Raw genomic sequence first — 44,108 nt, forward strand, 5'->3', positions numbered from 1 at the left:
CGGGAATGGTCTGCAGCATCGGCGTCTCGACTTCGAGGAAGTCGCGCTCGATGAGGAACTTGCGGATGTGCGAGATCACCTGCGAACGCACACGGAAGGTGTGGCGGGTTTCCTCGTTGACCATCAGGTCGACGTAACGCTGGCGGTAGCGCTGCTCGGTGTCGGTCAGGCCGTGGTGCTTGTCCGGCAGCGGGCGCAGCGACTTGGTCAGCAGGCGCACGTTGGTCATTTCGACGTACAGGTCACCCTTGCCGGAACGGGCCAGGGTGCCTTCGGCACTGATGATGTCGCCCAGGTCCCAGGTCTTGACCGCGGCCAGGGTTTCTTCCGGCAGGGTCTTGCGGTTGACGTAGACCTGGATGCGCCCGGTCATGTCCTGGATGACCATGAACGAACCACGGTTGAGCATGATGCGGCCGGCAACCTTGACCGGAATCGCGGCTGCTTCCAGCTCTTCCTTGGTCTTGTCCGCGTACTGTTTCTGCAGGTCGTTGCAGTAGCTGTCGCGACGGAAGTCGTTGGGGAAGGCGTTGCCCTTGGCACGCTCGGCGGCAAGTTTTTCCTTGCGCAGGGCGATCAGGGCATTTTCTTCCTGTTGCAGGTCTTGCGATTCGGTCTTGAGGTCGCTCATGTCGTCATTGTTTCCATCAGGTGTTCGTTGCCCCTGTCGGGCCGGGCTCGCGATACCGGCCCGGGGCCTGGTATCGCGGCGGTGGTGTGCGGTTTACAGCCCCTGCTTGAGGCTCGCTTCCAGGTACTGGTCGAGGTCGCCGTCCAGGACCTTCTGGCAGTCGCTGCGCTCGACGCCGGTACGCAGGTCCTTGATGCGCGAGTCATCGAGCACGTAGGAGCGGATCTGGTGGCCCCAGCCGATGTCCGACTTGCTGTCTTCCAGGGCTTGCGAGGCGGCATTGCGTTTCTGCATTTCCAGTTCGTACAACTTGGCCCGCAGCATCTTCATGGCGGTGTCCTTGTTGGCGTGCTGGGAACGTTCGTTCTGGCAGGCCACCACGGTGTTGGTCGGCACGTGGGTGATACGCACCGCCGAGTCGGTGGTGTTCACGTGCTGGCCACCGGCACCGGAGGAGCGGTAGGTGTCGATGCGAAGGTCGGCCGGGTTGATCTCGATCTCGACCTTGTCGTCGATCTCGGGCGAGACGAACACCGCCGAGAACGAGGTGTGGCGACGGGCGCCGGAGTCGAACGGGCTCTTGCGCACCAGGCGGTGCACACCGATCTCGGTGCGCAGCCAGCCGAAGGCGTACTCGCCCTTGATGTGCACGGTGGCGCCCTTGATGCCGGCGACCTCGCCTTCGGACAGCTCGATGATGGTGGCGTCGAAACCGCGCTTGTCGGCCCAACGCAGGTACATGCGCAGCAGGATGTTGGCCCAGTCCTGGGCCTCGGTGCCGCCGGAGCCGGCCTGGATGTCCAGGTAGGCGTTGTTCATGTCCATCTCGCCGCTGAACATGCGACGGAACTCGAGCTGGGCCAGGACTTCTTCCAGACCTTCCAGCTCGGTCACGACATCGCTGACGGCGGCTTCGTCATTCTCTTCGACGGCCATGTCGAGCAGGTCCTTGCAGTCGGACAGGCCGTTGGACATTTTGTCCAGGGTCTCGACGACCTGTGCCAGCATGGCACGCTCGCGCCCCAGCCCCTGGGCATACTCGGGCTTGTTCCAGACGGCAGGGTCTTCCAGCTCGCGGTTGACTTCGATCAGGCGATCAGCTTTTTGATCGTAGTCAAAGATACCCCCGAATGGACTGGGAACGTTCGGTGAGGTCCTTGATGGTGTTCAGGATTGGTTGGATTTCCATGGGCTGGCTACTCGCGCGAATTCGGTGAAAAGCCCGCGAGTATAACGCAGTCCGTGCCAGGGCGGCAGACCCGCCGGGCGGTATCGGCAGGAGGCCGTCGCGCGCCTGCGCGGCACAAGGTACGCGCCGCACTGGCGCGCTGTGTCCTGGTGCAAGCCACAAGGGAGTCAGGCCACACCCACCTGGTTACGCCCGTTGTTCTTGGCCAGGTACAGCCCCTTGTCGGCCGCCGAGATCAGTTGCCGGCTATGGCTGCCGATGCCAGGCGTGAGGGTCGCCAGGCCGATGCTCACGCTCAGGTGCGCATCGGCCTGGGGGGCGATGTGTGGAATGTTCAGCGCCAGCACCGTCTGGCGCAGCTTTTCGGCGATCAGCCGGGCCCCGCCGGGCGAGGTATTGGGCAGCACCAGGGCGAACTCCTCGCCGCCATAGCGTGCCGGCAGGTCGGTGGGCCGCGAGCAGGAACCACGGATGGCTTCGGCCACCTGACGCAGGGCCTCGTCGCCGGCCAAGTGGCCGAAGCTGTCGTTGTAGGCCTTGAAATAATCGACGTCGATCATCAACAGCGACAATTGCTGCTGTTCGCGCATGGCTCGCCGCCATTCGAGTTCCAGGTATTCGTCGAAGTGACGGCGGTTTGACAGCCCGGTCAAGCCATCGGAGTTCATCAGCCGCTGCAGCATCAGGTTGGTATCGAGCAGCTGCTGCTGGCTGACCCGCAGGGCGCGGTAGGCTTCGTCGCGCTGCAGCAGGGTCAGGTAGGAGCGCGAGTGATAGCGGATCCGCGCCACCAGCTCGATGTTGTCCGGCAGCTTGACCAGGTAGTCGTTGGCCCCGGCGGCGAAGGCTGCGCTCTTGACCAGTGGGTCTTCCTTGGTCGACAGGACGATGATCGGGATGTCCTGGGTGACCGGGTTGTTGCGGTATTCGCGCACCAGGGTCAGGCCATCGAGGCCTGGCATGATCAGGTCCTGGAGGATGACCGTGGGCTTGATGCGCATGGCCTGGGCCACCGCCTGGTGGGGGTCGGCGCAGAAATGGAAGTCGATGTTCTCCTCATGGGCCAGCCCACGGCGCACCGCTTCGCCGATCATCGCCTGGTCGTCGACCAGCAGGACCATCGCCGCGCTTTCGTTGATGGTCGTGAAACCTTCGATCGGTAGATCATTCATGCCTGTTCACCCGGTCACTGCCGGCCAGCCGGCGTGACTCAATACATAACTTCATTTTGGATAGATCTCCATCAGCCGCCCGGCGATACGCTCCAGCGGCCGGATCTCCACGGCGGCATCAATCGCCGCGGCGGCCTTTGGCATACCGTAGACGGCGGAGCTCTGCTGGTCCTGGGCGATGGTCAGGAACCCTCGCTGGCGCATCTGCTTGAGGCCCTGGGCGCCGTCGCGGCCCATGCCGGTGAGCAGCACGCCGACGGCATCGCCGGTCCAGTAGCGGGCCACGCTCTCGAAGAACACGTTGATCGAGGGGCGGTAGATCTCGTTGACCGGCTCGGCGGTATACGCCAGCTGGCCGCCTTGCATCAGGCGGATATGGTGGTTGGTGCCCGCCAGCAGGACTTGCCCCGGCTGTGGTGGCTCGCCTTCACAGGCCAGGCGTACCGGCAGGCCGGACACCCCGCTGAGCCATTCGGCCATGCCGGCGGCGAACACTTGGTCCACATGCTGGACCAGCACGATGGAGGCCGGGAACTCCCGCGGCAGCCCTTTGAGCAGCACTTCCAGTGCCGCCGGCCCACCCGCCGAGGAACCGATGGCTACCAGGCCACGACGTTGGGACGCTTCACGCAGCGGCGCCGACACAGTCCGGGTCGTGGCTGGCCGTTGCTGGCCGATCAACCAGCCGATATTGAGGATTTTGCGCAACAGTGGCGCGGCCGCTTCCCGGGCGTCGCCGGCCCCCAGCGAAGGCGTGTCGACCACGTCCAGGGCGCCATGGCCCATGGCCTCGAACACCCGGTGCACGTTCTGCTTGCGATCGACCGTGACGATAACGATGGCGCATGGGGTCTCGGCCATGATTCGGCGGGTGGCCTCGACGCCGTCCATCACCGGCATGATCAGGTCCATGAGAATCAGGTCCGGGGTTTGCTCGGCGCACAGCCTTACCGCCTCGGCGCCATTGGCCGCCACCCACAGCACCTGGTGCTCAGGCTCGAAGGCCAGCGCCCGGCGCAGGGCCTCCACGGCCATGGGCATGTCGTTGACGATGGCGATCTTCATCCCTGGGCCCCTCCGATCAGCTCCACCACGGCGTCCAGCAGCGCGTCGTCATGGAAGCTGGCCTTAGCCAAATAGTAGTCGGCGCCGGCGTCCAGTCCACGTCGCCGGTCTTCTTCACGATCCTTGTAGGACACCACCATCACCGGCAGCGATTGCAGGCGCTGGTCCCGGCGTACCAGGGTCACCAGTTCGATGCCGTCCATGCGCGGCATGTCGATATCGGTGATCAGCAGGTCGAAATCATCGCTGCGCAAGGCGTTCCAGCCGTCCATGCCGTCCACCGCCACGGCCACGTCGTAGCCGCGGTTGCCCAGTAGCTTGCGCTGCAGCTCACGTACGGTGAGCGAGTCGTCCACCACCAGGATGCGCTTGCGCACCAGGCCACGCCCACCCCGGGCACCACGTTCGATACGCTCCAGCCGCCCGGTGCTGAGCAGCTTCTCGACCGAGCGCAGCAGGTCTTCGACGTCGATGATCAGCACCACCGAGCCATCGTCGAGCAAGGCCCCGGCAGAAATGTCCTGGACCTTGCCCAGGCGCGTATCCAGCGGCATCACCACCAACACCCGCTCGCCGACCAGGCGCTCGACCGCCACACCGTAGAGCTGATCGCGCTCACGGATCACCACGACCCGCAGGCTGCGTTCGTCATCCTGCCCTGCCGGGCGGTTGAGCAACTGGCTCGCGGCCACCAGACCGATGTGCCGGCCCTCGTGCCAAAAGTGCTGGCGCCCTTCGATCTGCACGATCTGCTCGGCGGACACCTCCAGGGTGCGTTCGATGTGCGCCAATGGGAACGCATAGGCTTCACCGCCCACTTCCACCACCAGGCTGCGCACCACCGACAAGGTCAGCGGCACTTCCAGGTGGAAGGTGCACCCCTGGCCGGACACCTGGGTCAGCTCGATCGAGCCGCGCAGCTCGCGCACCATGTGCTGCACCGCATCCAGGCCAACGCCCCGCCCGGACACCTCGGTGACCTGGTCACGCAGGCTGAAGCCCGGCAGGAAGAGGAAGGTCAGCAGCTCCGCCTCGCTCATCTGCGCCACGGTCTCGGCAGGCGACAGCGCACGCTCGACGATGCTGCGACGCAGGCGCTCAAGGTCGATACCGGCGCCGTCATCGCTGAGTTCGAGAATCAGCAGCCCGGCCTGGTGGGACGCACGCAGGCGCAACGTGCCATCGACCGGCTTGCCCGCCAGCAGACGCCGCTCGGGCAGCTCGATGCCATGGTCGACGGCATTGCGCAGCAGATGGGTCAAGGGCGCTTCGAGCTTCTCCAGCACGTCGCGGTCGACCTGGGTCTTTTCGCCCTCGACCTGCAGTTGCACCTGCTTGCCCAGGGAGCGCCCCAGGTCGCGGACCATGCGGCTCTGCCCGGTCAGGACATCGGCGAAGGGGCGCATGCGGCAGGCCAGCGCCGTGTCGTAGAGGTGCTGCGCACGCTGGCTGGCCTGCCAGCCGAACTCGTCGATCTCTGCGGCCTGCTGCTGCAGGATCTGCTGGGTTTCGCCCAACAGACGTTGGGTCTGGGCCAGGGCTTCGAGCACCTCCTGGCTTTGGCCGCTGCCTTCGAGCTGCTGCTTGAGCCCATCGAGGGCGCGCATGCCCTGGCCATGCATGCGCTTGAGGCGCTGCAGGCTGGCCAGGTAGGGCTTCAGGCGCTGGGTTTCCACCAGCGACTTGCTCGACAGGTCCAGCAGGCTATTGAGGCGATCGGCCGTAACCCTGAGCACCCGCTCGGCCCCTTCACCGCCGCGCTTGGCCACCTTGGGCGGCGGAACGGGCTCGGCCGGCTCGCTCACAGCCTCTGGCACCTCTGCCTCTGCTGCAGGAGGCAAGGCCGCAGCGGCGGGAGCACTGGGTTGGGCTGCAGCGGACGCACTCGGGTCTAGCAGGCCGGCCAGCTGTGCCAGGAAGGCCGGCACCGCCGCCTCGCTGCCCTGGTCGCCCGGCGTGGCGATGCGCATCAGCAGGTCGGTGCCCTGCAGCAGGGCATCGATATGCTCGGCACGCAGCAGCAGACGCCCTTCCTGGGCGGCCACCAGGCAATCCTCCATGACATGGGCCACGTTGACCCCGGCATCGATGCCGACGATGCGGGCGGCGCCCTTGAGGGAGTGGGCCGCACGCATGCAGGCTTCCAGCTGGTCGGCCTGGGTCGGGTTGCGTTCCAGCGCCATCAGGCCAGCACTGAGCACCTGGGTCTGGGCCTCGGCCTCCAGGCTGAACAGCTCGAGCAGCGATGCGTCGCGCATTTGCTCAGGGGTCATGACAGGCTCCGCTTCACGGCAGACAGTACGTGTCGTTCATCCAGCACCCGCACGCTGCGGCCGCGCCATTGCAGCACCGCCGCAGTGAAATGCGCGGCGTCCTGGCCATCGACCAAACGCGCAGGGTCCAGGCGGTGGATACCATCGATTTCGTCCACCGCGATAACCACCGGGCCACCTTCGGCTGCAAGGATCAACATACGTGGCATCACTCGGCCGTTGCGTTCCTGGGCCGGCAGTATTTCCATGCCCAGCAGGTCGGCCAGCGACAGACAGGGCACCAGCGCGCCACGTACGTTGGCCACGCCCTGCAGTACCCGTGAACGCTGGTGCGGCAGTGAATGCACGGCCTGCAGCGGGGCGATTTCGGCAAGGCATGCGCAGGCCAGGGCCAACCACTCCTCGCCCAGGCGGAACAGCAGCATGGAGCGCCCAACGCTGTCTTCCTCCGGCGGCAACACCACGTCCTGCTCGTCCTGCAACAGGGCATAGCGGTCCAGCAGGCGGGTGGCCGCTGCGGCATAGACCTGGCAGTTGCGGCAGTGGACATGGCGTTCGAGCAACGGGCACTGCTTGTCGCCATGCACGCCGATGCGGTTCCAGCAGTCGTCGATGAGCTCATCGTCCCGTGCGATCAGGTGCACCCCCTGTACGTCACTCATCGTTCAGACTCCCGCCCCGCACGCGCAGCCCGCGCCTGCAGCCGACGGGCCCCGGCCTCATCGCCCTGGGAGGCGAGCAAGGCCGCCAGGTGCACCAACGCCTCTGGATGCTGGGGCTCCAGGTACAGTGCCTTGCGGTAATGGCTGAGTGCGGCTTGGATGTCGCCTTCGGTATCGCTGAGCAGGCCCAGCCAATAATAGACCTGCGCCTTGGGCGGGAACTGCTGCAGATACTGCTGGCAGCTGGCCCGCGCCTGTTCGCTGTCGCCGGCATTGGCCTGGCGAGCGATGCGCTCGAGCAACTGCCGCTCGCCTTCGCCATGGGACGGGGCATGGGAAACCGCCGGCACCGGGCGAGGCATCCGGGCGGGGCGAGTCACAGGCCGCGGCGACAAGGGCGGCATCGTCAGCGTGCGAACGGCCAGTACCGGGCGGGTGGCCGGGGGCGGTGGCTCTTCCTGGCGAACATAGGCGAACGACTGGGCGATGCCCAGCGGGCGCATGCCCAGGCGCGCCAGCAGGCTGCCCTCGGCCGGGCCGATGAACAGCACGCCCTGGGCATGGGTCAGGTGCTTGAGCACCTCGAAAACTCGCCGCTGGGTCGGCACGTCGAAATAGATCAACAGGTTGCGGCAGAACACGAAGTCGTAGAGCCCTTCGCGGCTCTTGAGCAGGGGGTCCAGCACATTGCCTACCTGCAGGTTGACCTGGTTGCGTACCCGCTCGGCCAGTTGGTGGCCTTCGTCGGTTTCACTGAAGTGCCGGTCACGGAAGGCCAGGTCGATACCACGGAAGGAGTTGCGCCCGTATACCGCCTGCTCGCCGCGGGCAATGGAACTGGGGCTGATGTCGATGCCATCGATCCGGAACGTCGCCGGGTCCATGCCCCCATCGAGCAATGCCATGGCGATCGAATAGGGTTCCTCGCCGGTCGAACAGGGCAGGCTGAGAATGCGCAGCGGGCGTGCGCCGGCCAGCTCGGCCAGGCGTTTATGGGCCAGCCCCACCAGGGCAGTGAACGACTCCGGGTAGCGGAAGAACCAGGTTTCCGGAACGATCACCGCCTCGATCAGCGCTTGTTGCTCGTCTACCGACTGCTGCAGGCGCAGCCAGTAGTCGTCCAGGTCGCTGGCCTGGCAAGCGGCGCAGCGCTGCTGCAAGGCCCGCTCGACCATGGGCGCGCCGACCGAGTCCACGTCCAGGCCGATACGCTCCTGCAGGAAGCGGAAGAAATGCTGCTGGTTCATGCCGTCACCTGCCCAGGCAGCTCGGGAAACAGCAACCGGCGCACATCGTCCGGCAGCAGGTCGTCCACCTCGATACGCTGCAACAACCCGCCTGCATCCTGGCGCACCGGCCCCAGGTACGGCGCATCGGTATTGTCCAGGCCATAGGGCTGGAACTCGTCGGGGCGGCAACGCAGGGTATCGGTGGCTTGCTCCAGGACCAGGCCCAGTTGCTGGTCGCCACGGTAATGCACCAGCACCAGTCGGGTACTGGTGCGCATGGGGGCCGGGCGACCGAAGCTCAGCGCCGAGAGGTCCACCACCGGCACCAGTGCGCCGCGGTGGGCCAGGATACCTGCCACCCACGCAGGGGCTTGAGCGATGGGCTTGAGCGTACGGCGCGGCAATACCTCGATCACCTCGTGCACATCCAGGGCAAAACGCTGGTCACCGATGCGAAACTGCAGGTACAGCGTGCCCTTGCCGTCGCCTGCCTGCTCCTGCTGGAGCTGCACGTCGTTCATCGCGATCAGACTTTGAAGCGCGACACGCCGCCGCGCAGTCCGGCAGCCACCTGGCTCAGTTCATCGATGGCGAAGCTGGCCTGGCGCAACGACTCCACAGTCTGGGTGCTGGCATCGCTGAGCTGGGCCAGGGCCTGGTTGATCTGTTCGGCACCGGTGGCCTGGGCCTGCATGCCTTCGTTGACCATCAGTACCCGCGGCGCCAGCGCCTGCACCTGGTGGATGATCTGGCTGAGCTGCTCGCCCACCTGCTGGACTTCGAACATGCCCCGGCGCACTTCCTCGGAGAACTTGTCCATGCCCATGACCCCGGCCGACACGGCGGACTGGATCTCGCGCACCATTTGCTCGATATCGTAGGTGGCCACGGCCGTCTGGTCGGCCAGGCGTCGCACCTCGGTGGCGACCACGGCGAAGCCACGCCCGTACTCGCCCGCCTTCTCCGCTTCGATGGCGGCATTGAGCGACAACAGGTTGGTCTGGTCAGCCACCTTGACGATGGTCACCACCATCTGGTTGATGTTGCTGGCCTTCTCGTTGAGGATCGCCAGCTTGGCGTTGACCAGGTCGGCTGCGCCCATCACCTGGTGCATGGTTTCCTCCATGCGCGCCAGGCCCTGCTGGCCGGAGCCGGCCAATACCGAGGCCTGGTCGGCGGCGGAGGTGACTTCGGTCATGGTCCGCACCAGGTCACGGGAGGTGGCGGCGATTTCCCGCGAGGTGGCACCGATTTCCGTGGTGGTGGCGGCGGTTTCGGTGGCGGTGGCCTGCTGCTGCTTGGACGTGGCGGCGATTTCGGTGACCGAGGTGGTCACCTGCACCGACGAGCGCTGGGCCTGGGCCACCAGGTTGGCCAAGGCCTCGGCCATTTCGTTGAAACCGGTCTCGATGCTGCCGAACTCGTCCTTGCGGTCCAGGCTCAGGCGCATGCTCAGGTCGCCGGAGCGCAGTTTGTCCAACGCATGCACGACGCGCTGCACGGGCGCGGTGATCGCGCGCAGCAGCAACAGGCCGCAGATGCCTGCGGCAACGATTGCCAGCAGCAACGAGACGACCATGCTGCCCTTGGCGGTGGCCACCGCACTGACGATATCGTTGGTCGCCGACTCGGCCGATTCCCGGTTGCGCTCGATGACACCATTGAGGTGTTGGCGGCCATTGACCCACGCCGGCGTCAGCACATCGTTCACCAACCGTTCGGCCTCAGCGTAGTCCTTTTGCCGGTAGGTAGCCAGCACTTGGTCGAGGATCTTGATGTATTCCGCTTCCAGGCGCCGGAAGGTATCGAGGGCGGCCTGGTCGTCCGACTCCTTGATCGTGCCCTGGTAGCTGGCCATGTATTGCTTGAGACGCTCGTCGAACGACTTGAAGTCGGCCAGGTCGGCCGCCGTCATCTCGCGGCGATTGGACAGGCCCACCAGCTGCTGGCTGGCCACGTAGCTGTCGACCCAGGCACTGCGCAGCATCGAGCTGTAGTAGAAGCCGGGAATGCTGTCGGACCCCACCGATTCTTCGCTGGCCTCGATCGCCACCAGCCGCGAGTAGGCGGCAACGATCATCAGCAGCATGATGGCGATGATCACGGCGAAACTTGCCAGGATCCGTTGGCGCAAGGTCCAGTTCTTCACATTCAGCCCTCAGGAATTCGATACGAGCGGGGAAAATCGCCAGAGTATAGCGTAGGCGCCCAGCGCAATCGCAGCTCAATCAAGGGGTGACGGGGCTTCCCTGCCCAGGTCGGGTCATTGCCCGGCGGCGAGCTTGACCTGTGCCTCCAATTCCTGGCGCAAGTTCGCGTCCAGACGCAGCTGGCGTGCCAGTTCATCCAGGTAGGCGCGCTCCATGAAGTTCTCCTGGTCGACCATCATCACGCTCGCCAGGTACATCTCGGCGGCCATTTCCGGTGTCTGCGCGGCGCTGGCAACTTCGGCGGGGTCCAGCGGCTTGTTCAGTTCGGCATGCAGCCAATGCTGCAGTTCGCGGTCGTTGTCGAGCCTGACGAACTCGCCTTCGATCAATGCCCGCTCACGCTCGTCGATATGGCCATCGGACTTCGCGGCCGCCACCAGGGCGCGCAGCACGGCCTGGCTGTGCTGCTCGGCCTGGGCAGCCGGCAGGCGGTCGAGGGTCTGCGGCTCCTGCGGCTGGGCCGTGCCCTGGCGCGCCTGCCAGTTGCCATAGGCTTTGTAGGCCAGCACGCCAAGAGCGGCCAGGCCACCATAGGTCAGCGCCTTGCCGCCATACTTGCGGGCCTTCTTGTTGCCCAGCAGCAGGCCCATGGCCCCTGCCGCCAACGCGCCGCCACCGGCACCGGAGAGCAGGCTGCCAAGGCCGCCCTTGCCCGCCTGGCCACCCAGCAGGTCGCCAAGGCCGGGGGCCTTGCCGGCCTCGCTCTTGCCTTGCGAGTTCTGCAGCAATTGCTGGCCGGACTTGAGCAATTGATCGAGCAAGCCACGGGTGTTCATCTGGCATTGCCTCTTCACTGGAAAGGAAAGCCCCAGATTAGGCCCGCACGCTGAACTCACGCTTAATGCATTTGCTTCCAGATGTTGCGCGGCCACCCGATAAAAACGGACTAGACTCGACTGCGGCCCATGCCAACCACAGATATCTTCTCGGCGCCTATTCCTTGCCCCGTGGCGGCGAAAGCGTTGCGGGCAGCGGCAAATGACCTAGGAGGACTCCCATGCACACCCGAATGCTGATCAATGGCCGCCTGGTGAACGGCGAAGGTCCGGCCTGGACCGTGCTGAACCCGGCCCTGGGCAGCGCCCTGGCGCAGATCAACGAGGCCAGCGAGGCCCAAGTGGACGCCGCGGTGCGCGCAGCCGACCAGGCCTTCGACACTTGGTCGCAGACCACCCCAAAGGACCGTGCACAGGCCTTGCTGGCGTTGGCCGACACGGTCGAACGCCACGGCGAGGAGCTGGCCCGGCTGGAATCGCAGAACTGCGGCAAGCCGTTCGCCGCCGCACTGGCTGACGAGATCCCGGCCATCGCCGACGTGTTCCGCTACTTCGCCGGTGCCGCCCGCTGCCTGGGCGGCTCGGCGGCCGGCGAATACCTGCCGGGCCATACCTCGATGATCCGTCGCGATCCATTGGGCGTAGTCGCCTCCATTGCCCCGTGGAACTACCCGTTGATGATGCTGGCGTGGAAGATCGCCCCAGCGCTGGCGGCAGGCAACACGGTGGTGCTCAAACCCTCGGAGATGACACCGCTGACCGCTCTGCGCCTGGCCGAGCTGGCCCAGGACCTGTTGCCCGCCGGGGTGCTGAACATCGTCTTCGGTCGTGGCCAGACGGTCGGCACGCCGCTGGTCACCCACCCCAAGGTGCGCATGGTCTCGCTGACCGGCTCCATCCCCACCGGTGCGCGCATCATCGGTGCCACCGCCGAAAGCGTGAAGCGCATGCACATGGAGCTGGGTGGCAAGGCGCCGGTGCTGGTGTTCGATGATGCCGACCTGGGTGCCGCCATCGAGGGCATCCGCACGTTCGGGTTCTACAACGCAGGCCAGGACTGTACCGCCGCCTGCCGGCTCTACGTGCAGGATGGCATCTACGAACGCTTCGTCGAGCGCCTGGGCCAGGCCGTGGCCACGATCAAGCCTGGCCTGCAGGATGCCACCGATACCGAACTAGGCCCTTTGATCAGCGCCCAGCATCGCGACAAGGTCGCAGGCATGGTGCAGCGGGCCATCGCCCAGCCGCACATCCGTCTGGTCACCGGCGGCAAGGTACTGCCCGGCGACGGCTTCTTCTTCGAGCCCACGGTACTGGCCGACGCCCAGCAGGACGACGAGATCGTGCGCCACGAAGTGTTCGGCCCGGTGGTATCGGTGACGCGCTTCAGCGACGAGGCCCAGGCCCTGGCCTGGGCCAACGACTCCGACTACGGCCTGGCCTCGTCGGTGTGGACCCGCGACACCGGTCGCGCCCATCGCCTGGCGGCGCGCCTGCAGTATGGCTGCACCTGGGTCAATACCCACTTCATGCTGGTGAGCGAAATGCCCCATGGCGGGCAGAAACATTCGGGGTATGGCAAGGACATGTCGATGTATGGCCTGGAGGACTACACCTGCGTGCGGCATGTGATGATCAAGCATTGAGCTGACGGACGAGATGACGCCGCGTCTTTCACCGGAAGCGGTGTCGCGATTTCATTCAACAAGCGCTTCCCCTTCCTACTCGCAAGCGGTTGTGACACGCGCAATTGGTATCATAGCCTGATACCATGAGCACACATCAGCGAACGACCTTGTCCTTAATCTTCAGCAAGCCCGCTCCCAAGACCCTGGAATGGTCGCGGCTGGAGTCGCTTTTGGTATCGCTTGGCGCGAGGGTCATCGAGGGCAGAGGCTCTCGGGTGCGCTTCGAGTTAAAGGGGGTGGTGGCGACCTTTCATCGGCCACACCCAGACAGGCATGCAAAGCCATACCAGATATGCGACGCCCGTCAATTCCTCGAGCAGGTAGGAGTAACCCCATGAATGTCATGAGCTATCGCGGCTATAGCGCACGCATCGAGTACAGCGATGAAGACCAACTGCTGATCGGGCACGTTGCCGGCATACGCGATGTGATTGGTTTCCATGGCGAATCGATCAGTGAGTTGCGCAGCGCCTTCGAAGACGCCGTGGACGATTACCTGGAAACCTGCGAACGCTTGGGCCGGGCCCCGCAGAAAGCCTACTCCGGCAAGCTCAGCCTTCGCCTGGAACCGGCTCTCCACGCCAGCGTGGCAGCGAAGGCCGAACTGGCGCAGAAGAGCATCAACCAGTGGGTGAGCGACATCCTCGATCAAGCCGCCCGTAACTGAAATAGCGCGGTCACTCCCTCAAGTCCGACTCATGGATCGGGTTGGCCCGGCTGGTAGCCCGTTGGTACTGGGCCGGCCAGGTGGCCTTGTTGCCGCCCAGGTCGTCGTCGGCGTGCAGGGGCCAGTACGGGTCGCGCAGCAGCTCGCGGGCGAGGAAGATGATGTCGGCCTGCCCGGTGCGCAGGATGTGCTCGGCCTGGGCCGGTTCGGTGATCATGCCCACGGTGCCGGTGGCAATCTCCGACTCCTTGCGCACCCGTTCGGCAAATCGGGTCTGGTAGCCGGGGCCGGTGGGGATTTCGGCGTTGACCGAGGTGCCGCCGGAGGACACATCGATCAAGTCCACGCCAATGGCTCTCAGGCGCCGGGCCAGCTCGACGGTTTCGTCCGGGTTCCAGCCATCTTCGACCCAGTCGGTGGCCGAGACCCGTACGAACAGCGGCAGCTCCTGTGGCCACACCTTGCGCACCGCCTCGGTGACTTCCAGGGTCAGGCGGATACGGTTTTCGAAGCAGCTGCCATAGCGATCGCGCCGCTGGTTGCTCAGCGGCGACAGGAACTGGTGCAGCAGGTAGCCGTGGGCAGCATGCACCTCGACCACCTTGAAACCCGCCTCCAGGGCACGGCGCGCAGCATCGGCGAAGGCCTGGACGATGCCGGTGATTTCATCTTCGGACAACTCACGGGGCACGGTGTGCTCCGGGTCGAAGGCAATCTTCGACGGGCCTACCGGCTGCCAGCCGCCGTCTTCGACCTTGACACTGCCGTGCTTGCCCAGCCAGGGGCGATGGGTACTGGCCTTGCGCCCGGCATGGGCGAGCTGGATGCCGGGCACGGCGCCCTGGGCGGTGATGAAGCGGGTGATGCGCTGCAGGGGTGGGATCTGGGCGTCGTTCCACAGGCCCAGGTCCTCGGCACTGATGCGACCATCGGGGGTGACGGCGGTGGCTTCGGTGATCACCAGGCCAGCGCCGCCAACGGCACGGCTGCCCAGGTGCACCAGGTGCCAATCGTTGGCCAGCCCGTCAGCGGCGGAGTACTGGCACATGGGGGAGACGGCGATGCGGTTGGGTAGGGTCAGCTGACGCAGGGTGTAGGGCTCAAGCAGCAGGCTCATGAGGGGACCTCCCAGGGACTCCAATGGTTGGCCGGTCCGGGCACTTGTGTGAGGCCTTGGTCCGGTATCGGTAGTGTTCAGACTAGACCAGATAGGGAGTGCCTGCCTTCAGGGGGGCGGTGTCTGAAAGATCGAGCGCCGCCCAATCGTGGGAGGAGCGCGCGCCGATAAATCCGGCTACCGCGCCTCCATGTGTGCAATCATCAATTGCACGCTCTCCTGCCCGCGAAACTCGTTCACATCCAGCTTGTAGGCCAGCTCCACCCAACGCACCGTAGGGTTCGGCCAGACCTCCCGGTCGATCCCGAAGGCAATCCCGTCCAGCCTGACCGAACCGCACTCACTCTTGAGCACCACCTTCAGGTGCCGTTCCCCCACCACCCGCTGCTCGACCAACTGGAAAACCCCGTGGAACAATGGCTCGGGGAAGTGCTGCCCCCACGGCCCGGCATGGCGCAAGGCGCGTGCCAGGTCCAGGTGGAACTCCTCGACCGCCAGCGTCCCGTCGGACAGCAACCGCCCGGTCAGGTCCTCTTCCCCAAGGTGCCGGCGAACCTCCTCGTCGAAGGCTGCGGCAAACGCCGGGAAATGCTCCGCCGGCAACGACAGGCCGGCCGCCATGGCATGCCCGCCGAACTTGCTGATCAAGTGCGGATGCCGTGCAGCCACCGCATCCAGCGCATCGCGGATATGGAACCCAGGTACCGAGCGCGCCGACCCCTTGAGCATCCCCTCGCCGGCGTCGGCAAAGGCGATTGTCGGCCGGTGATAGCGCTCCTTCAGCCGCGACGCAAGGATGCCGATCACCCCCTGGTGCCAGTCGGGCTCGAACAGGCACAGGCCATAAGGCATGGACTCGACCGGCAGGTCCTTGAGCTGGGCCAGCGCCTCGCGCTGCATGCCCTGTTCGATGGACTTGCGGTCCTGGTTCAGCCCATCGAGCTGCTGGGCCATGTCCAGCGCCAAGGCTGCGTCATCGCAGAGCAGGCATTCGATCCCCAGGCTCATGTCGTCCAGGCGACCGGCCGCATTCAGGCGCGGGCCGAGAATGAAGCCAAGGTCGGTGGAGGTGATGCGCCGGTGATCGCGCCGGGCCACTTCGAGAATGGCCTTGAGCCCCGGCCGGGCCCGCCCGGCGCGGATACGCTCCAACCCCTGGTGCACCAGGATGCGGTTGTTGGCATCCAACGGCACCACGTCGGCGACGCTGCCCAGGGCCACCAGGTCGAGCAGCTCGCCGATATTCGGCTGCGCTTGGCTGTCATAGCGGCCCAGGCTGCGCAGGCGTGCACGCAGAGCCATCAATACATAGAAGATCACCCCCACGCCGGCCAGGGCCTTGCTGGGGAAATCGCAGCCGGGCTGGTTCGGATTGACGATCGCGTCGGCATCCGGCAGGTGCTCGCCCGGCAGGTGGTGGTCGGTGACCAGCACCTTCAGGCCGGCCGCCTTGGCGGCGGCGACGCCCTCGACGCTGGAGATGCCGTTGTCCACCGTGATCAGCAACTGCGGCTCGCGCTGCAGGGCCACCTGGACGATTTCGGGGGTCAGGCCATAGCCGTATTCGAAACGGTTCGGCACCAGGTAGTCGACATGGGCCGCGCCCAGCAGCCGCAGGCCAAGCACACCGACGGTACTGGCCGTGGCACCGTCGGCGTCGAAATCGCCGACGATGAGGATGCGCTGGCGCTGGTCGAGCGCCTCGACCAGCAGGTCCACCGCCGCGTCGATGCCCTTGAGCTGTTGGTAGGGCAGCAGCCGCGCCAGGCTCTTGTCCAGTTCGGCCTCCGACTGCACGCCACGGGCGGCATACAGGCGGGTCAGCAAGGGCGGGAGGTTACCGAGAAAGGGCAGGCTCGGTGGCAAGGGACGAGGTTCGATACGCATCGGGGGCTTCGGCAATCAGGTTGGGGACAGGTCAGCCACGCTCACCGAGCAGCCACTCCAGCTGCACTTCGTGCTGGCCACGGTCGTCGGTCACGAACAGGGTGCCCTCGCTGATCATCACGTCCCACTTGATCGAGCGGGGCATGTCGGTGGCCAGGGTCTCCAGCGCTTCCTGGGGCACCGCGGCGATGCTGAGGTTCTTCAGGCCCTTGACCGCATCGACCACCTTGTTCTGCCATACGCGCAGGCTGCCATAGGCCAGCAGGCTGGTACGTTCGGTACGGCGCGAGCACCAGGTCAGGCGCTCGGCATCCGGCTGGCCGACTTCGATCCAGTGCAGCACGCGGTCATCCAGGCTCTTTTCCCACAAAGCGGCCTCGTCCACGTCCGACAGGCCGCGGCCGAACGACAGGTTCTCGTTGTACCACAGGGCATAGGCCAGCAGGCGCACGGCCATGCGTTCCTCGGTTTCCGAAGGATGACGGGCGATGGTCTGGCGGACATTCTCGTATACGCCGCGGTCGAGGTCGGTCAGATTCAGTTCGAACTTGTAGGTGGTGGACGGCTGGGCCATGGGCGGGGGCTTCTTGCGAAATAAAAGTCACACAGTCTAACCGATCCCGCCCTTCGTTGTGCCGTGACAGTACCTGCAGCCGACGACCTATGATAAAACCACGCATCAACCCAGCCGCCACGGATGCCCCATGCCCACGCCCAGCAAACCCCTCGCCGGCCTGAAAGTGATCGAGCTCGGTACCCTGATCGCCGGCCCCTTCGCCTCGCGCATCTGCGCCGAATTCGGCGCTGAGGTCATCAAGGTCGAATCCCCCGATGGCGGCGACCCGCTGCGCAAATGGCGCAAGCTGTACGAGGGCACTTCGTTGTGGTGGTTCGTCCAGGCGCGCAACAAGCAATCGCTGACGCTCAACCTCAAGCACCCTGAGGGCCGTGAGATTCTCAAGCGGCTGCTGGCCGATGCCGACATCCTGATCGAGAACTTCCGGCCCGGCGTGCTGGAGAAACTGGGCCTGGGCTGGGATGTGCTGCATGCGCTCAACCCGCGCCTGGTCATGGTGCGCCTGTCGGGCTTCGGCCAGACCGGCCCGATGAAGGACCAGCCCGGTTTCGGCGCCGTGGGCGAATCCATGGGCGGCCTGCGCTACATCACAGGTTTCGAGGACCGCCCGCCGGTGCGCACCGGGATCTCCATCGGCGATTCGATCGCCGCCCTGTGGGGCGTGATCGGCGCACTCATGGCCCTGCGTCACCGCGAGGTCAACGGTGGCCAGGGGCAGGTGGTGGATGTGGCCTTGTACGAAGCCATCTTCGCCATGATGGAAAGCATGGTGCCGGAGTTCGATGTGTTCGGCTTCATCCGCGAGCGCACCGGCAACATCATGCCGGGCATCACGCCCTCCTCCATCCACACCAGCGCCGATGGCAAGCACGTGCAGATCGGCGCCAATGGCGATGCCATCTTCAAGCGTTTCATGCAGGCCATCGGCCGCGACGACCTGGCCAGCGACCCGGCCCTGGCCACCAACGATGGCCGGGACCTGCGCCGCGACGAGCTCTACGGCGTCATCGACCGCTGGGTCAACAGCCTGCCGCTGGCGCAGGTGATGCAGGTGCTGACCGATGCCGAGGTACCGGCGAGCCGGATCTACTCGGCCGAGGACATGTTCAACGACCCGCAGTACCTGGCCCGCGAAATGTTCCTCCAGGCCAGGCTGCCCGATGGCAAGCCGTTCAAGATGCCGGGCATCGTCCCCAAGCTCTCGGACACCCCGGGCTCCACCGAATGGGTCGGCCCGGCCCTGGGCGAACATACCGAGGCGGTGCTCGCCGGCCTGGGCTACGACGCGCCAGCCATCAGCCGGTTGCGCGAAGCCGGTGCGGTCTGACGGCACGCCGATGCCCATGGCCGTCCGACAGGTACTTGGCCTGCTGCTCCTGTTGTGTGGGTTGCTGCCCGCCATGGCCAGCGCCAAGGAGCGCCTGATGTGGCTGATACGCGACTTGCCGCCGTTCACCATCTTCGATGGCGTGGCACAAGGCCAGGGCGTCATCGACCGCTTGCTGCCACAGTTGATCACACAAATGCCCGAATACGAGCACAGCATCATCCGGGTCAATCGTGCCCGGGGCATGCAGATGCTCCAGGAACCCAGCTTCACCTGCGATCCGACCTTGCTGTGGACGCCGGAGCGGGCCAGGTTCGTGCATTTCTCCACACCGTCCTTGGGCGTGCTGAGCAGCGGCGTGGTAGTGCGTAAGCGCGACCAGGGCATGCTGGCGCCCCTTCTGGACGGCCAGCAAGTCGACCTCAAACGCTTGCTCGCCGAGCCCCGTCTCAAGCTTGGCGTGGTCGCAGAACGCAGCTACAGCACCCAGGTCGACGCTATGCTGCGCCAACTGCCCGACACCGTCGTGAGCCGCCATTACGGCAACGAAGCCACCACCAACCTGTTGCAGATGCAGCAGCTGGGGCGCCTGCAACTGGTGCTGGGGTACTGGCCGGAAATCCGCTACCTGATCCAGGTACAGGGTTGGCCGCTGGAAAATTATGCGTTCCATCCCATTCAAGGCGTGAACCGCTACCAGTTCCTGCACGTCGGCTGCTCCGATACACCGCTGGGGCGCGAAGCCATCCGCCATATCGACCAACTGCTGCCGGCCCTGCGTCGGGACGTCCTGCCTGCACTGTATGCCCAATGGCTGGACCCGGAGCAACGACAGGACTACCTGGAGCACAGCAAGCACTTTTTCGAAGACCGCCAGGACTAGGTTTATTGCCTGAAAGCCAAAAAGAAACCCCGGACGCTGGGGAAGGATCGTCCGGGGCCAAGCGAAGTCCAAGGGACTTCCAGGGGCAGCCCGCAGCACCGGAGCAAAGCGCTGTCACACCACCCCTACTGTTTCTGATGAGCCGTTCAGGCGAAGGTTCCCTGAAATGTTCGCTGGTGCTGCAAGGCCGCAATCACGCAGGGTTGCAAGCGGCCTTCGGCGATCTGCAGGTCCCGATGCAGGCCATCGACCAGATCGACCAGCAGCCGCTGGTCCTGCAACTGACGTTGGCTCACGGTGCGTTGGAGGGTCACTTCCCCTTGCTTGTCGACCACGGTGAGTTGGCGGTTGCCGCTGGCGTCGGTTTCGCCAAGGTGGGCCTGGTAAGGGGTCAGGGCATGGTTGAGCAGTTTGCAGATTCTTTCCATCCGGCTTACTCGCTGTTCGTGGAACCTATCGGAACTGACCACCAGGCGCAGCGGAAAGTTCGTCACACGGCGCCGGTCACCTTGAGCATGCGCGGGGGAGATGACAGTTTGACAACGGGCCTAGACGGATAGGCCGGCCGGCAACGCCAGGCGCTCCAGTGCTCTTTGCAAGGTCGGCATCGACAAGGGCCAGGACAACTCACCGACGACCTTGAGGTCCTGCCGCCGGGCTTCGCGGGCCAGGCTCTCCCCCTGCCCCGCCGGCTCGCCGACGAACAACAACGCACAAGGACGCTGCGCGCGATCCACCTGCCGGAGCAGGACTCGCCCCTCTCGTACCGGCATGGCATTGTCCAGGATCAGCAGGTCGATCGTACCGCGTTGCGCCAGGCAGGACTTGGCCTCGAGCAGGTCCTGGGCGACCCGTACATTGAAGACGCCGTGGGCATTGCAGGCCTGATGCAGGGAAATGTCGTGGGAAGGTCGTGCGTGAATCAGCACGTTGAGCCATTGCATGAGCCGCTCCTGGAGTATCGCACCCGCGTGAATGGGCAAGTCACTCTAATGGCGTCACGCTGAAAGCTATGTCAGAAAAATCCGAATCTTTTGTAGAAATATCCGCGCCACGCGCTGCGGGAATGGCTTGCGCGCCACGGCGCATGGCACCGGCGTTGCCGGTGATCGCGGGACAAGTCGGACCGGCGGTCCAACCTGTCCCGCGATGGCGTCAGAGCGGCTTGCCGCGGTTGCCGTGCTGGCTGACGAAGGCCTGGACGGTCTTCAGGTCATTGGCCAGGACCGTGCAGCGCTCTTCGCGGCTGAACAGATCGCTCAGGTGCGCCGGCAGTTCCAGGGCCTTGCCCACGCCTGCCTTTTCCACCGCCTCGGGGAACTTGACCGGGTGCGCCGTGCCCAGCACTACCATTGGCGTGTCCAGGCTGCGGCGGCATTCGCGGGCGGCCTTGACGCCGATCGCCGTGTGCGGGTCCAGCACCTCACCGGTGCTGGCGAACACCTCGGCGATGGTCTCGCAGGTCTGCTCGTCGGTCACCGCCAGGGAATCGAACAGCTTGCGGGCCTCGGTCCAGCGGTCTTGCTCGACGCTGAAGCCGCCGCCCTGCTTGAAGCGCTCCATCAGCTCGGCGATGGCGGCGCCGTTGCGACCGTGCAGGTCGAACAGCAGGCGCTCGAAGTTCGACGACACCATGATGTCCATCGACGGCGACAGGGTCGGGTGCAGGGCATCCTTGACGTACTGGTTGCCGCTCATGAAGCGGTGCAGGATGTCATTGCGGTTGGTGGCCACGATCAATTGGCTGATCGGCAGGCCCATGTTGCGTGCCAGGTAGCCGGCGAAGATGTCGCCGAAGTTGCCGGTCGGCACCGAGAAGGCCACCGAACGGGCCGGGCCACCCAGCTGCAGCGCTGCATGGAAGTAGTAGACGATCTGGGCCATGATCCGCGCCCAGTTGATCGAGTTCACCGCCACCAGGCGCGTGCCCTTGAGGAAGGACTGGTCGGCGAAGCTGGCCTTGACCATTTCCTGGCAGTCGTCGAAGTTGCCTTCGATGGCGATATTGTGGATGTTGTCACCGAAGATGGTGGTCATCTGGCGGCGCTGCACTTCCGACACGCGCTGGTGTGGGTGCAGGATGAAGATGTCGACGTTGTCGCAACGGCGGCAGCCTTCGATAGCTGCGGAGCCGGTGTCACCGCTGGTGGCGCCGACGATCACCACACGCTCTCCGCGCTTGGCCAGCACGTGGTCGAGCAGGCGGCCGAGCAGCTGCAGGGCGAAATCCTTGAAGGCCAGGGTCGGGCCGTGGAACAGTTCCATGACCCATTCGTTGCCTCCCAGCTGGCGCAGCGGCGCAACGGCGGCGTGGGCGAAGGCGCCGTAGGTTTCTTCCAGGATCTTCTTGAAGTCGGCATCGGCGATGCTGCCGTCGACGAACGGGCGCATCACCCGGAAGGCCAGTTCGTGGTACGGCAAGCCGGCCCAGGAGGCGATCTCCTCCTGGGTGAAGCGTGGCAGGTTTTCCGGCACGTACAGGCCGCCATCGCTGGCAAGGCCGGCCAGCAGGACATCTTCGAAATTCAGGGCCGGTGCCTGGCCGCGGGTACTGATATAGCGCATGGGTGCAAACCTTCGGTTCTGGGCGCGGGCCGCCGTCGCGGCCCGCCGCTGACATTAATTGAGCTGTTCGACGCGGATGCGCACGACCTTGCCGACCACGTCCTGCAAGGCTTCCAGGGCAACGATGGCGTCGTTGATGCGCTGCTCCACCACGCGGTGGGTCAGGAGGATCATCGGCACCAGGCCATCCTGCTCCTCGGCTTCCTTCTGCATGATCGACTCGATGTTGATACCGCGCTCGGAGAGGATGCTCGCCACCTGGGCCAGCACGCCCGGGTGATCCTTGGCCTGGATGCGCAGGTAGTAGGCGCTCTCGCAGGCCTCGATCGGCAGGATCGGGTGGGCCGACAGCGAGTCTGGCTGGAAAGCCAGGTGCGGCACGCGGTTCTCGGGGTCGGAGGTCATGGCGCGGACAACATCCACCAGGTCGGCGACGACCGAGGAGGCAGTCGGCTCCATGCCGGCACCAGCGCCGTAGTACAAGGTGGAACCAGCGGCGTCGCCATTGACCATCACGGCGTTCATCACGCCGTTGACGTTGGCGATCAGGCGGTCGTTGGGGATCAGCGTCGGGTGGACACGCAGCTCGATACCGGCGTCGGTGCTGCGGGCCACGCCCAGGTGCTTGATACGGTAACCCAGGGCCTCGGCGTAGTTGACGTCCGCAGTGGTCAGCTGGGTGATGCCTTCGGTGTAGGCCTTGTCGAACTGCAGCGGGATACCGAAGGCGATGGACGCCAGGATGGTCAGTTTGTGGGCGGCATCGATGCCTTCGACGTCGAAGGTCGGGTCGGCTTCGGCGTAGCCCAGGGCCTGGGCTTCGGCCAGCACTTCGGGGAAGGCACGGCCCTTGTCACGCATTTCGGTCAGGATGAAGTTGCCGGTGCCGTTGATGATGCCCGCCAGCCAGTTGATACGGTTGGCCGACAAGCCTTCGCGGATCGCCTTGATCACCGGGATACCGCCGGCCACCGCAGCTTCGAAGGCGACGATGACGCCCTTCTCGCGGGCCTTGGCGAAGATCTCGTTGCCATGCACGGCGATCAGCGCCTTGTTGGCGGTGACCACATGCTTGCCGTTCTCGATGGCCTTGAGCACCAGGTCACGGGCAATGGTGTAGCCACCGATCAGCTCGATGACGATATCGATCTCGGGGTTGCACGCGACCTCGAACACATCAGCGGTAATGGGGGTACCGGTAATCTGGCAGTTCGGGTTCTGCGAGCGCATGGCGATCTGTGCCACTTCAATACCGCGCCCGGCACGGCGGGCGATCTCCTCGGCGTTGCGCTGAAGTACATTGAAGGTTCCGCCACCGACGGTCCCCAACCCACAGATGCCTACTTTGACCGGTTTCACTGTGAACTCCCCATTGAACGGCCGGCACCTGCGCCGACCGTGAAACGTGCCGTCTCCCCATGAAGACGGCGTACTGTTTGAATTACTTGCCTTGCGCCAGCGCCAGCTTGGCCACCTGAGGGGCCGGCTGGTAGCCCGGAATCACCTGGCCACTTTCCAGGACGATCGCAGGCGTGCCATTGACGCCGATCGACTGGCCCAAGTGGAACTGCTTGCCGACCGGGTTGGCGCACTTGGCGGCCTTGATTTCCTTGCCATCGATCATCTTGTCCAGTGCCGCGCGACGGTCGCTGGAGCACCAGACCGCCTGCAGCTGTTCGTCACCCGGCGAGCCCAGGCCCTGGCGCGGGAAGGCGACATAGCGCACTTCGATACCGCGACGGTTGAGCTCGGGCACTTCGGCGTGCAGCTTGTGGCAATACGGGCAGGTGGTATCGGTGAAGACGGTGATATGCGATTTGGTCTGGCCCTTGGCAGGATAAACCACCATCTCGGCAGCCGGAATGCCGTTGATGAGCTTGGCGATGCCCTGGCGCTCGGTCTTTTCGGTGAGGTTGACCGGCTTGCCGTCCTGGATCTGGTACAGGTAGCCCTGCATCACGAACTGGCCGTCGGCGCTGGCATACAGCACGCGTCCGCCCTGCAGCTTGACTTCATAGAGGCCATTGACCGGGCTGCTGGCCACGCTCTCGATCGGTACTTCCAGCTCAAGCGTCTTGAGGGTGTTGCGGATCGCCTGCTCGGCGCCGGCACCGGCGTCGCTGGCCGCAGCCACGGCAAAGGTGCTGGCCAGCGCCAGGGCGGCGGCGGCGAAAAGATGGGTCACGCGCATGGGGTACTCCTGAAGGCGGACGGGGCCGGAGGGCGTCGACATGCGGCAAGCGGGCGTCGACCGTGCGGCCCTTGGAAACCGTCCAAGCCTACCACAACCGGCAGGCGCTAAATCAGCCCTCACACGCCACAGGTCGGAACATGAAAATCATTCATCCACGCGGATGGTGCTGGGCATGCAGCTGTTGCAGGCGCGCCTTGGCCACATGGGTGTAGATCTGCGTGGTGGACAGGTCGCTGTGCCCCAGCAGCATCTGCACCACACGCAGGTCCGCGCCGTGGTTGAGCAAGTGGGTGGCGAAGGCGTGGCGCAGGGTATGGGGCGACAGCGGCTTGTCGATCCCGGCCACCTTGGCCTGGTGCTTGATGCGGTGCCAGAAGGTCTGCCGGGTCATCTGCTCGCCCCGCTGGCTGGGGAACAGCACGTCGCTGGGGCGGCCGTTGAGCAGTTCGCCGCGCCCGTCGCGCAGGTAGCGCTCCAGCCACACCACAGCCTCCTCCCCCATCGGCACCAGGCGCTCCTTGCTGCCCTTGCCCATGACCCGCAACACGCCCTGGCGCAAATTGACCTGGTCCAATGTCAGGCTGACCAGTTCGGTAACGCGCAGCCCACAGGCATAAAGGACCTCAAGCATGGCCCGGTCGCGCTGGCCGATGGCCTCGCCCAGGTCCGGCGCCTTGAGCAATGCCTCGACGTCGGCCTCGGAGAGAGATTTGGGCAAAGGCCGGCCCAACTGCGGCATGTCGACCTGCAAAGTCGGGTCGACACTGACCAGCCGCTCGCGCAGCAGGTAGCGGAAAAAGCCGCGCAGCCCGGAAAGAAAGCGCGCCGTGGAACGCGGCTTGTAGCCCTGGTCGACGCGCCAGGCCAGGTGATCGAAGATCAGTTCGCGACCAACGTCCGGCAATGCCACGCCGCGCGCCTGCAGCCAGCCATTGAACAGGGCCAGGTCGCTTCGGTAGGAGGCGCGGGTGTTATCGGACAGGCCTTTTTCAAGCCACAGGGCATCGAGGAACTGGTCGATCAGGGGGTGGTCGAGGGCGGACATGAAATCTCGGTGGCAAACGACGAATTGGCGCTTAGTCTTTCATAACAACGTCGGCATAGGGAGCCCGCATGAGCGAACAGCAGATTCTCCTGAGTTTCGGTGGCATCGGTGCCGCCGCACTGGCTTGCCAATGGCTGGCCTGGCGCCTGAAGCTGCCTGCGATCCTGTTCCTGCTGCTGTGCGGGATCGTCGCCGGCCCCGTGCTCGGCTGGCTGTCGCCACAAGACCTGTTCGGCCCGCTGCTGATGCCGCTGGTATCCCTGGCCGTGGCCCTGATCCTGTTCGAAGGCAGCCTGACGCTGCACCTGTCCCAATGGCGTGAGATCGGCAGCGTGGTGCACCGGCTGGTGACCCTGGGCGCGCTGAGCACCTGGGTGGTGATCGCCCTGGCCACCCATTGGCTGCTGGGCTTCGACTGGCCGCTGGCGATCCTGTTCGGCACTCTGACCCTGGTGACCGGCCCGACGGTGATCGTGCCCATGCTCCGCGTGGTGCGGCCCAAGGCGGCGATCGCCAACATCCTGCGCTGGGAAGGCATCGTCATCGACCCGATCGGTGCCTTGCTGGCAGTGGTGGTCTACAGCTTCATCATCGCCCGCACCGATGGCGAAGGGCTCAGCCAGAGCCTGGTGACCTTCGGCGGGGTGATCTTCTGCGGCAGCGCCCTGGGCGCCGCCGGCGGCTGGCTGCTGGGCCAGGTGATGCGTGCCCAGTGGCTGCCGGAGTACCTGCACAACCTGGCCTCGTTGGCCGCGGTGCTGGGCATCTTCATCGCCGCCAACCAGATCGTCCATGAATCCGGCCTGCTGGCGGTGACGGTGATGGGCATGTGGCTGGCGAACATGCCGGGGGTGGATGTACGGCAGATCCTGCACTTCAAGGAAAACCTCAGCGTGCTGTTGATTTCCGGCCTGTTCATCCTCCTGGCCGCCCGCCTCGACCTGCATGCACTGCTGGCCCTGGGCCCGGCGGTACTGGCGTTGCTGCTGGTGATCCAACTGCTGGCACGCCCGCTCAATGTTCTGCTGTCCACCTGGGGCTCGACGTTGGCATGGCGCGAACGCCTGCTGCTGGCCTGGATCGCCCCACGGGGTATCGTCGCCGCGGCGGTCTCGGCCATCTTCGCCATCCGCCTGGACGAAGCGGGTCATGAGGGCGCCCTGCTGCTGGTACCTCTGACCTTCGCGGTGATCATCGGCACCGTGGTGCTGCAGAGCGCCACCGCCAGGCCCCTGGCCCGCCTGCTCAAGGTCGCCGAACCTGCGCCCAGCGGCTTTCTCATCGTCGGCGCCAACCCACCGGCACGCGCCGTCGCCAAAGCCTTGCAGCAACTGGGTAGCCGGGTCCTGCTGACCGACTCGAGCTGGGAAAACATCCGCGCTGCGCGCATGGATGGGCTGCCGACCTATTTCGGCAACCCTGCCTCCCAGCATGCCGATGCCCACCTGGACCTGGTCGGTCTTGGCCACCTGCTCGGCCTGTCGCCGGCAGGCGAGCTCAATGCCTTGGCCTGCGCGCGCTTTCGCCATGACTTCGGCCACAACCGCCTGTTCGTACTGGCCAGTGGCCTGGAGAAGCAGCGCAGCGACAAGCACCGGGCCAGCGAGGAACATCGCGGCCAACTGCTGGGGGCGAGCCCGATGACCTACGGGCAACTGGCCAACCGTCTGCACCAGGGCGCCGAGCTGTACAGCACCCACCTGACCGAGGGCTTTTCCTGGCAGGACTACCAGGACCTGCATGGCGATCGAGCCACCGTCCTGTTCGCCCGCGATGCCAATGGCTGGGTGCATGTGGCCAGCCCGGACGCACCGTTAAAACCCCAGCCAGGGTGGACGCTGGTGGCGCTGGTAGAGGCTGATCGGGAGGCGAAAACGGCTGTCGAGGCGGGCGTGGCCAATCGCTGAAGAATGGAAGGGGGGCGCTTTGCGCCCAATCGCGGGACAAGCCCGCTCCTACAGAGCCAGTGAACAATCCCTGCAGCAGAAAGCAAAAAAGCAGCCCGAAGGCTGCTTTTTCTCTCGCAAGGTGGCCTCGGCCACCGGTCAAACTGCACTCAGGACAGTTTTTCCTTGATGCGAGCGGCTTTGCCGGACAGGTCGCGCAGGTAGTACAGCTTGGCCTTACGCACGTCACCACGACGTTTCACGGACAGGCTGTCGATCTGCGGGCTGTAGGTCTGGAAGGTACGCTCTACGCCAACGCCGCTGGAGATCTTGCGCACGGTGAAGGCGCTGTTCAGGCCGCGGTTGCGCTTGGCGATAACGACACCTTCGAACGCCTGCAGACGGGAACGGTCGCCTTCCTTCACTTTGACCTGGACGACAATGGTGTCGCCTGGTGCGAAGGCAGGGATTTCCTTGTTCATCTGCTCGGCTTCGAGCTGCTGGATGATCTTGTTGGTCATGCTGTGCTCCTAAGGCGGATAACTCGATCCACCATCGATACGTTAACTATCGTCCCGCTCGCGGAGGTATTCCTCGAGCAGCTTCTTCTCTTCTCCAGAAAGCGAGCGACTTTCCAGAAGATCGGCGCGTCGTTCGAAGGTCCTACCAAGGGACTGCTTCAACCGCCAACGCCGGATGTGTGCATGGTTGCCGCTAAGCAACACGTCGGGAACGCGCTGATCCGCATACACCTCCGGTCGGGTGTAGTGCGGGCAATCGAGCAGACCATCGGTGAAGGAATCTTCCTGCGCCGAGTCCACATGCCCTAAAGCTCCGGGCAGCAATCGCGTAACCGCATCGATCAGTACCATGGCCGGCAGCTCGCCACCGGAAAGCACATAGTCGCCAATCGACCACTCTTCATCGACATGAGCCTCGATAAAACGCTCGTCGATGCCTTCATAACGGCCGGCAATCAGGATCAACGATTCCTGTTGTGCCAGACCTTCGACCGCCTGCTGGGTCAGCTTGCGGCCTTGTGGCGAGAGGTAGATCACCTTCGCCGATGCTCCGGTTGCCTGCCTGGCGCTGGCCAGGGCGTCTTCCAGAGGCTTGATCTTCATCACCATGCCAGGACCACCGCCAAAAGGCCGATCATCCACCGTGTGATGGCGATCCGTGGTGTAGTCCCGCGGGTTCCAGCAGGTCACCTGCAGCAACCCCTGTTTCACCGCGCGGCTGGTAATGCCGTACTCCGTGATGGCCGAGAACATCTCGGGGAACAGGGTGACGACTTCTACGCGAAGGTTGCCCATCGTTAGAAATCCGCGTCCCATTCGACTCGCATCACGCCTGCTTCCAGGTCGACTGCCAGCACACATTGCTCCGTATAGGGCAACAGACGCTCGCGATCATCCAGGCTGCCTGCGCAAGGCTTGACCACCATTACATCGTTCGCACCGGTCTCCAACAGGTGATCGATCTTGCCGAACAGCTGTTCGTCCTGATTGATGACCTTCAGGCCCACCAACTGGTACCAGTAGTACTCGTCGGCTGCCAGGTTGGGCAAAAGGCTCCGCGGGATGCAGATTTCGTAACCGCTCAGAAGACGCGCTTCATCACGATCATCGAGGCCTTTCAATTTCACGACCAGGCCCTTTTGGGAGCCACGACCGTTGACCAGCTCGACCTGCTTTACCTTGCCTTCGTGCCGAAGCGTCCAGCGCGGATAATCCAACAGGTTTTCAATCGGATCGGTAAAGGAGTACACCTTCACCTCGCCGCGAACGCCGTGAACCGAAAAAATCTTGCCGACGACGATGAGGGCGTCAGCGTTTTCTGGCGTCGCGTTCATACTGCTCAGGCAGCGGCCTTGGCAGCGTCCTTCAGCAGCTGAGCAACACGCTCAGACGGCTGCGCGCCCTGGCTCAGCCAGTAGTTGACGCGTTCCTGGTTGACCGACAGCTTGACTTCGGCGCCCGATGCGATCGGGTTGAAGAAGCCAACGCGCTCAACGAAACGGCCGTCACGGGCGTTACGCGAGTTGGTCACGGTCAGGTGGTAGAATGGGCGCTTTTTCGAGCCGCCACGGGCAAGACGGATGGTTACCATGTGAACATCGTTCCTATAGTCGGTGCTGCAAATCTGAATGCCCAAATGGGCACAGGGTGCCCAAAAGGCCGCATATTCTCGGGGAATACACGGACATTTGCAAATGCCTTTTTCGGCGAGGGCCTGCCGCGCCGTTCAGATCTGCCGGTTAAGCCGCGGATTTCGCGACATCGTTCCCGCCAAGGCGGGGGTTCCGGGTGGCTGCCCGATCAAAGGCAACCGCCCTGAATGACATTACAGCTTCGGCATGCCGCCACCCGGCAGCATCCCGCCCAGGCCACGCATCATCTTGGCCATGCCGCCCTTGGCGGAGAATTTCTTCATCATCTTCTGCATTTGCTTGTGCTGCTTGATCAGCCGGCCGACATCCTGCACCTGGGTGCCGGAGCCGAGGGCGATGCGGCGTTTGCGCGAGCCGCTGATGATTTCCGGGTCGCGGCGTTCGGCCGGCGTCATCGAGTCGATGATCGCCTCCATCTGCTTGAACTGCTTCTCGGCCGCGCCCTGGGCATTGCCCATCTGCGACAGGTTGACCCCGCCGATGCTCGGCAGCTTGTCCATCAGGCCGCCCAGGCCGCCCATGTTCTTCATCTGCTGCAGCTGGTCGCGGAAGTCCTCGAGGTCGAAGCCCTTGCCCTTCTTGAGCTTCTTGGCGAGCTTGTCAGCCTTGGCCTTGTCGATGTTCTGCTCGGCCTGCTCGATCAGGCTGAGCACGTCGCCCATGCCGAGGATTCGCGAGGCGATACGGTCCGGGTGGAACGGCTCCAGGGCCTCGGTCTTCTCGCCCATGCCGATGAACTTGATCGGCTTGCCGGTGATGGCGCGCACCGACAGCGCGGCACCGCCACGGGCGTCGCCGTCGACCTTGGTCAGCACCACGCCGGTCAATGGCAGCGCGTCGCCGAAGGCCTTGGCGGTGTTGGCGGCGTCCTGGCCGGTCATGGCGTCGACCACGAACAGGGTCTCGACCGGCTTGACCGCGGCGTGCAGGGCCTTGATCTCGTCCATCATGTCGGCGTCGATGTGCAGACGGCCGGCGGTATCGACGATCACCACGTCGATGTACTTGAGCTTGGCCTCGCGGATCGCCGCCTCGGCGATGGCCACGGGCTTCTGGCTGATGTCGGACGGGAAGAAGGTCACGCCGATGTCATTGGCCAGGGTTTCCAGCTGTTTGATCGCCGCCGGGCGGTAGACGTCGGCCGAGACCACCATCACGCTCTTTTTCTTGCGCTCTTTAAGGAAGCGCGCCAGCTTGCCGGCGGTGGTGGTCTTGCCCGCGCCCTGCAGGCCGGCCATCAGCACCACGGCGGGCGGAGCGGCATTGAGCGCCAGGTCTTCGTTGGCGGCGCCCATCAGGCCTTCGAGTTCGGCCTGGACGATCTTCACGAACGCCTGGCCCGGGGTCAGGCTGCGCGACACCTCGGTGCCGACCGCACGCTCCTTGACGCTGTTGACGAAATCCTTGACCACCGGCAGGGCGACGTCGGCCTCGAGCAGGGCCATGCGCACTTCGCGCAGCGTGTCCTTGATGTTGTCTTCGGTCAGCTTGGCCTTGCCGGTGACATGGCGCAGCGTCTGTGACAGGCGGTCGGTCAGGTTTTCGAACATGGTGATCCTTTCAGGCCCTAGTGAAGCCGAGGTTTTTCAGGCGCCCAGGTGAATATGTACACGCGCTGGGCACAGCAAGGCGGCGATTATAGCGAAGAGCGGCGACGGCGCACACCTTGGCACCACCGGATCTGGATGGTCGGTGCCCCCCAGCGCCGGCAAGCCGGCTCCCACAGGTATGGCGGTGTCTCTGAAAGCAGCGCGGGACAGGTGGGAGCCGCCTTGCCGGCGATGGGGCCTGCCGGTCTTCCTTGGCAGCGGCGATCTATGCCACACTCCGTCTCTTTAAGGCTCGCCAACCAGGACTTATGGTCTCCTCTCCCAGCCTCATCCCCAACCTGATCGCCGCCGGCCTTTATATAGCCGCAGCCATCTACCAGGGTGCCTACCTCGCCCAGGGCCGCAAGGCCGACAAGCGCCTGCTCGGCCTGCTCGGTGCCCTTGCCGTGCTCGCCCAGGGCGGCGCCCTGTTCTTCCAGTTGATCACCCCGCTGGGCCTGAGCCTGGACTTCTTCAGCGCCGCCAGCCTGATCGCCGTGGCGGTGATCGGCCTGACCCTGTTGGCCTGCCTGCGCATCCCGGTGGAAAACCTGCTGATACTGCTGTTCCCGCTCGGCGCCATCACCGCCCTGCTGGCCCAGTTCGCGCCACCCGGGACCGTGCCGTTGGTCAACGAGGAGCCGGGGATCCTGGCGCACATCCTGCTGTCGATCCTGGCCTATGGCCTGTTCACCATCGCCGTGTTCCAGGCCCTGTTGCTGCTGCTGCAGGACCACCAGCTCAAGCACAAGCACCCCTCCGGGTTGATCCGCAACTTCCCGCCCCTGCAAACCATGGAAAGCCTGCTGTTCGGCTTCCTCTGGGCGGGCTGGGGCCTGCTTTCGCTGTCGCTGGTGTCCGGCTGGCTGTTCCTGGATAACCTGTTCGCCCAGCACCTGGTGCACAAGACCTTGCTGTCCTGCATCGCCTGGGTGGTGTTCGGCTTGTTGCTGTGGGGCCGCACCCGCCTGGGCTGGCGTGGCCACAAGGCAATCCGCTGGACCCTCGCCGGTTTCTGCCTGCTGATGCTGGCCTATTTCGGCAGCAAGCTGGTACGTGAATTCATCCTGCATATCTGACGGCCGCCCATGAACACCCTGCCGTACGCACCGCTACTCGGCACCTTGGCACTGGCGCTGCTGTGGTCGGCGCTGTTCACCGCGGTCGACGCGGCCCGCCAACTGCTCAACGGCCACCAGCGCCCCGCTGAAAGCACCGAACCCGCCCTGCCGGCCCAGGCCGTGGTGCTGTGTGCGAGCCTGGGCAAGCTGCTGGTGCTCGGCCTGGCCTGCCTGGCCGGGCAGCGCTACAACGGTGAGCATGGCTTCTGGCTGGCCGGCTTGGCAGCCACCTTCACCTTGCTGGTCCTGGGCGAATACCTGCCACGACGCATGGCCCGGCGCAACCCGCAGGCCTTCGTCGCCCTCGGCGCCCTGTTGCGCTGGCCGCTGGTGTTATTGCAGCCGCTGGCCTGCCTGCTCGATGGCTGCGCCAAACTGCTCCTGCGGCCGTTTCGCACCCCGCCCACGGCGGTAGCCCTGCACCCGGAGGAGCACGACGACTTCGACGACGCCGAACCCTTCGAGGCCCCTCGGGCGGGCCTGCTTGAAGGCCTGCAATCGCTGGACAAGATCACCGTCAACGACATCCTGGTGCCGCGCAACGAAGTGGACGGCATCAACCTGGACGAGCCGATCGAGCAGATCATCGAGCAGCTGATCGTCAGCCGCCATACCCGCCTGCCGGTCTATCACAGCGATATCAACCAGGTCGAAGCCATCCTCAACACCAAACAGATCAGCCACCTGCTACCCCACGCCGAACTGACCCGCGAGGCGTTGCGGGCCGCCTGCTATGAGCCCTATTTCGTTCCCGAAAGCACACCGCTGCAGATGCAGCTGCTGAACTTCCACAAGCAGCAGCGGCGCCTGGGCGTGGTGGTCGACGAATATGGCGAAGTGCTGGGGATCGTCACCCTGGAGGATATCCTCGAGGAGATCGTCGGCGAGTTCGAGGACGAACAGTCCCTCGACAACCCCCACGTCCACCCCCTGGCCGATGGCCGCTACGTGATCGAAGGCACCGCCTCGCTGCGCGAGATCAACCGCAGCCTCGGCTGGCATCTGCCCTGCGACGGCGGCCCGAAGACCCTCAACGGCCTGGTCACCGAAGCCCTGGAAAGCATCCCGGAAAGCGCCGTTTGCCTGAAGATCGGCCGCTATCGCCTGGAAATCCTCGAAACAGAGGACAATTGCGCCAGCAAGGTACTGGTGTGGACCGTGACCCGGTAGCTATACTCGGGTCACGCTTACCCAGCCCTGCCGTCCCGCCCGCTACCCGCACCCGGCGTCCTACGGCCAGTCCGCTCCACTGACACGCCCCGCGGTCCTGCTTCACCACCCAGAACAGCCCGCTCCCCTTCCCTACCCCCTGGGCTATCGTCAGTCGGGCGACTCACCACTATTCGCTCCGGCGCCCGTGCGCCCCTGCCTGCCCGGCAGGGCACGAACCGCCCACAAGGAGCAATCGACTGTCAGGGACCTACACGATGACAACCAGCAGTACCTATGCCGATACCCCGGCAGCTCCGGTCAACTCGCCTGCGCGGGTGGCCACCGCCAGCTTCATCGGCACCGCCATTGAATTCTACGACTTCTACGTCTATGCCACGGCCGCGGCCCTGGTGATCGGCCCGGTGTTCTTCCCGTCGGGCTCGGGCACCGCGCAGATGCTCGCGGCCTTCATCACCTTCGGCATCGCCTTCCTCGCCCGCCCGCTGGGCTCGGCGCTGTTCGGCCACTTCGGCGACCGCATCGGGCGCAAGTCGACCCTGGTCGCCTCGCTATTGCTGATGGGCGTGTCCACCACACTGATCGGCGTGTTGCCGGGCTATGACAGCATCGGTATCTGGGCACCGGTACTGCTCTGCCTGTTACGCTTCGGCCAAGGCCTGGGGCTGGGCGGCGAATGGGGCGGGGCGGCGCTGCTGGCCACCGAGAACGCGCCCGAAGGCAAGCGGGCCTGGTTCGGCATGTTTCCGCAATTGGGCCCTTCGATCGGCTTCCTGGCCGCCAACGGCCTGTTCCTGAGCCTGGCCCTGGTGCTCAGCGACGAGCAGTTCCGCGAGTGGGGCTGGCGCATTCCGTTCCTGCTCAGCGCCGCACTGGTGGTGGTGGGCCTGTATGTGCGCCTGAAGCTCGAGGAAAGCCCGGTGTTCGCCAAAGCCGTGGCGCGTCATGAGCGGGTGAAACTGCCGGTGGTCGACCTGTTCGCCAAGTACTGGCTGCCGACCCTGCTGGGCGCCCTGGCGATGGTGGTGTGCTATGCGCTGTTCTACATCTCCACGGTGTTTTCCCTGAGCTACGGGGTCTCGACCCTGGGCTACACTCGCCAGAGCTTCCTGGGCATGCTGTGCTTCGCCGTGGTCTTCATGGCCCTGGCCACGCCCTTGTCGGCCTGGTTGAGCGACCGCTACGGGCGCAAGCCGGTGCTGATCGTCGGCGCACTGCTGGCGGTGGCATCGGGGTTCACCATGGAGCCACTGCTGACCTCGGGCTCGACCACGGGCGTGGCACTGTTCCTGGCCATCGAGCTGTTCCTGATGGGCGTGACCTTCGCCCCGATGGGCGCCTTGCTGCCTGAACTGTTCCCGACCCATGTGCGCTACACCGGCGCCTCGGCGGCCTACAACCTGGGCGGCATCGTCGGCGCCTCGGCGGCTCCGTTCTTCGCCCAGAAACTGGTGAGCATGGGTGGGTTGAGCTGGGTGGGCGGCTACGTCTCGGCGGCGGCTGTCATCAGCCTGATCGCCGTGCTGTGCCTGAAAGAGACCCGCAACGCGGAACTTTGAATGGCTGGGGCCGCGTTGCGGCCCTTTCGCGGCACAAGGCCGCTCCTAGAGGAATCGTGGGAGCGGCAGCTATCAGAACTCGACCTTGACCGCCTGCGACGCACGGGTCGCCTTGGCCCGCGCGGCCTCGATCGACGCATCACGCGCCAGGCACACGCCCATGCGGCGCTGGCCGTCGATTTCCGGCTTGCCGAACAGGCGGATCGCGGTATCCGGCTCGCTCAACGCTGCGCCCAGGTTGGCGAACGAGGTCTGCTGCGACTTGCCCTGCGGCAGGATCACGGCCGAGGCCGACGGGCCGAACTGGCGCACCACCGGGATCGGCAGGCCGAGGATCGCGCGGGCATGCAGGGCGAACTGCGACAGATCCTGGGAGATCAGCGTCACCAGGCCCGTGTCGTGCGGGCGCGGCGAGACCTCGCTGAACCATACCTGGTCACCCTTGACGAACAGCTCTACGCCGAACAGGCCACGCCCGCCCAGGGCATCGGTGACCGCCTGGGCGACCCGCTGGGACTCGGCCAGCGCCTTAGGGCTCATGGCCTGGGGCTGCCAGGACTCCTGGTAGTCGCCCTTCTCCTGGCGATGCCCGACCGGTGCCAGGAAGGTGGTGCCGCCCACATGGCGCACGGTCAGCAAGGTGATCTCGTATTCGAAATCGATGAAGCCTTCGATGATCACCCGGCCCTTGCCGGCACGGCCACCTTCCTGGGCATAGTCCCAGGCCTTGTGCAGGTCGGCTTCGCTGCGCAGCAGGCTCTGGCCCTTGCCCGAGGAGCTCATCACCGGCTTGACCACGCACGGGTAGCCCAGGTCGGCGACCGCCTTGGCGTAGTCTTCGAAGGTATCGGCAAAGTGATAGGGCGAGGTCGGCAGGTCCAGCTCCTCGGCCGCCAGGCGCCGGATGCCCTCTCGGTTCATGGTCAGTTGCGTGGCACGGGCGGTGGGCACCACGTTGAAGCCTTCATTCTCCAGCTCCACCAAGGTGGCGGTGGCGATGGCCTCGATTTCCGGCACGATGTAGTGCGGCTTTTCAGCCTCGATCACCGCGCGCAGGGCAGCGCCATCGAGCATGTTGATGACATGGCTGCGATGCGCCACCTGCATGGCCGGTGCATTGGCGTAGCGGTCCACGGCGATCACCTCGACACCCAGGCGCTGCAGCTCGATCACCACTTCCTTGCCCAGCTCGCCGCAGCCACACAGCAGTACACGGGTCGCGGTGGGCGACAATGGGGTTCCGATACGGGTCATTTCAGGTCCTCGAAGGCGTCGGGGCCGCGCCACGCTGGCTGCCGCCCGCTGAAAAAGGACCGGTATTCTACACCTGGCAACGCCCGTTGGGGCTGTTGTGGAAGCGGCCTGGTGTCGCCAAAGAGCGTGCGCGCCTGCCTCAACCCACCACGGCCGTGCGGCGTGCCCGCCAGGCCATGGCCAGCCACACGGCGGTCACGCCGGCGAATTTCGAGGCCAGCGCCGTGCCGATCACCGCTGGGGTCAGGGCACTGATCATGCCGAAGAAAATGAAGGTGTCCACCGGGATGCTCAGCGCCGAACTCAGCCACAGGCGGTCGCGCAGCGGCCGACGGGTAACGCTGAACACCAGCCAGTCGATCAGCTCGGAGATGAAGAACGCGGTGGCGCTGGCCAGCGCGATGGCCGGCTCCGAAGTGACGTAGGACAGCACCAGGGCCGCCAGCATGGCCAACAGCGCGCCATGGCCATAGCGGGTCTGCACCATGTCACGCAGGATAAACACCAGCCCGCCCCAGGCGGACCAGATCACATCCAGGTGCGGCGCACTGGAGAAGGCGTAGTTGATCAGCACTACGCTGCTGATGTAGGCGATGAGATAGAACATGGGATCACGCGTTGGGCAAGCGGCACAGAATACTTGATTTCAAAGTCAACTGCAGCTTTTGACTCGGTAGTGGCCTTTCATGGCCCTATCGCCGGCAAGCCGGCTCCCACGGGGGCGAGCTGGATTACCGCCCGATGACCAACCCAGCCGCCACCGCCCGCTCATGGCACAGCACCAGCACCTGCCGGCGCTCCTGGTTGTCCATGCGCGACCAGCGGGTGATCTCGGCCACCGTACGCTGGCAGCCCACGCAGACATCCTGTTCATCCAGCGCGCAGACATTCACGCACGGCGAGGCGACCGGCCGCTCACGATCAGCCACGTCAGTCATCCTGCGGCACCAGGTCACGGGCATAGCGTTCGGCGTTCTGCACGTAATGGGCGGCGCTGGCTTCGAGCATGCGCTTCTGTGCCTCGGTCAGCTCGCGTACCACCTTGCCCGGTGAACCCATCACCAGCGAGCCGTCGGGAATCTCCTTGCCTTCCGGGATCAATGCGTTGGCGCCGATGATGCAGTGCTTGCCGATACGCGCCCCGTTGAGGATCACCGCATTGATGCCGACCAGGCTGTGGTCGCCCACCGTGCAGCCATGGAGCATGGCGTTGTGGCCGACGGTGACGCCCTTGCCGAGGGTCAGCGGCGAGCCCATGTCGGTATGCATCACCGTGCCATCCTGGACATTGCTGCCTTCGCCGATGTCGATCAGCTCGTTGTCGCCACGCAGCACCGCACCGAACCAGACGCTGGCCCCGGCCTGCAGGCGCACCTTGCCGATCAGCGTGGCATTGGGCGCGGCCCAGCTGGTGGGATGGGTTTCGACCCGCAGGTCGCCCAGGCGGTATTTCATGTCTCGCTCCTCATGGTTCAAGGCCTTGGCGGGATGCCCGATCAGATCGGGATAAAGCGCTCGGGGGGATGGTGCAGGTCGATACCGGCATCGAACAGCACGTTGACCAGCTCGACGATCATGATCGCCGACAGCCCCCAGATCTTGTATTCGCCATAGCGGTAGGCAGGCACATACCAGCTGCGCCCCTGGTAATCGATACGATGGGTATGCTCGCGCGGGTCCTGGCGGAAGAATGCCAGCGGCACGGTGAACACGGCTGCGATCTCTGCGTCGTTGGCCCGGTACTCGACGAAATCCGGCACCACACCGACGAATGGCGTCACCTTCAGGCCATGCAGGGAGATCAGCGGGCTGAGTGGGCCAACCACCTCCACCAGGCCAGGCGGCAGGCCGATTTCCTCCTCGGCTTCACGCAGGGCGGTAAACACCAGGTCAGGATCTTCCGGGTCGCGCCGCCCACCGGGGAAGGCCACTTCGCCGCCGTGGGTGGAAAGGCCCTTGGCCCGCAGGGTCAGCACCAGCTCGGGCTCTTCGCTACGGGTGATGGGCAAGAGAACCGCCGCTTCGGGGAAACGACGGTCCGTTTCCAATGACGCGGGGGTATGGTTGCTCATACGGCGAAGGAGCTCATCCAGCATTACACACTCTCGATTGCAAGGCCTGCCCTGCATGATGCACCAAAGCCGCAACGCACCCAAGCCCCGCCGGATGGCAGCTTGCGGTCACGGTGGCGGGCACGCCAAGATAGCCGTACCTCAAAGGAAGAAAAGCATGAAATTCTGCAGCGCGTGCGGCCAGCCAGTGATACAGCGGATCCCCGAGGGCGACAGCCGCCCCCGCTATGTCTGCGACCATTGCCAGACCATCCATTACCAGAACCCCAATATCGTTGCTGGCGTATTGCCCACCCATGGCACCCAGGTCTTGCTGTGTCGCCGTGCGATCGAGCCGCGCCGTGGGTTCTGGACACTGCCCGCCGGTTTCATGGAAAACGGCGAGACCCTCGAGCAAGCCGCCCGTCGCGAAACCGTGGAGGAAGCCTGCGCCCGGGTCGGGCACATGAGCCTGTACCAGTTGTTCGACCTGCCGCACATCGACCAGGTGCATGTGTTCTTCCGCGCCGAACTGGCCGACCTGGATTTCGCCGTCGGAATCGAGAGCCTGGAAGTGCGCTTGTTCGAGGAACATGAAATTCCATGGGACGAGCTGGCTTTCCGCACCGTGGCACGCACACTAGAATGCTATTATCGCGACCGCATCGGGCAGTCCTACCCGGTAGGCCATGAGTACCTGCCCCCGATGAATGTCTCGTCGTCCATTACCTAGTTTTCAGGGATACGGTTTCATGCGCTGGTTGCTCGCCCTTTTCTGCCTTTGCGTTACGTCGGTGTCCCAGGCTGCGTTCACCGAGACCATCATCCGCAAGCCACAGGACGCCACGCAGTCCTCGGTCACCCGTCAACCGTTGGTCGACAAGGTGCTGGTGCTCAAGTCCGAGCGCCGCCTGCAACTGATCAGCCGTGGCGAACCACTCAAGACCTACCGCATCTCCCTGGGCAAGCAACCCAAGGGCACCAAGGAGCGCGAGGGCGACAACCGCACCCCCGAAGGCCTCTACTGGCTGGACTGGCGCAAGGTCAGCGACCGCTTCAACCTGGCGATGCACATCTCCTACCCCAACATCAGCGATGCCGCCCGCGCCCGCCGTGAAGGCGTCAACCCTGGCGGCATGATCATGATCCACGGTACGCCCATCGACGAGGAATACCCGGAGTGGTACTTCCACACCCTGGACTGGACCGAAGGCTGCATCGCCATGCGCAACGCGGACATGCAGGAAGTCTGGAGCATGGTCAAGGACGGGACCTTGATCGAGATTCGTCCCTGATTCCTACATTTCATCGGTTCTGTCAGAAGCTTCTGCCAGGTGCTGCCGTCCGGGTAGCTGACCTGGGTCACCAGGGTGGTCAAGTGGTGATACTCGTAGGCGATCTTGCGGCCCAGCGGGTCGGTTTCCTCGAGCAGGCGGGCGAACTCGTCGTACTTGAAGGCGAGTTTGTTGCCGTCCGGCAGGCCTAGCCCGACCATGTTGCCGTGTTCGTCCAGCTCGATGACATAGCGCTCGCCACCATAGTCCCGGCTGGCGACCACGCGATGGTCAGCGTTGTACTGCACTTCCAGCTCGCGGCCGAGCACGTCGGTGGCCCAACTGGTGTGGGCGCTCAGGTCGTAGCGGAAATGTTAGTGCTCACCGTCGCTGGTCCAGTGCTCGACCACCCGTGGTTTGCCACCCTGGGTTTCCCAGCGGTAGTGACAGCCTCGGTCAGGGTGCCGTCGGACACGCTACCAATAGGACTGAGACTTACGCCTCAGTCCATAAGTCTGAATTTTAAATATCGATTGGCTTGCAGGCTGGGAACGTGAATACAACCTACGTATGTCTGTGCGAGGCTAATTTGCCTCGCACATTTTGCCTTTTACCGATCAAAGCGCCGACTCATGTGAAGAGATTAAAAGTAAAAAATCACAAATCGATAAATTCATCATTATCTTGATAATAATTTAAGGACTTAACATAGTCATCATACGATGCATCAGGCTTTTGCTCCGCCAACAACGTTACAACATCAACAAATTGCTGCCCCGCATAGAGATAACTCAGCCCTGCTTTTTTTACGGACTCTGGATAGATCTCCTTATCGTCTTTAACGCTTGGATAATCCGCCACAAAATATTGCATCTTTAAATCTAGGTGATCTTGATCCTGACCATAAAGACAAAAGTCATCGTCTTGCTCTGCAAAAACCTTAACATGCTCGATTAGCTCTGAAAGAGCATAAAACTTATCCTTCAATAACATGACATTTCTCCAGTTGATCAACCACAGCAAATTTTTCCGGTTGCGCCGTCAAGCTTGCCTTTTCGCCCTTGAGCGCCACCACCCCATATATCTCTACCGCCTTTACCAGTCGGGTGGTATAAACTATGATTCGACTTATGATCCATACGATCCACTAGAGATAGCCTATTAACATCCTCGTGCTGGTGCCACGTCAAGCCAGGGGGCTGCCACTTTTACCACCTGTCTTAGCCCACTCCTCAAGTTTTGAGGTGCCCGCTGCCGTAGTACAGGTGGTTGACCTTGCGGCCATCTGGCAGGGTCAATGTGGTCAGGTTGCTGAGCGGGTCATATTCATAACTGAGCGTGCCAGCGGGCGTGATTTCTTTCGTCAGCCGGCCCAGCAGATCGTAGGCGTACTCCAGCTTCTCTTCCGTGACCCCAAGCTGCTTGCCGATCCCGGTCGGTTGCCGCTCGATGCTCACTAACCGGTCGCCGTCGTCGTACGCGAAGGTCTGGCTCGCATCGCGGTTGATCTTGGCGACCAACCGGCCAATGCTGTCACGCTCGAACAGCGTGTGCCGTTCCGGGCGTTCGGCATTTTCGCCGTAGCCGATCTCATCCAGTCGGGTGAGATGACCACCCGTACTTCTTCGACCAAGCGGTCCGACGCATCGTAGGCAAAGCTGTAGGTCGCGTTGTTCTCGTTGACCAACGCGGTCAGGCGAATGGCTTTGTCGTACTCGTAGCGAATTCGCTGGCCCTTGGCATCCTGGCGGCTGCTCGGCAAACCCCGGGCCGTGCGCAGCAGGCGGGTGGTCTGGCCCTTGCCGTCGGTGTGGCTGAGCACCTGGCCATAGACGTTGTAGGTGAAGGTTTCCGAGGTGCCGTCCGGGTGGATGATTTTCAGCACCTCACCGTCCGGCTTGCGCTCCAGCGTGGTGGTCTGGTTCAGCGCGTCGGTGACGGCGACCAAGTGCTGGCGCTCGTCGTAGCGGTAGTAGGTGCTCTTGCCCGAGCAGTCCTGGTAACGCTCGACCTGGGCCTGGGTGTTCCACCACAGGTACTTGGATTTGTAGGTCGCGTCGATGATGGTGTGCGGCAGGCCATCGTCGCTGTTCAGGTACTCGGTCATCTGGTCGAGGGCATCGAATTCGGCGAGCAGGTTGCCCTTGTCGTCGTAGCGCGCTCGCCAGGTGCTGCCGTCCGGGTAGCTGACCTGGGTCACCAAGGTGGTCAGGTCGTCTACCGGTAAGTAACGGTAGGTACCGCCGCCGATGATGACGTTGTCCGAGCCACTGGTAATGGTCGCGCCGCAAGTCAGCTTGTCGCCATTGCGTGCGACCAACATGCTGTTGATAGCCTAATCAACTAGTTAATTACTTGCCCCAAGCCCAAGATAACAAACGCGCCATCTTGAATTATTTTTAAAGAGCTCTCGCCTGCTGCCTCAGCAATCGCTGCCGCGGATGCTGCGCGAAGATAGCATCATATGTGCCACTTCTAAACGCATCAACTAGGCCCTATCGAAATCTAATGATATGAGAAAACTCAATTAGGGCTCGCTCATACTTCTGCGCATAAACAGATCTCAACAAAACCTGCCCAGGTTCTTCAAGCAGCTTTTTCAACTCCACCACTGAGACATTAACCGCCAGAGCCTTTTTTATATTAAAAACCTCATCAAGACTTGGCTTAGAGCCAACAGTGACAATATCTCCAACCCCCACATCATCAACATCATCTTCAGACACAATAAAATCCAACAGTTGATCCAAAGACACGAATTGATCACTTGCTTCTAGCGATACACTACCTGCATCTACGAGCCATAATTTACCGGCATCGTTCTTGTCAATGAGAATTATCCGGCCACCCGAGTCATCCCCAATAGCCACCATACCTTTGAAGTTCTTATCCACTTCAAAAGTATCATTGCGCTCTTCGATATCACTAGTCGAATAAATCAGAACCTGATCATTTAGTAGCGCACCGTCACTCTTCCTCCAGAACTCCAAAATCCATGAGCCAGTCACAATCCCCAACCTCTCGGCGACCTCCTCAATTAGTTTATCAGGCGCTGCATCGTGACGTTCAGTATATATACGCATAATTTAGAAAGCCCCTAAAGATTCATAATATTTATACGACTTGCTTGCAGCGCGCCTAGCTACATCTGGGCTAACCCCTGCATCAATCATTTCTCTATATGCAATATTAAACTCGTCGCGTAGCGTTCCGCCAAATCCGGACACTCTGCGTCTTGCTCGCTGCATAGCAGAAATCATGGCATGTGACTCACCCGAACTACTTTTTAGCAAAATAGCCGGAGCGCTATTTCTTTTATATCCTTTTACGTTGAGCTTGGCCCACTCATGCTGGATGAAATGATGAGACTGCACGAAATCATCTGCCGCAATGTTTTTATGACCTACAGCTCTGTTTACTTGGGGCGATAGATTACCGTGCGCATCAACATCGCCAGCTTTATATCCTCCTGGTTTGTTACACGCCCACCCCCATGGATCCACCCAGTTAACTGGATTTGAGGCATAACGATAGAGGTTAAAACCCCCACTTATTCCTATTGGGTCTTGAGTAATAAAACGTCCGCTTTCAGCATCATAATAGCGGAAGGTGTTGTAGTGTAGCCCGGTTTCGTCATCAAGATACTGCCCTTGGAACCGCAGGTTCTGTTCAACCTCATTTATGGCTAGCTGTTCAATCCCCCCCCATGAACGATACGTCGCCTGCCAAACGATCTCACCGTCGCTATCCGTCAGCTCCAGCGGCGTGCCGATCTGATCGGTATGGAAGTAGTAGACCTTCTGCCCTTCCCCTTCGACCTGATCGACACGTGCCAAGGGCGCGTAACTCCCTGGCTCATAGAAATACAGAATGCTCTGCCCCGGCGTCTCCTCACGCAGCATCCTCAAGCCTTGCCACAAGAAGCGCTTCTGCTCGACTACGCCGTTGATTTCAGCCTGCTTGGCTACCCGACGCCCAAGGCTGTCGTACCGGTACTGCCCGGTACTCTCCAGCTTGCCATTGACCGTTGTTTCTGCCCGCACCAATCGGTTTTCGCAGTCATAGACAAAGTGCTGCAGCTTGCTGTGCCCCGAGCGCTTCTCGATCAGGTTGCCCCACGGATCGTAGCGGTACTCTTGGTCCCGCCACTGTTTGATCCGGTTGTCCTTGACCCTGGCGAACTGGCGCGCGTTGAAGTCCAATCGGTTGGCTGCCGGGTCGTAACGAAACTCTTCGCTACCTATCAGCGAGCCGGTATCGCGGCTGCGCAATTGCCCGTTGGCTTCGTATTCGTATTTGACCTCGCCGCGTAGCTTGTCGAGCGTGCGTACCAGTTCACCCGCAGGGTCGTACTGGTAACGGCGGTGGATCGGGTTGTAGGCATGCTCCACCAGCAGCGAAGTATTGATACCGGTGTTGTGCACCTGCGAGAGCTTGTCGGCTGGCAAGGTCGAGGCGAATTGCCAGGCCTTGCGCCCCATGGCGTCATAACCGAAGCAACTGGTGAGCTTGCCCTGGGTCCGATACACCTCGCGGTGCAGGTCATCACGCTCCATGTCGCTGATCACCTGACCGTCCAGGTTCAGCTGGTGCAGGTGCCCGCTGCCGTAGTACAGGTGGTTGACCTTGCGGCCATCTGGCAATGTCAGGGTGGTCAGGTTGCTGAGCGGGTCATATTCATAACTGAGCGTGCCAGCGGGCGTGATTTCTTTCGTCAGCCGGCCCAGCAGATCGTAGGCGTACTCCAGCTTTTCTTCCGTGACCCCAACCTGCTTGCCGATCCCGGTCGGTTGCCGCTCGATGCTCAGTAACCGGTCGCCGTCGTCGTACGCAAAGGCCTGGCTCGCATCGCGGTTGATCTTGGCGACCAACCG

At 63.7% G+C, this 44,108-nt stretch carries 44 protein-coding genes and 2 pseudogenes (1 of these 46 only partly in view); 11 read left to right on the forward strand and 35 right to left on the reverse strand.

What is annotated here, in order from left to right:
* The 10 genes from lysS to ACNFCI_RS11610 all read right to left on the reverse strand — a co-directional run.
* Nucleotides 1–631: the start of a lysine--tRNA ligase gene (gene lysS, locus ACNFCI_RS11565; protein WP_060478386.1), read on the reverse strand. The gene continues 872 nt to the left of window position 1, outside the view; only the first 631 of its 1,503 coding nucleotides appear in the window; it begins with the start codon at nucleotides 629–631; the stop codon falls past the left edge of the window.
* A gap of 93 nt (nucleotides 632–724) precedes the next feature.
* A protein-coding gene (prfB, locus tag ACNFCI_RS11570; RefSeq protein WP_143515203.1) for a peptide chain release factor 2 occupies nucleotides 725–1,820 on the reverse strand; the annotation gives its coding sequence in 2 pieces (ribosomal slippage) (nucleotides 725–1,747 and nucleotides 1,749–1,820; 1,095 coding nt in all).
* 167 nt (nucleotides 1,821–1,987) lie between these two features.
* Nucleotides 1,988–2,992, reverse strand: a complete 1,005-nt coding sequence (locus ACNFCI_RS11575) for a diguanylate cyclase (RefSeq protein WP_416767987.1) — start codon at nucleotides 2,990–2,992, stop codon at nucleotides 1,988–1,990.
* 51 nt (nucleotides 2,993–3,043) lie between these two features.
* A complete protein-coding gene (locus ACNFCI_RS11580; protein WP_084856794.1) occupies nucleotides 3,044–4,057 on the reverse strand; it encodes a chemotaxis response regulator protein-glutamate methylesterase in 1,014 nt (337 codons plus the stop codon).
* Nucleotides 4,054–6,330 (reverse strand): hybrid sensor histidine kinase/response regulator, encoded by a 2,277-nt coding sequence (locus tag ACNFCI_RS11585; protein ID WP_416767988.1) that lies wholly within the window; start codon nucleotides 6,328–6,330, stop codon nucleotides 4,054–4,056. Before ACNFCI_RS11585 ends, ACNFCI_RS11580 begins: the two co-directional genes overlap by 4 nt.
* A complete protein-coding gene (locus ACNFCI_RS11590) occupies nucleotides 6,327–6,992 on the reverse strand; it encodes a chemotaxis protein CheW (protein ID WP_084856791.1) in 666 nt (221 codons plus the stop codon). Before ACNFCI_RS11590 ends, ACNFCI_RS11585 begins: the two co-directional genes overlap by 4 nt.
* On the reverse strand, nucleotides 6,989–8,239 hold the full coding sequence (locus ACNFCI_RS11595) for a CheR family methyltransferase (protein WP_368829998.1): 1,251 nt from the start codon (nucleotides 8,237–8,239) through the stop codon (nucleotides 6,989–6,991). The genes ACNFCI_RS11590 and ACNFCI_RS11595 overlap by 4 nt, the downstream gene beginning before the upstream one ends.
* On the reverse strand, nucleotides 8,236–8,742 hold the full coding sequence (locus tag ACNFCI_RS11600; RefSeq protein ID WP_084856788.1) for a chemotaxis protein CheW: 507 nt from the start codon (nucleotides 8,740–8,742) through the stop codon (nucleotides 8,236–8,238). The genes ACNFCI_RS11595 and ACNFCI_RS11600 overlap by 4 nt, the downstream gene beginning before the upstream one ends.
* 5 nt (nucleotides 8,743–8,747) lie before the next feature.
* Nucleotides 8,748–10,370, reverse strand: coding sequence for a methyl-accepting chemotaxis protein (locus ACNFCI_RS11605; protein WP_084856787.1), 1,623 nt, complete (start codon nucleotides 10,368–10,370; stop codon nucleotides 8,748–8,750).
* 114 nt (nucleotides 10,371–10,484) lie between these two features.
* Nucleotides 10,485–11,207 carry a tellurite resistance TerB family protein gene (locus ACNFCI_RS11610; RefSeq protein ID WP_084856785.1) on the reverse strand — a complete coding sequence of 241 codons (723 nt, stop codon included), beginning with the start codon at nucleotides 11,205–11,207 and terminating at the stop codon, nucleotides 10,485–10,487.
* A gap of 221 nt (nucleotides 11,208–11,428) precedes the next feature.
* Here ACNFCI_RS11610 and ACNFCI_RS11615 point away from each other — a divergent pair, with 221 nt between their 5' ends.
* From ACNFCI_RS11615 to ACNFCI_RS11625, 3 genes are all read left to right on the forward strand, one after another.
* Nucleotides 11,429–12,853, forward strand: a complete 1,425-nt coding sequence (locus ACNFCI_RS11615; protein WP_416767989.1) for a gamma-aminobutyraldehyde dehydrogenase — start codon at nucleotides 11,429–11,431, stop codon at nucleotides 12,851–12,853.
* Nucleotides 12,854–12,978: 125 nt separating this feature from the next.
* Nucleotides 12,979–13,233, forward strand: coding sequence for a type II toxin-antitoxin system HicA family toxin (locus ACNFCI_RS11620; protein WP_416767990.1), 255 nt, complete (start codon nucleotides 12,979–12,981; stop codon nucleotides 13,231–13,233).
* Nucleotides 13,230–13,562, forward strand: coding sequence for a type II toxin-antitoxin system HicB family antitoxin (locus ACNFCI_RS11625; protein ID WP_084856780.1), 333 nt, complete (start codon nucleotides 13,230–13,232; stop codon nucleotides 13,560–13,562). Before ACNFCI_RS11620 ends, ACNFCI_RS11625 begins: the two co-directional genes overlap by 4 nt.
* Nucleotides 13,563–13,572: 10 nt before the next feature.
* Here ACNFCI_RS11625 and ACNFCI_RS11630 read toward each other — a convergent pair whose 3' ends face one another.
* From ACNFCI_RS11630 to ACNFCI_RS11640, 3 genes are all read right to left on the reverse strand, one after another.
* Complete coding sequence (locus tag ACNFCI_RS11630) at nucleotides 13,573–14,679, reverse strand: NADH:flavin oxidoreductase/NADH oxidase (RefSeq protein WP_084856779.1); 1,107 nt, start codon at nucleotides 14,677–14,679, stop codon at nucleotides 13,573–13,575.
* 177 nt (nucleotides 14,680–14,856) lie between these two features.
* On the reverse strand, nucleotides 14,857–16,566 hold the full coding sequence (recJ, locus tag ACNFCI_RS11635; RefSeq protein WP_084856777.1) for a single-stranded-DNA-specific exonuclease RecJ: 1,710 nt from the start codon (nucleotides 16,564–16,566) through the stop codon (nucleotides 14,857–14,859).
* A gap of 31 nt (nucleotides 16,567–16,597) precedes the next feature.
* Complete coding sequence (locus tag ACNFCI_RS11640; RefSeq protein WP_084856775.1) at nucleotides 16,598–17,140, reverse strand: YaeQ family protein; 543 nt, start codon at nucleotides 17,138–17,140, stop codon at nucleotides 16,598–16,600.
* A gap of 130 nt (nucleotides 17,141–17,270) precedes the next feature.
* Between ACNFCI_RS11640 and ACNFCI_RS11645 the strand changes: the two genes are divergently transcribed.
* Nucleotides 17,271–18,470 (forward strand): CaiB/BaiF CoA transferase family protein, encoded by a 1,200-nt coding sequence (locus ACNFCI_RS11645; RefSeq protein WP_324813148.1) that lies wholly within the window; start codon nucleotides 17,271–17,273, stop codon nucleotides 18,468–18,470.
* Nucleotides 18,471–18,480: 10 nt separating this feature from the next.
* The gene (locus tag ACNFCI_RS11650) at nucleotides 18,481–19,353 is read left to right on the forward strand and encodes a TIGR02285 family protein (protein ID WP_253249334.1); all 873 of its coding nucleotides are present in this window, start codon (nucleotides 18,481–18,483) and stop codon (nucleotides 19,351–19,353) included.
* Between the two features lie 146 nt (nucleotides 19,354–19,499).
* Here ACNFCI_RS11650 and ACNFCI_RS11655 read toward each other — a convergent pair whose 3' ends face one another.
* The 6 genes from ACNFCI_RS11655 to xerD form a co-directional block, all read right to left on the reverse strand.
* Nucleotides 19,500–19,781 carry a DUF3509 domain-containing protein gene (locus tag ACNFCI_RS11655; protein WP_084856772.1) on the reverse strand — a complete coding sequence of 94 codons (282 nt, stop codon included), beginning with the start codon at nucleotides 19,779–19,781 and terminating at the stop codon, nucleotides 19,500–19,502.
* Between the two features lie 120 nt (nucleotides 19,782–19,901).
* Nucleotides 19,902–20,297, reverse strand: a complete 396-nt coding sequence (locus ACNFCI_RS11660) for a response regulator (protein ID WP_084856770.1) — start codon at nucleotides 20,295–20,297, stop codon at nucleotides 19,902–19,904.
* A 211-nt stretch (nucleotides 20,298–20,508) separates the two neighbouring features.
* Nucleotides 20,509–21,918 (reverse strand): threonine synthase, encoded by a 1,410-nt coding sequence (gene thrC, locus ACNFCI_RS11665; RefSeq protein ID WP_084856769.1) that lies wholly within the window; start codon nucleotides 21,916–21,918, stop codon nucleotides 20,509–20,511.
* A gap of 54 nt (nucleotides 21,919–21,972) precedes the next feature.
* Nucleotides 21,973–23,277: a homoserine dehydrogenase gene (locus ACNFCI_RS11670; RefSeq protein WP_224456721.1), complete on the reverse strand. Its 1,305-nt coding sequence runs from the start codon at nucleotides 23,275–23,277 to the stop codon at nucleotides 21,973–21,975.
* A gap of 82 nt (nucleotides 23,278–23,359) precedes the next feature.
* Nucleotides 23,360–24,109, reverse strand: a complete 750-nt coding sequence (locus ACNFCI_RS11675) for a DsbC family protein (protein ID WP_324813163.1) — start codon at nucleotides 24,107–24,109, stop codon at nucleotides 23,360–23,362.
* 151 nt (nucleotides 24,110–24,260) lie between these two features.
* On the reverse strand, nucleotides 24,261–25,157 hold the full coding sequence (gene xerD / locus ACNFCI_RS11680; protein WP_084856764.1) for a site-specific tyrosine recombinase XerD: 897 nt from the start codon (nucleotides 25,155–25,157) through the stop codon (nucleotides 24,261–24,263).
* 68 nt (nucleotides 25,158–25,225) lie between these two features.
* Between xerD and ACNFCI_RS11685 the strand changes: the two genes are divergently transcribed.
* Entirely contained in the window at nucleotides 25,226–27,064 is a 1,839-nt protein-coding gene (locus ACNFCI_RS11685; protein ID WP_084856763.1) for a cation:proton antiporter, read from the forward strand.
* Between the two features lie 149 nt (nucleotides 27,065–27,213).
* Here the strand turns inward: ACNFCI_RS11685 and rplS are convergent, their stop codons facing one another.
* The 5 genes from rplS to ffh all read right to left on the reverse strand — a co-directional run bounded on the left by rplS (nucleotide 27,214) and on the right by ffh (nucleotide 30,766).
* On the reverse strand, nucleotides 27,214–27,564 hold the full coding sequence (rplS, locus tag ACNFCI_RS11690; RefSeq protein WP_084856761.1) for a 50S ribosomal protein L19: 351 nt from the start codon (nucleotides 27,562–27,564) through the stop codon (nucleotides 27,214–27,216).
* Nucleotides 27,565–27,606: 42 nt separating this feature from the next.
* Nucleotides 27,607–28,359, reverse strand: a complete 753-nt coding sequence (gene trmD, locus ACNFCI_RS11695; RefSeq protein WP_196144557.1) for a tRNA (guanosine(37)-N1)-methyltransferase TrmD — start codon at nucleotides 28,357–28,359, stop codon at nucleotides 27,607–27,609.
* A gap of 2 nt (nucleotides 28,360–28,361) precedes the next feature.
* Nucleotides 28,362–28,898 carry a ribosome maturation factor RimM gene (rimM, locus tag ACNFCI_RS11700; RefSeq protein ID WP_070574704.1) on the reverse strand — a complete coding sequence of 179 codons (537 nt, stop codon included), beginning with the start codon at nucleotides 28,896–28,898 and terminating at the stop codon, nucleotides 28,362–28,364.
* A 5-nt stretch (nucleotides 28,899–28,903) separates the two neighbouring features.
* Nucleotides 28,904–29,155, reverse strand: a complete 252-nt coding sequence (gene rpsP, locus ACNFCI_RS11705; protein WP_023382041.1) for a 30S ribosomal protein S16 — start codon at nucleotides 29,153–29,155, stop codon at nucleotides 28,904–28,906.
* Between the two features lie 234 nt (nucleotides 29,156–29,389).
* Nucleotides 29,390–30,766: a signal recognition particle protein gene (ffh, locus tag ACNFCI_RS11710; protein WP_043212452.1), complete on the reverse strand. Its 1,377-nt coding sequence runs from the start codon at nucleotides 30,764–30,766 to the stop codon at nucleotides 29,390–29,392.
* A gap of 308 nt (nucleotides 30,767–31,074) precedes the next feature.
* On the opposite strand from ffh, the gene ACNFCI_RS11715 reads away from it, so the two are divergent.
* From ACNFCI_RS11715 to ACNFCI_RS11725, 3 genes are all read left to right on the forward strand, one after another.
* Entirely contained in the window at nucleotides 31,075–31,884 is an 810-nt protein-coding gene (locus ACNFCI_RS11715) for a cytochrome C assembly family protein (protein ID WP_084856757.1), read from the forward strand.
* A gap of 9 nt (nucleotides 31,885–31,893) precedes the next feature.
* Nucleotides 31,894–33,096 carry a transporter associated domain-containing protein gene (locus ACNFCI_RS11720; RefSeq protein WP_416767991.1) on the forward strand — a complete coding sequence of 401 codons (1,203 nt, stop codon included), beginning with the start codon at nucleotides 31,894–31,896 and terminating at the stop codon, nucleotides 33,094–33,096.
* A 257-nt stretch (nucleotides 33,097–33,353) separates the two neighbouring features.
* The gene (locus ACNFCI_RS11725) at nucleotides 33,354–34,655 is read left to right on the forward strand and encodes an MFS transporter (RefSeq protein ID WP_084856754.1); all 1,302 of its coding nucleotides are present in this window, start codon (nucleotides 33,354–33,356) and stop codon (nucleotides 34,653–34,655) included.
* A gap of 72 nt (nucleotides 34,656–34,727) precedes the next feature.
* Here the strand turns inward: ACNFCI_RS11725 and purT are convergent, their stop codons facing one another.
* From purT to ACNFCI_RS11750, 5 genes are all read right to left on the reverse strand, one after another.
* Entirely contained in the window at nucleotides 34,728–35,909 is a 1,182-nt protein-coding gene (purT, locus tag ACNFCI_RS11730) for a formate-dependent phosphoribosylglycinamide formyltransferase (protein WP_416767992.1), read from the reverse strand.
* A gap of 139 nt (nucleotides 35,910–36,048) precedes the next feature.
* Nucleotides 36,049–36,516 carry a preQ0 transporter gene (locus tag ACNFCI_RS11735; protein WP_416767993.1) on the reverse strand — a complete coding sequence of 156 codons (468 nt, stop codon included), beginning with the start codon at nucleotides 36,514–36,516 and terminating at the stop codon, nucleotides 36,049–36,051.
* A gap of 124 nt (nucleotides 36,517–36,640) precedes the next feature.
* Nucleotides 36,641–36,847: a DUF1289 domain-containing protein gene (locus tag ACNFCI_RS11740; protein ID WP_084856749.1), complete on the reverse strand. Its 207-nt coding sequence runs from the start codon at nucleotides 36,845–36,847 to the stop codon at nucleotides 36,641–36,643.
* On the reverse strand, nucleotides 36,840–37,364 hold the full coding sequence (locus tag ACNFCI_RS11745; protein WP_084856748.1) for a gamma carbonic anhydrase family protein: 525 nt from the start codon (nucleotides 37,362–37,364) through the stop codon (nucleotides 36,840–36,842). The genes ACNFCI_RS11740 and ACNFCI_RS11745 overlap by 8 nt, the downstream gene beginning before the upstream one ends.
* Nucleotides 37,365–37,405: 41 nt before the next feature.
* The gene (locus ACNFCI_RS11750) at nucleotides 37,406–38,005 is read right to left on the reverse strand and encodes a CoA pyrophosphatase (protein ID WP_084856746.1); all 600 of its coding nucleotides are present in this window, start codon (nucleotides 38,003–38,005) and stop codon (nucleotides 37,406–37,408) included.
* A gap of 133 nt (nucleotides 38,006–38,138) precedes the next feature.
* Here ACNFCI_RS11750 and ACNFCI_RS11755 point away from each other — a divergent pair, with 133 nt between their 5' ends.
* Nucleotides 38,139–38,693, forward strand: coding sequence for an NUDIX hydrolase (locus ACNFCI_RS11755; RefSeq protein ID WP_084856744.1), 555 nt, complete (start codon nucleotides 38,139–38,141; stop codon nucleotides 38,691–38,693).
* A gap of 19 nt (nucleotides 38,694–38,712) precedes the next feature.
* Nucleotides 38,713–39,255 (forward strand): L,D-transpeptidase family protein, encoded by a 543-nt coding sequence (locus tag ACNFCI_RS11760; RefSeq protein ID WP_084856743.1) that lies wholly within the window; start codon nucleotides 38,713–38,715, stop codon nucleotides 39,253–39,255.
* A gap of 32 nt (nucleotides 39,256–39,287) precedes the next feature.
* On the opposite strand, the pseudogene ACNFCI_RS11765 reads toward ACNFCI_RS11760, so the two are convergent.
* The 6 genes and pseudogenes from ACNFCI_RS11765 to ACNFCI_RS11790 all read right to left on the reverse strand — a co-directional run.
* A pseudogene (locus ACNFCI_RS11765) lies at nucleotides 39,288–39,686 on the reverse strand (hypothetical protein); the annotation flags it as partial.
* Between the two features lie 205 nt (nucleotides 39,687–39,891).
* Nucleotides 39,892–40,227 carry a hypothetical protein gene (locus ACNFCI_RS11770; protein WP_416767994.1) on the reverse strand — a complete coding sequence of 112 codons (336 nt, stop codon included), beginning with the start codon at nucleotides 40,225–40,227 and terminating at the stop codon, nucleotides 39,892–39,894.
* A gap of 17 nt (nucleotides 40,228–40,244) precedes the next feature.
* On the reverse strand, nucleotides 40,245–40,424 hold the full coding sequence (locus tag ACNFCI_RS11775; protein WP_416767995.1) for an HNH endonuclease: 180 nt from the start codon (nucleotides 40,422–40,424) through the stop codon (nucleotides 40,245–40,247).
* Nucleotides 40,425–40,475: 51 nt separating this feature from the next.
* Nucleotides 40,476–41,341, reverse strand: a pseudogene (locus ACNFCI_RS11780) (type IV secretion protein Rhs); the annotation flags it as partial.
* A 388-nt stretch (nucleotides 41,342–41,729) separates the two neighbouring features.
* On the reverse strand, nucleotides 41,730–42,317 hold the full coding sequence (locus ACNFCI_RS11785) for an SMI1/KNR4 family protein (RefSeq protein WP_416767996.1): 588 nt from the start codon (nucleotides 42,315–42,317) through the stop codon (nucleotides 41,730–41,732).
* A gap of 3 nt (nucleotides 42,318–42,320) precedes the next feature.
* Nucleotides 42,321–44,108: RHS repeat-associated core domain-containing protein (locus tag ACNFCI_RS11790; RefSeq protein WP_416767997.1), on the reverse strand; the 1,788-nt coding region annotated here is incomplete at its 5' end.

The organism is Pseudomonas sp. NY15356, assembly GCF_048068175.1.
GTDB lineage: Bacteria > Pseudomonadota > Gammaproteobacteria > Pseudomonadales > Pseudomonadaceae > Aquipseudomonas > Aquipseudomonas putida_K.

Excerpts from the sequence above, each read along its gene's own strand:
- ACNFCI_RS11655 (WP_084856772.1), bottom strand. The coding sequence starts at position 19,781 with ATGGAAAGAATCTGCAAACTGCTCAACCATGCCCTGACCCCTTACCAG.
- ACNFCI_RS11650 (WP_253249334.1), top strand. The coding sequence starts at position 18,481 with ATGCCCATGGCCGTCCGACAGGTACTTGGCCTGCTGCTCCTGTTGTGT.
- ACNFCI_RS11675 (WP_324813163.1), bottom strand. The coding sequence starts at position 24,109 with ATGCGCGTGACCCATCTTTTCGCCGCCGCCGCCCTGGCGCTGGCCAGC.
- ACNFCI_RS11740 (WP_084856749.1), bottom strand. The coding sequence starts at position 36,847 with ATGACTGACGTGGCTGATCGTGAGCGGCCGGTCGCCTCGCCGTGCGTG.
- thrC (WP_084856769.1), bottom strand. The coding sequence starts at position 21,918 with ATGCGCTATATCAGTACCCGCGGCCAGGCACCGGCCCTGAATTTCGAA.
- xerD (WP_084856764.1), bottom strand. The coding sequence starts at position 25,157 with ATGTCCGCCCTCGACCACCCCCTGATCGACCAGTTCCTCGATGCCCTG.
- ACNFCI_RS11715 (WP_084856757.1), top strand. The coding sequence starts at position 31,075 with ATGGTCTCCTCTCCCAGCCTCATCCCCAACCTGATCGCCGCCGGCCTT.
- ACNFCI_RS11785 (WP_416767996.1), bottom strand. The coding sequence starts at position 42,317 with ATGCGTATATATACTGAACGTCACGATGCAGCGCCTGATAAACTAATT.
- ffh (WP_043212452.1), bottom strand. The coding sequence starts at position 30,766 with ATGTTCGAAAACCTGACCGACCGCCTGTCACAGACGCTGCGCCATGTC.
- rimM (WP_070574704.1), bottom strand. The coding sequence starts at position 28,898 with ATGAACGCGACGCCAGAAAACGCTGACGCCCTCATCGTCGTCGGCAAG.
- ACNFCI_RS11595 (WP_368829998.1), bottom strand. The coding sequence starts at position 8,239 with ATGAACCAGCAGCATTTCTTCCGCTTCCTGCAGGAGCGTATCGGCCTG.
- ACNFCI_RS11755 (WP_084856744.1), top strand. The coding sequence starts at position 38,139 with ATGAAATTCTGCAGCGCGTGCGGCCAGCCAGTGATACAGCGGATCCCC.
- ACNFCI_RS11585 (WP_416767988.1), bottom strand. The coding sequence starts at position 6,330 with ATGACCCCTGAGCAAATGCGCGACGCATCGCTGCTCGAGCTGTTCAGC.
- ACNFCI_RS11590 (WP_084856791.1), bottom strand. The coding sequence starts at position 6,992 with ATGAGTGACGTACAGGGGGTGCACCTGATCGCACGGGACGATGAGCTC.
- ACNFCI_RS11630 (WP_084856779.1), bottom strand. The coding sequence starts at position 14,679 with ATGAGCCTGCTGCTTGAGCCCTACACCCTGCGTCAGCTGACCCTACCC.
- trmD (WP_196144557.1), bottom strand. The coding sequence starts at position 28,359 with ATGGGCAACCTTCGCGTAGAAGTCGTCACCCTGTTCCCCGAGATGTTC.
- ACNFCI_RS11580 (WP_084856794.1), bottom strand. The coding sequence starts at position 4,057 with ATGAAGATCGCCATCGTCAACGACATGCCCATGGCCGTGGAGGCCCTG.
- ACNFCI_RS11735 (WP_416767993.1), bottom strand. The coding sequence starts at position 36,516 with ATGTTCTATCTCATCGCCTACATCAGCAGCGTAGTGCTGATCAACTAC.
- ACNFCI_RS11745 (WP_084856748.1), bottom strand. The coding sequence starts at position 37,364 with ATGAAATACCGCCTGGGCGACCTGCGGGTCGAAACCCATCCCACCAGC.
- purT (WP_416767992.1), bottom strand. The coding sequence starts at position 35,909 with ATGACCCGTATCGGAACCCCATTGTCGCCCACCGCGACCCGTGTACTG.
- ACNFCI_RS11750 (WP_084856746.1), bottom strand. The coding sequence starts at position 38,005 with ATGCTGGATGAGCTCCTTCGCCGTATGAGCAACCATACCCCCGCGTCA.
- ACNFCI_RS11720 (WP_416767991.1), top strand. The coding sequence starts at position 31,894 with ATGAACACCCTGCCGTACGCACCGCTACTCGGCACCTTGGCACTGGCG.
- ACNFCI_RS11685 (WP_084856763.1), top strand. The coding sequence starts at position 25,226 with ATGAGCGAACAGCAGATTCTCCTGAGTTTCGGTGGCATCGGTGCCGCC.
- ACNFCI_RS11645 (WP_324813148.1), top strand. The coding sequence starts at position 17,271 with ATGCCCACGCCCAGCAAACCCCTCGCCGGCCTGAAAGTGATCGAGCTC.
- ACNFCI_RS11615 (WP_416767989.1), top strand. The coding sequence starts at position 11,429 with ATGCACACCCGAATGCTGATCAATGGCCGCCTGGTGAACGGCGAAGGT.
- ACNFCI_RS11575 (WP_416767987.1), bottom strand. The coding sequence starts at position 2,992 with ATGAATGATCTACCGATCGAAGGTTTCACGACCATCAACGAAAGCGCG.
- ACNFCI_RS11610 (WP_084856785.1), bottom strand. The coding sequence starts at position 11,207 with ATGAACACCCGTGGCTTGCTCGATCAATTGCTCAAGTCCGGCCAGCAA.
- ACNFCI_RS11660 (WP_084856770.1), bottom strand. The coding sequence starts at position 20,297 with ATGCAATGGCTCAACGTGCTGATTCACGCACGACCTTCCCACGACATT.
- ACNFCI_RS11620 (WP_416767990.1), top strand. The coding sequence starts at position 12,979 with ATGAGCACACATCAGCGAACGACCTTGTCCTTAATCTTCAGCAAGCCC.
- rplS (WP_084856761.1), bottom strand. The coding sequence starts at position 27,564 with ATGACCAACAAGATCATCCAGCAGCTCGAAGCCGAGCAGATGAACAAG.
- ACNFCI_RS11770 (WP_416767994.1), bottom strand. The coding sequence starts at position 40,227 with ATGTTATTGAAGGATAAGTTTTATGCTCTTTCAGAGCTAATCGAGCAT.
- rpsP (WP_023382041.1), bottom strand. The coding sequence starts at position 29,155 with ATGGTAACCATCCGTCTTGCCCGTGGCGGCTCGAAAAAGCGCCCATTC.
- recJ (WP_084856777.1), bottom strand. The coding sequence starts at position 16,566 with ATGCGTATCGAACCTCGTCCCTTGCCACCGAGCCTGCCCTTTCTCGGT.
- ACNFCI_RS11600 (WP_084856788.1), bottom strand. The coding sequence starts at position 8,742 with ATGAACGACGTGCAGCTCCAGCAGGAGCAGGCAGGCGACGGCAAGGGC.
- ACNFCI_RS11625 (WP_084856780.1), top strand. The coding sequence starts at position 13,230 with ATGAATGTCATGAGCTATCGCGGCTATAGCGCACGCATCGAGTACAGC.
- ACNFCI_RS11640 (WP_084856775.1), bottom strand. The coding sequence starts at position 17,140 with ATGGCCCAGCCGTCCACCACCTACAAGTTCGAACTGAATCTGACCGAC.
- ACNFCI_RS11725 (WP_084856754.1), top strand. The coding sequence starts at position 33,354 with ATGACAACCAGCAGTACCTATGCCGATACCCCGGCAGCTCCGGTCAAC.
- ACNFCI_RS11760 (WP_084856743.1), top strand. The coding sequence starts at position 38,713 with ATGCGCTGGTTGCTCGCCCTTTTCTGCCTTTGCGTTACGTCGGTGTCC.